General features: G+C 73.1%; 49 protein-coding genes (1 of these 49 cut by a window edge). 19 read left to right on the plus strand and 30 right to left on the minus strand.

Going from position 1 to position 56389, the window contains the following annotated elements; all coding sequences use genetic code 11:
• Positions 1-179: 179 nt before the first annotated feature.
• The 3 genes from ACIF8S_RS27525 to ACIF8S_RS27535 all read right to left on the minus strand — a co-directional run bounded on the left by ACIF8S_RS27525 (position 180) and on the right by ACIF8S_RS27535 (position 5940).
• On the minus strand, positions 180-878 hold the full coding sequence (locus tag ACIF8S_RS27525) for a response regulator (protein ID WP_400002535.1): 699 nt from the start codon (positions 876-878) through the stop codon (positions 180-182).
• Positions 879-1030: 152 nt separating this feature from the next.
• A complete protein-coding gene (locus tag ACIF8S_RS27530) occupies positions 1031-2035 on the minus strand; it encodes a helix-turn-helix domain-containing protein (RefSeq protein WP_400002537.1) in 1005 nt (334 codons plus the stop codon).
• A 134-nt stretch (positions 2036-2169) separates the two neighbouring features.
• Positions 2170-5940, minus strand: a complete 3771-nt coding sequence (locus ACIF8S_RS27535; RefSeq protein WP_400002538.1) for a S8 family serine peptidase — start codon at positions 5938-5940, stop codon at positions 2170-2172.
• Between the two features lie 487 nt (positions 5941-6427).
• On the opposite strand from ACIF8S_RS27535, the gene ACIF8S_RS27540 reads away from it, so the two are divergent.
• From ACIF8S_RS27540 to ACIF8S_RS27570, 7 genes are all read left to right on the plus strand, one after another.
• Positions 6428-7639, plus strand: coding sequence for an ATP-binding protein (locus ACIF8S_RS27540; RefSeq protein WP_400002540.1), 1212 nt, complete (start codon positions 6428-6430; stop codon positions 7637-7639).
• Positions 7636-8034 (plus strand): roadblock/LC7 domain-containing protein, encoded by a 399-nt coding sequence (locus tag ACIF8S_RS27545; protein WP_024887559.1) that lies wholly within the window; start codon positions 7636-7638, stop codon positions 8032-8034. Before ACIF8S_RS27540 ends, ACIF8S_RS27545 begins: the two co-directional genes overlap by 4 nt.
• A complete protein-coding gene (locus tag ACIF8S_RS27550; RefSeq protein ID WP_349796568.1) occupies positions 8034-8408 on the plus strand; it encodes a DUF742 domain-containing protein in 375 nt (124 codons plus the stop codon). Before ACIF8S_RS27545 ends, ACIF8S_RS27550 begins: the two co-directional genes overlap by 1 nt.
• Positions 8383-8985, plus strand: coding sequence for a GTP-binding protein (locus ACIF8S_RS27555; protein ID WP_400002542.1), 603 nt, complete (start codon positions 8383-8385; stop codon positions 8983-8985). The genes ACIF8S_RS27550 and ACIF8S_RS27555 overlap by 26 nt, the downstream gene beginning before the upstream one ends.
• Positions 8986-9044: 59 nt before the next feature.
• Positions 9045-10391 (plus strand): cytochrome P450, encoded by a 1347-nt coding sequence (locus ACIF8S_RS27560; protein WP_400002543.1) that lies wholly within the window; start codon positions 9045-9047, stop codon positions 10389-10391.
• A gap of 103 nt (positions 10392-10494) precedes the next feature.
• Positions 10495-11760, plus strand: a complete 1266-nt coding sequence (locus ACIF8S_RS27565) for a cytochrome P450 (protein ID WP_400002544.1) — start codon at positions 10495-10497, stop codon at positions 11758-11760.
• Positions 11757-12539, plus strand: a complete 783-nt coding sequence (locus ACIF8S_RS27570; protein WP_400002546.1) for an enoyl-CoA hydratase/isomerase family protein — start codon at positions 11757-11759, stop codon at positions 12537-12539. Before ACIF8S_RS27565 ends, ACIF8S_RS27570 begins: the two co-directional genes overlap by 4 nt.
• Positions 12540-12639: 100 nt before the next feature.
• Here ACIF8S_RS27570 and ACIF8S_RS27575 read toward each other — a convergent pair whose 3' ends face one another.
• Positions 12640-13332 (minus strand): SDR family oxidoreductase, encoded by a 693-nt coding sequence (locus ACIF8S_RS27575; protein ID WP_400002548.1) that lies wholly within the window; start codon positions 13330-13332, stop codon positions 12640-12642.
• A gap of 113 nt (positions 13333-13445) precedes the next feature.
• Between ACIF8S_RS27575 and ACIF8S_RS27580 the strand changes: the two genes are divergently transcribed.
• A complete protein-coding gene (locus ACIF8S_RS27580) occupies positions 13446-14030 on the plus strand; it encodes a CGNR zinc finger domain-containing protein (protein WP_400002550.1) in 585 nt (194 codons plus the stop codon).
• Positions 14031-14191: 161 nt separating this feature from the next.
• Entirely contained in the window at positions 14192-15169 is a 978-nt protein-coding gene (locus ACIF8S_RS27585) for a pentapeptide repeat-containing protein (protein WP_400002552.1), read from the plus strand.
• Here ACIF8S_RS27585 and ACIF8S_RS27590 read toward each other — a convergent pair.
• Together ACIF8S_RS27590 and ACIF8S_RS27595 are read right to left on the minus strand one after the other, a co-directional pair.
• The gene (locus ACIF8S_RS27590; RefSeq protein ID WP_349796582.1) at positions 15143-15556 is read right to left on the minus strand and encodes an SRPBCC family protein; all 414 of its coding nucleotides are present in this window, start codon (positions 15554-15556) and stop codon (positions 15143-15145) included. The two genes, ACIF8S_RS27585 and ACIF8S_RS27590, sit on opposite strands and share 27 nt — an antisense overlap.
• A gap of 73 nt (positions 15557-15629) precedes the next feature.
• Positions 15630-15824 (minus strand): DUF2795 domain-containing protein, encoded by a 195-nt coding sequence (locus ACIF8S_RS27595; RefSeq protein ID WP_024887569.1) that lies wholly within the window; start codon positions 15822-15824, stop codon positions 15630-15632.
• A 312-nt stretch (positions 15825-16136) separates the two neighbouring features.
• Here ACIF8S_RS27595 and ACIF8S_RS27600 point away from each other — a divergent pair, with 312 nt between their 5' ends.
• Complete coding sequence (locus tag ACIF8S_RS27600) at positions 16137-17615, plus strand: glutamate-cysteine ligase family protein (protein ID WP_400002554.1); 1479 nt, start codon at positions 16137-16139, stop codon at positions 17613-17615.
• Between the two features lie 21 nt (positions 17616-17636).
• Here the strand turns inward: ACIF8S_RS27600 and ACIF8S_RS27605 are convergent, their stop codons facing one another.
• On the minus strand, positions 17637-18359 hold the full coding sequence (locus ACIF8S_RS27605; RefSeq protein ID WP_400002730.1) for an FAD binding domain-containing protein: 723 nt from the start codon (positions 18357-18359) through the stop codon (positions 17637-17639).
• Between the two features lie 281 nt (positions 18360-18640).
• Here ACIF8S_RS27605 and ACIF8S_RS27610 point away from each other — a divergent pair, with 281 nt between their 5' ends.
• On the plus strand, positions 18641-19378 hold the full coding sequence (locus ACIF8S_RS27610) for a D-Ala-D-Ala carboxypeptidase family metallohydrolase (RefSeq protein WP_400002556.1): 738 nt from the start codon (positions 18641-18643) through the stop codon (positions 19376-19378).
• Between the two features lie 87 nt (positions 19379-19465).
• Here the strand turns inward: ACIF8S_RS27610 and ACIF8S_RS27615 are convergent, their stop codons facing one another.
• Positions 19466-20716 carry a lectin gene (locus tag ACIF8S_RS27615; protein WP_400002558.1) on the minus strand — a complete coding sequence of 417 codons (1251 nt, stop codon included), beginning with the start codon at positions 20714-20716 and terminating at the stop codon, positions 19466-19468.
• A gap of 194 nt (positions 20717-20910) precedes the next feature.
• On the minus strand, positions 20911-21267 hold the full coding sequence (locus ACIF8S_RS27620) for a hypothetical protein (RefSeq protein ID WP_349796592.1): 357 nt from the start codon (positions 21265-21267) through the stop codon (positions 20911-20913).
• Positions 21268-21479: 212 nt separating this feature from the next.
• Here ACIF8S_RS27620 and ACIF8S_RS27625 point away from each other — a divergent pair, with 212 nt between their 5' ends.
• Positions 21480-21902 (plus strand): DUF350 domain-containing protein, encoded by a 423-nt coding sequence (locus ACIF8S_RS27625; protein ID WP_024887576.1) that lies wholly within the window; start codon positions 21480-21482, stop codon positions 21900-21902.
• Positions 21903-22014: 112 nt separating this feature from the next.
• Here ACIF8S_RS27625 and ACIF8S_RS27630 read toward each other — a convergent pair whose 3' ends face one another.
• The 7 genes from ACIF8S_RS27630 to ACIF8S_RS27660 all read right to left on the minus strand — a co-directional run bounded on the left by ACIF8S_RS27630 (position 22015) and on the right by ACIF8S_RS27660 (position 28831).
• The gene (locus ACIF8S_RS27630; protein WP_400002559.1) at positions 22015-22446 is read right to left on the minus strand and encodes a hypothetical protein; all 432 of its coding nucleotides are present in this window, start codon (positions 22444-22446) and stop codon (positions 22015-22017) included.
• A gap of 150 nt (positions 22447-22596) precedes the next feature.
• A complete protein-coding gene (locus ACIF8S_RS27635) occupies positions 22597-22941 on the minus strand; it encodes a DUF3140 domain-containing protein (protein ID WP_400002561.1) in 345 nt (114 codons plus the stop codon).
• Positions 22938-23171 (minus strand): DUF2945 domain-containing protein, encoded by a 234-nt coding sequence (locus ACIF8S_RS27640; RefSeq protein WP_400002563.1) that lies wholly within the window; start codon positions 23169-23171, stop codon positions 22938-22940. Before ACIF8S_RS27640 ends, ACIF8S_RS27635 begins: the two co-directional genes overlap by 4 nt.
• Before the next feature lie 162 nt (positions 23172-23333).
• The gene (gene katG / locus ACIF8S_RS27645) at positions 23334-25565 is read right to left on the minus strand and encodes a catalase/peroxidase HPI (RefSeq protein WP_400002565.1); all 2232 of its coding nucleotides are present in this window, start codon (positions 25563-25565) and stop codon (positions 23334-23336) included.
• A 34-nt stretch (positions 25566-25599) separates the two neighbouring features.
• Entirely contained in the window at positions 25600-26037 is a 438-nt protein-coding gene (locus ACIF8S_RS27650; RefSeq protein ID WP_400002567.1) for a Fur family transcriptional regulator, read from the minus strand.
• Positions 26038-26188: 151 nt separating this feature from the next.
• Positions 26189-27070 carry a YegS/Rv2252/BmrU family lipid kinase gene (locus ACIF8S_RS27655; RefSeq protein WP_400002569.1) on the minus strand — a complete coding sequence of 294 codons (882 nt, stop codon included), beginning with the start codon at positions 27068-27070 and terminating at the stop codon, positions 26189-26191.
• A 165-nt stretch (positions 27071-27235) separates the two neighbouring features.
• Positions 27236-28831, minus strand: coding sequence for an FAD-binding oxidoreductase (locus ACIF8S_RS27660; RefSeq protein WP_400002571.1), 1596 nt, complete (start codon positions 28829-28831; stop codon positions 27236-27238).
• 73 nt (positions 28832-28904) lie between these two features.
• On the opposite strand from ACIF8S_RS27660, the gene ACIF8S_RS27665 reads away from it, so the two are divergent.
• Both ACIF8S_RS27665 and ACIF8S_RS27670 read left to right on the plus strand, forming a co-directional pair.
• On the plus strand, positions 28905-29513 hold the full coding sequence (locus ACIF8S_RS27665) for a TetR/AcrR family transcriptional regulator (RefSeq protein ID WP_400002572.1): 609 nt from the start codon (positions 28905-28907) through the stop codon (positions 29511-29513).
• On the plus strand, positions 29510-31078 hold the full coding sequence (locus ACIF8S_RS27670) for a glycerol-3-phosphate dehydrogenase/oxidase (protein ID WP_400002574.1): 1569 nt from the start codon (positions 29510-29512) through the stop codon (positions 31076-31078). The genes ACIF8S_RS27665 and ACIF8S_RS27670 overlap by 4 nt, the downstream gene beginning before the upstream one ends.
• Positions 31079-31084: 6 nt before the next feature.
• On the opposite strand, the gene ACIF8S_RS27675 is transcribed toward ACIF8S_RS27670, so the two are convergent.
• The 3 genes from ACIF8S_RS27675 to ACIF8S_RS27685 all read right to left on the minus strand — a co-directional run bounded on the left by ACIF8S_RS27675 (position 31085) and on the right by ACIF8S_RS27685 (position 36500).
• The gene (locus tag ACIF8S_RS27675) at positions 31085-33133 is read right to left on the minus strand and encodes a discoidin domain-containing protein (protein WP_400002576.1); all 2049 of its coding nucleotides are present in this window, start codon (positions 33131-33133) and stop codon (positions 31085-31087) included.
• Between the two features lie 200 nt (positions 33134-33333).
• Positions 33334-36003 carry a glycoside hydrolase family 97 catalytic domain-containing protein gene (locus tag ACIF8S_RS27680; protein ID WP_400002578.1) on the minus strand — a complete coding sequence of 890 codons (2670 nt, stop codon included), beginning with the start codon at positions 36001-36003 and terminating at the stop codon, positions 33334-33336.
• Between the two features lie 146 nt (positions 36004-36149).
• Positions 36150-36500 (minus strand): hypothetical protein, encoded by a 351-nt coding sequence (locus tag ACIF8S_RS27685; protein WP_024887588.1) that lies wholly within the window; start codon positions 36498-36500, stop codon positions 36150-36152.
• A gap of 134 nt (positions 36501-36634) precedes the next feature.
• On the opposite strand from ACIF8S_RS27685, the gene ACIF8S_RS27690 reads away from it, so the two are divergent.
• The 3 genes from ACIF8S_RS27690 to ACIF8S_RS27700 all read left to right on the plus strand — a co-directional run bounded on the left by ACIF8S_RS27690 (position 36635) and on the right by ACIF8S_RS27700 (position 40138).
• The gene (locus ACIF8S_RS27690; RefSeq protein ID WP_400002580.1) at positions 36635-37465 is read left to right on the plus strand and encodes a PP2C family protein-serine/threonine phosphatase; all 831 of its coding nucleotides are present in this window, start codon (positions 36635-36637) and stop codon (positions 37463-37465) included.
• A 61-nt stretch (positions 37466-37526) separates the two neighbouring features.
• Positions 37527-38528, plus strand: a complete 1002-nt coding sequence (locus ACIF8S_RS27695; RefSeq protein ID WP_400002582.1) for an MASE1 domain-containing protein — start codon at positions 37527-37529, stop codon at positions 38526-38528.
• Between the two features lie 146 nt (positions 38529-38674).
• On the plus strand, positions 38675-40138 hold the full coding sequence (locus ACIF8S_RS27700) for a hypothetical protein (RefSeq protein ID WP_400002584.1): 1464 nt from the start codon (positions 38675-38677) through the stop codon (positions 40136-40138).
• A gap of 17 nt (positions 40139-40155) precedes the next feature.
• On the opposite strand, the gene ACIF8S_RS27705 is transcribed toward ACIF8S_RS27700, so the two are convergent.
• Positions 40156-41031: a hypothetical protein gene (locus ACIF8S_RS27705; RefSeq protein WP_400002586.1), complete on the minus strand. Its 876-nt coding sequence runs from the start codon at positions 41029-41031 to the stop codon at positions 40156-40158.
• Between the two features lie 196 nt (positions 41032-41227).
• Positions 41228-44611, minus strand: coding sequence for a CARDB domain-containing protein (locus ACIF8S_RS27710; protein WP_400002588.1), 3384 nt, complete (start codon positions 44609-44611; stop codon positions 41228-41230).
• 317 nt (positions 44612-44928) lie between these two features.
• Between ACIF8S_RS27710 and ACIF8S_RS27715 the strand changes: the two genes are divergently transcribed.
• Positions 44929-45825, plus strand: coding sequence for a hypothetical protein (locus tag ACIF8S_RS27715; protein WP_400002589.1), 897 nt, complete (start codon positions 44929-44931; stop codon positions 45823-45825).
• A 16-nt stretch (positions 45826-45841) separates the two neighbouring features.
• Here the strand turns inward: ACIF8S_RS27715 and ACIF8S_RS27720 are convergent, their stop codons facing one another.
• From ACIF8S_RS27720 to ACIF8S_RS27760, 9 genes are all read right to left on the minus strand, one after another.
• The gene (locus ACIF8S_RS27720; protein ID WP_400002591.1) at positions 45842-47740 is read right to left on the minus strand and encodes a DUF2264 domain-containing protein; all 1899 of its coding nucleotides are present in this window, start codon (positions 47738-47740) and stop codon (positions 45842-45844) included.
• On the minus strand, positions 47737-48759 hold the full coding sequence (locus ACIF8S_RS27725) for a hydroxyacid dehydrogenase (RefSeq protein ID WP_400002593.1): 1023 nt from the start codon (positions 48757-48759) through the stop codon (positions 47737-47739). Before ACIF8S_RS27725 ends, ACIF8S_RS27720 begins: the two co-directional genes overlap by 4 nt.
• A 28-nt stretch (positions 48760-48787) precedes the next feature.
• A complete protein-coding gene (locus tag ACIF8S_RS27730) occupies positions 48788-49651 on the minus strand; it encodes a carbohydrate ABC transporter permease (protein ID WP_400002595.1) in 864 nt (287 codons plus the stop codon).
• On the minus strand, positions 49648-50622 hold the full coding sequence (locus ACIF8S_RS27735) for a carbohydrate ABC transporter permease (protein WP_400002597.1): 975 nt from the start codon (positions 50620-50622) through the stop codon (positions 49648-49650). Before ACIF8S_RS27735 ends, ACIF8S_RS27730 begins: the two co-directional genes overlap by 4 nt.
• A 27-nt stretch (positions 50623-50649) precedes the next feature.
• Positions 50650-51993 carry an ABC transporter substrate-binding protein gene (locus tag ACIF8S_RS27740; protein ID WP_400002599.1) on the minus strand — a complete coding sequence of 448 codons (1344 nt, stop codon included), beginning with the start codon at positions 51991-51993 and terminating at the stop codon, positions 50650-50652.
• 140 nt (positions 51994-52133) lie between these two features.
• A complete protein-coding gene (locus ACIF8S_RS27745) occupies positions 52134-53219 on the minus strand; it encodes a substrate-binding domain-containing protein (RefSeq protein WP_400002600.1) in 1086 nt (361 codons plus the stop codon).
• A 91-nt stretch (positions 53220-53310) separates the two neighbouring features.
• Positions 53311-53709 carry a hypothetical protein gene (locus ACIF8S_RS27750; RefSeq protein WP_400002602.1) on the minus strand — a complete coding sequence of 133 codons (399 nt, stop codon included), beginning with the start codon at positions 53707-53709 and terminating at the stop codon, positions 53311-53313.
• A gap of 69 nt (positions 53710-53778) precedes the next feature.
• Positions 53779-54783, minus strand: coding sequence for an alpha/beta fold hydrolase (locus ACIF8S_RS27755; protein WP_400002604.1), 1005 nt, complete (start codon positions 54781-54783; stop codon positions 53779-53781).
• A gap of 380 nt (positions 54784-55163) precedes the next feature.
• Positions 55164-56150 (minus strand): LuxR C-terminal-related transcriptional regulator, encoded by a 987-nt coding sequence (locus tag ACIF8S_RS27760; protein ID WP_400002605.1) that lies wholly within the window; start codon positions 56148-56150, stop codon positions 55164-55166.
• A gap of 214 nt (positions 56151-56364) precedes the next feature.
• Here ACIF8S_RS27760 and ACIF8S_RS27765 point away from each other — a divergent pair, with 214 nt between their 5' ends.
• On the plus strand, positions 56365-56389 hold the 5' portion of the coding sequence (locus ACIF8S_RS27765) for a S8 family peptidase (protein WP_400002607.1). 2951 nt of this gene lie beyond the right edge of the window; 25 of the gene's 2976 nt are visible here — the first part of the coding sequence; the start codon lies at positions 56365-56367; its stop codon lies beyond the right edge, outside the window.

The following is a 56389-nucleotide window of genomic DNA, read 5'->3' on the forward strand; positions in this document are numbered from 1 at the left end:
CGGGCGGGCCGCCGCGCCCGCCGCCGGGTCCCCCGCGCACACCCCCCCCCGGGCCCCCCGCGACGCACCGCCGGCCGGGCCCGCCGGGGGCCCCGGCCGGACATTTGTCCGGCCGGGGCCCACGGCGTCAGATGGCCGTTCTCGCGCCGGGCGGTCAGTGGCCGTTGCCGCGCCGGCGGTCAGTGGCCGTTGCCGTGGCGCAGGCGGTCGCGGGCCTCGGTGGCGATCACGGCGGCCTGGATGCGCCGCTCGACCCCGAGCTTGGCCAGCAGCCGGGAGATGTGGTTCTTCACGGTCTTCTCCGCGAGGTAGAGGCGCCGGCCGATCTGCCGGTTGGTCAGCCCCTCGCCGATCAGCGCGAGGATCTCCCGCTCCCGGTCGGTGAGCCCCGGCAGGGCGTCCGGCTCCTCCGGCTCCTGCCGCGGACCGCCGCGCAGCCGGGCCATGAGCTTGGTGGTGGCGCTCGGGTCGAGCAGCGACTGGCCGCGCGCGACCGTGCGGACCGCCTCCACGAGGTCGGATCCGCGGATCTGCTTCAGGACGTAGCCGGAGGCGCCGGCCATGATCGAGTCCAGCAGGGCCTCCTCGTCGTCGAAGGAGGTGAGCATCAGACAGGCCAGGTCGGGCATCCGGGAGCGCAGTTCGCGGCACACGGTGACGCCGTCCCCGTCGGGCAGCCGGACGTCGAGGACGGCGACCCGCGGGCGCAGGGCGGGTACGCGGACCAGGGCCTGTTCTACGGTGGCGGCCTCGCCGACCACCGTGATGTCGGGTTCGTCGTTCAGCAGGTCGTGCACCCCGCGCCGGACCACCTCGTGGTCGTCCAGGAGGAAGACCCTGATCGGGTCGTCGGGGCCGGGCCGCTCGCCGTCCGCCATCAAGTGCTCCTTGCTCCGCGCGTGGCGTGTTCCCTCAGGATCCTCGCCGGTCCCGGGCCGGACGGCCAGGGCCGTTCGGCCCTGATCCGCCGCTTCCGTGCCCGTCTCCACCCGCTCGGAGGCATCACCGCCGCCGCCGGCCTCGCTCCGCGTCAGAGCCAGCCGCGCCGGGCCGCCTGCCAGGCGAGCTGCATCCGGGTGGTGGCCCCGGCCAGTTCCATCATGCGCTGGATGCGGCGCTGCACGGTACGCCGGCTGAGCCCCATCTGGGTGGCGACGGCCTTGTCCGCCACCCCGGCGACCAGCAGCGCCAGCAGCCGCCGGTCGGTGGCGCCGAGCGGGTCGGGACCGTCTGCGGCGTCGGTGCCCGCGACGGCGCCGGTGTCGTCGACGACCAGAGGGACGGCGTCCTCCCAGTAGCGTTCGAAGAGGGCGATCAGGGCGGCGAGCAGATTGCTGTCCCGGACCAGCGCGGACGTGGGTTCCTCGGGGCTGCCGTAGGGGCCGCCCGGGACCAGCGGGCAGATCGCGATGGCGCGGTCCGCCACGGCCAGCCGCAGCGGCAGATGGGGCACCGCACGGGCCAGTTCACCTGCCCGGACACCCTCGACAACGTTATCCACGGCGCCCTCGTCGTCGAAGAACGCCTTCTCGTACAGCACGCGGTAGCGCACGCCCCGGCCCAGTGCCTCGTACTCGGAGCGGTTGCTGCCCGACGGCATGGCCACGTACTGGGCCTTGCAGAACCACAGCATCTCGTCGCGGGCGCCGTCCTGGATCTGCCGCAGGTGCTGGCGCAGCGCCTCGGCGCCGGTGATGACCTCGATGAGCTGGCCGTGGTCCTGGCGGCGCATGGTCTCGCGGTAGGACTCCAGCAGACCGGTCGCCTCGGCCCGCGCGACGTCGAGCGCGTCGGCCCGGCGCTTGAGGCGGGGCAGCAGGGCCACGTCGGGAGGGGTGGCGCGGTAGCGCCGGGGCAGTCCGTCGCTCTGACTGGCCATGTTCTTGGCGGCCAGCGCGTCCAGCACGTGCCGGGTGTGGGCGGGGTCGAGGCCGGACCGGTCGGCGACCTCCTGGGCGGTGGCCGCGCCCATCGTCACCAGCAGGCGGTAGACGGTCTCTTCCGGTCCGGTGACCCCGGCGGCCTCCAGCGTCACGGCGCCCTCCCCGCACGGCGGTATTCAATCGCTTGAACCGTTGAATACCGTACAACATAGAGGTGTGCGGCGGAGGAACGGACCATGACGTCCGCTCCCCCGCCGCACCTGGGACCTCTTACTACTCCCGTGGGTCAGCCGCGCTGCCCGTACGCGCGGGTCACGGTCTGCCGGACCGAGGCACCGGCCGCGTCCCTCGCGGTGACGCGCAGCGTCACGAACGCGTCGCCCCGGACGCCGGCCGGCCGGGTGACGGTGGCCGCGAAGGTGCCGTCCTTCCTGGCCCGCACCGGCACCTCGGTGAAGCGCCGGCCGTCGTCGTAGGAGACCTCGACCGTCGTGCGCACCCCGCGCGGAGCGGCGAGACCGTCCTGGTGGCGGACCGTCAGCAGCAGGGTGTGGGACCTGCCGCGCCCGACGGTGTTGCGCTCGTCGACCGGGACATCGTAGTCGACCTGGAGCAGCGGCAGTGAGGCCGCGGCGGAGGTCGAGCCCGACCGGAACGTCCAGGTGGTGTCGGTCGCGGTGCCGTACGCCCACTCCGCGGAGTCACGGGTGGTGCGCAGGCGCAGCCGGTACTCGGCGTCGCCGGCGGGCACCTCGACGTCCTGCCAGGCGTCCGCGAGGTCGGCCAGCTTCCTGCCGTCGCGGGTCAGCTCGGCCGAGGCGGTCTCCGGCGCGGGCGCCCGGACGCCGATGCCCGTGCCGCCGCCGGGGGTCAGCCGGGACCAGTGGCCGGAGGCGGAGTCGGTGAACTCGGGGACACGCAGCCGCATCACGTTCCCCTCGCGGACGGTGGCCGGGACGCCCGCGCGCGGGACGGAGGGCCGCACCACGGCCCCCTGCCACCGCTCGCGCACCTGCTCACCGGCGCGGAAGGTGCGGGGCGTGTCCCTGAGTCCGGCGTCCAGCGGCGAGTCGACGTCACCGACCGTCCGGTGGTGCACCACGTGCTCCCACTCGGTGGTGCCGGAGCTGACGTACTCGGTGCGGGTGAACGCGGTCGGCACGTGACGGGTGTACTGCAGCCAGGTGAACTCCTGGTACGGCCGGCGGGCGAACCGCTGCTCGGCGGCCCACTCCACCCCGCCGTTGTCCGGGTACTCGGAGCGCACCACGGCGCTGTTGCGCTCCGACACCGTGTGCACCACGCGCTCGGGGATGCGTCCCTCGCTGATCTGCATGACGTCGTACAGGTAAGGGCTGCGGGCGGTGCCGCCGAAGGCGACGGTGGTGGTGCGCCGCTCGACGCGCTTCAGCAGGTCGGCGCCGGCGTCGGAGCCGATGCGGACGACGGGGACCTTCCAGCGCTCCCCGTGCGGTGTCCAGCGCGTCCAGCCGGTGGCGGCGAAGTTCACGACCAGCACGGCGCGGACGCCGGCCGCGGCGGCCCGCTGTGCCAGCTGCGGACCGGCCTCTCCCCGTTCGTCGGTGACGACGGCGAGCCGGCCGCGGGCCTTGCGGAAGTCGGGTGACTCCACGGTGCCCGCGTCCACCGCCCGGAGCCGCTCGCCCCGCTGGTCGAACAGGGGCGACTCGGGCATGTAGTAGGCGTCGAGACCGGCGCCGCCGACGACGCCGGCTTCGAGCAGCGGGGCGACGAGCTGCCAGCGGGAGGCGAACTCGAAAGTGCCGTCGGTGACTTCGGGGGTGGGGCTGACGTAGAGCGCGGTGGCGATGTCGAAGTACATCGTGCCGTCGATCCAGGCGTGCCCGTCGATCTCACGGTACGTCTGGTAGCTGAGGACGCCGCGCTGTTCGGCGGGCTTGGGGGTGCGGATCTCGACCTTGACCGTTTTGCGCGGGTCGACCACGACGGTGGTGTCCTTGGTGACCTTGATGTCCGGCAGGACGACCTGCCGCAGGACCTCCTCGCCGTCCACCTGCTCGATGCTGCCGGAGGTCAGCTGGTAGGTGCCCTCCTCGACCTCGGCGACGGCGTTGTCCCGGTCGGTGTAGCCGACGAAGCCCTCGGCGCCCCAGATCATCGGCAGGGCGTCGACGCGGTTGCCGTCGTTGTCGTACGAGACGACCTTGAGCCGGTGCACGGGGCCGCGCACGACGAGGCTGAGCGTGGTGTGCACGGTGACCGAGCCGTCGGCGGCGGTGGCCGTGAGGTGGCCGTAGTAGTCGCCCTTGGCGGCACGGGCCGGGTCCACGGTGAGCGGTACCTCGGCGGTGCCGCCGGCCGGGACGGTGACGGTACGGGAGCCGGGGGTCAGTACGCCGTCGGCGATCTCCCGTCCGCCGCTGGTGGCGAGGGCGGCGCGCAGGTCGAGGGTGACGTCCGTGCCGGAGACGTTGGTGTAGCGCACGGTGTGCGTGCGGGTGCCGGTGTCCTCGGTGCCGTACGTGCCGAGGGCCAGGGTGGCGGTGGCGACGACCGGTGTGCGGGCCGCCGCTGCGACGTCGATGCGGCCGCCGCCCTGTTCGGTGACCAGCTGCCCTTCGATCGTGCGGGCGGTGCTGGTGAGCGCGTCCTTGATGCGGCTCGCGGGCCAGTCGGGGTGCTGCTGGGCGAGGAGCGCGGCGGCGCCCGCGACATGCGGGGCCGCCATCGAGGTGCCGGAGGCGGCCACGTAGGAGGCGTCGACGACCTGGCCCATGGTGGTGCCGGCCGCGCGTGCGGCCACGATGCCGACGCCGGGCGCGGTGACGTCGGGCTTGACCGCGTCGTCACCGATGCGGGGGCCGCGGCTGGAGAAGTCCGCGAGGGAGTCGTCCCGGTCCACCGCGCCGACCGTGAGGGCGGCGTCCGCGGCGGCGGGGGATCCGATCGTCCCCCGGCCCGGGCCGGCGTTGCCCGCGGCGACGACGAACAGCGCGTCGGAGGCGGCGGAGAGTTCGTTCAGGGTCTGGCTCATCGGGTCGGTGCCGTCGCTCGGCGCGTCCGAGCCGAGGGACATGTTGACCACGTCGGCGCCCCGGGCGACGGCCCACTCCATGCCGTCGATGACCTGGGACTCGGTGCCGAAGCCGTCGTCGCCGAGGACCTTGCCGATCAGCAGGTCGGCGCCGGGCGCCACGCCCTTGCGGGTGCCTCCGGAGGCGGCGCCGGAACCGCCGACGATGGAGGCGACGTGGGTGCCGTGCCCGAAGGCGTCGCCGGTGCCGGAGCTGCCGGAGAAGTCCTGGGCCTCGCTGACGCGTCCGGTCAGGTCGGGGTGGGTGGCGTCGACGCCGGTGTCCAGGACGGCGACCTTGACGTCCTCGCCGCGGTGACCGGACTTCCACACCTCGGGGGCGCCGATCTGCGCGGTGCTGCGGTCCAGGGCGGCGCGCACCCGGCCGTCCAGCCAGACGCGGGGCACGGCGGCGGCGCGGGAGAAGCCGTCGCCCGCGGGGGCGAGGCGCTTCCAGAACGCGCCGAGGTCCTCGGCCGGGACCCGTACGGCGTCGGCGTCGATGGTCTCCAGGCGGCGGACCGGTGTCCCCTCGGCGGCCAGGCCCGTGAGGCGCCGCAGCGAGGAGTCCGGCACGCCCGCGCCGTCCCCGACGATCAGCGGCAGGGTGTCGGTGTGCGCCTCGTCGTAGCGCTGGGCGATCAGCGCGGTGACGTCGAACAGACCGCGGTCCAGGCGCCCGGCCGTGACGAGTCCGGCCGCGTCGGACGGCAGGACGGTGAGGTGTCCGTCCTCCTCGATCGTGCGGAAGAGGATGTGCCGTCGCCCCTCCCCCGGCACCACCGAGGCGGTGTGCCGCCCGTTCACGTCCGTGCGGACGGTGACCCGGTCACCGGTGATCAGGCGCACGGTGGCGCCGGTGTCCGCCGCCGTGGCGGCCGTTCCCCGGGTGGCGGCCGTCCGGTCGGTGGCGGCCGGGCCGCCCCGCGGGTCGGCCGCGACCGGTGTCACGGCGCCGGCGGACAGGGTCAGCCCCGCCGCGACGGCCGCCGCGATACGCATCCGTCTCTTCACTCCTGTGCCCTCCGTCGTACGCGGCGTGTCCTACGCCGCGTTCTCCTGCTGTTCACGCGGCCCGCGGTGCCGTCGGTGCTGCACAGAGTCCGCCGCGGACGCGGGCCGTGTCACCGTTTTGCCGTGGCACAGGTGGGACATGGCGCAAGGGCGACACGCCGGCCGGGGAACTCGTGGGCGCGGTCGGGAGGTTCGGTCACGGTGCGACGCAAGGCCCCTGTGTGAACTTCTCGTAAGGGTTGTCAAGTAGCACCGGGACCAGGCGTGTTGCCACGCCGACCCTGATACGATCATCGGACTTTCAGCAGGCTGGCGACGCGTCATGAACGCGTACGGGGGACAGTCTCTAAGGCCCCATCGCTGAGGAGTTGAGGCTTGTCCCGCCGTGGGTCCGCGCCGCTCGACGGCCCGGACCGGATTCCCGTGTGTGCGGACCTCTCATGCTGCCGACGCGATGCGACTTGAAGAGAGTCTCATGACGTCATTGATCGAGGATCCACTGCTGTGGATCCTGCTGGTGGTGCTCGCCGCTGCGGTCCTCGCAGTGCTGCGGGCCCGGAGGACCAATCTGGCTCTCCGAAGAACGAGGAAGGACCTGGAATCGGGTCTGGGCCAGGCCCAGGGCCGGATCGAGCAACTGCAGACCCACATCACCGCGCTGGACACACATCACCGGGGTGAGCTCGCCGAGGTGCGGGCGGACGCCGAGTCGTCCACCAAGGCGGTGCTCAAGTCGGCCATGGGCACCCTGCAGTCGCTGGCCGAGGAACAGCAACTGCTCCTCGACGGACTGCTGAAGAAGTACGGCAACGACAGCGAGGTGCTGGCCGACCTGATGTCCGTCGACCACACCGGCAGCCAGTTCAGCCGCCGGGCCAAGGGCATCTCGGTACTGTGCGGCGGCTGGCTGGGCCGGCGCGACGGCGCGGCGACCGTCTACGACGTGGCCCGCAGCGCCCAGGGCCGCATCAAGGACTTCAACCGGGTGAGCATCCACGCCCAGGTGAGCGTCGCCGTGGCCGGCAAGGCGGTCGAGCCGGTGGCCGTGGTGCTGGCCGAACTGCTGGACAACGCCACGACCTACAGCGCCCCGGGCACCCCGGTGGAGGTCAACATCCAGGCCGTGCCGACGGGTGTGTGCTTCATCGTCGACGACGCCGGTCTGGGCATGGACCAGGAGACCAAGGACCGGGCGGCGACGCTGCTGTCCGCCGACGGCCCGGTCGACATCACCGGACTCGGCGACCCGCCCCGGTTCGGTTTCGCGGTGTGCGGCATGCTCGCCAACCGCTACGGCTTCGCCGTCTCCGTCGGCTCGGTGTCCCCGTACGGCGGTGTGCGTGCGGTGATCCGGGTGCCGGACGAGCTGCTGTCGGCCGATGTCGTCGCGCCGGCCGAGCCGGAGCAGGAGCCTGCCGAGCCGGAGCAGGAGAGCACCCCCCAGCGCCTGACGCCGGTCCCCGTGGGCCCGTCGCGCGTGGTGGGCACGACGTCCGGGGGGCTGCCCAAGCGGCGCCGCCGTCAGGGCCCCATCGCGGTGGTGCCGGCCCCGCCGGAAGCCACCGACCTCGACGAGGAGACCACCGAGTCGTCCGGCGAGGTGACCGCGTCGCGCCTCGGGGCGTTCGCACGCGGCACCCAGCTCGGACGGACCACGAACACCACGGAAGGACCTGACCACCAGTGAACACCGACCTGTCGTGGGTGCTGAACGACGTCCTCGAGGTGCGCGGCGCCCGGCACGCGATCCTCGTCTCGGGTGACGGCCTGCTGCTCCAGCGTTCGGACGACATCTCACGCGACGACGCCGAGACCAACGCCGCCGCGATGAGCTCGATGCAGTCCCTCAGCCGTGCGGTCGCGGGCTTCGTCGGTGCGGGGCACGGCATCTGGAAGCAGACGCTGCTGGAGTACGACGGCGGCTGGATCTTCCTCATCGCGGCCGGGCAGGGCTCCTACCTGGCGGTCTCGGCGGCGGTGGACGTCGACATGGAGGCCATGTCGTTCCGTATGCAGAAGACGGTGACGGCGCTGAACAAGGCGATGAGCATCGCGCCTCGCTCCGACAACGGTGTCGGCTGATGACGGCACCCGGCGAGGAATCACCCGTCACCAGTGACTTCGTCCGCTCCTACGTCATCACCGGCGGCCGGAGCCTGCCTTCCTCGGACGAACTGGCGCTGCACACGCTGGTCACGCTGGCCCCCGGGCGGACGATGCCGCTCGGTGCCGGCCCCGAGGTGAGGGCGATCTGGGAGCTGTGCTCGGGTGGCTACCTGTCGGTCGCCGAGGTGGCCGGCCACCTCGGCCTGCCGGTCGGGGTGGCCCGGCTGCTGCTCACGGATTTAGCGGAACAGGGGCACCTGCTCCGGCGGGCCGAGCCGCCCCGGGCCCAGAACGTTGACAGAGCGACCCTCGAGAAGGTTCTGAATGGACTCCAATCCCTCATCGGCTGAGACGGCCCAGAAGTCCATCTACGTCTCCAGCGCGGTGACCAACGCCGCAAAGATCCTCGTCGTCGGGCACTTCGCCGTGGGCAAGACGACCTTCATCGGCTCGCTGTCGGAGATCACTCCGCTGCGCACCGAGGAGAAGATGACCCAGGCGTCCGTCCACGTCGACGACCTCAGGGGGGTCACCGACAAGACCACCACCACGGTCGCCCTGGACTTCGGCCGTCTCACCCTCAGCGACGACCTGGTGCTGTACCTCTTCGGCACGCCGGGCCAGCAGCGCTTCATGCAGCTGTGGGAGGACATGGCGCGCGGGGCGCTGGGGGCGCTGTTGCTGGTCGACCCGGCCCGGCTGGAGGAGACCTTCCCGGTCATCGACCTGGTCGAGGGGTACGGCCTGGAGTACGCCATCGCCGTCAACTGCTTCGACCCCGCCACCACGTACGCGGAGGCGGAGGTGCGTGAGGCGCTGGACCTGCTGCCGGACACACCGGTCGTCTACTGCGACGCGCGTGACCAGCGGTCGTCCGCCCAGGCGCTGATCTCCCTGGTCCGGCACCTGCTCGACCGCGCGGCCTGACCTCCTCGCGTCCGCCCGGGCCGGGGGCACCGGTCCCTCGGATCACTAAGGAAGACTTCATGGAACCTCACTCCACGTCCGCGTCGGGTGCCGGCAGATGCCCCATGCACGACACGGCCTTCGCCACGGACCCGCACCGGGTGTACGACGGGCTGCGCGAGCACGCCCCGGCAGGTCCGGTCGAGCTCGCCCCCGGTGTGGACGCCACCCTGGTGGTCGGGCACGAGATGGCGCTGCGGGTGCTGCAGAACACGGAGCTGTTCGCCCGTGACGCCCGCCGCTGGAAGGCCCTGAACGAGGGCCGTGTGCCCCTGGACAGCCCGGTGCTGCCCATGATGGCGTACCGGCCGAGCTGTCTGTTCACCGACGGCGCCGTGCATCTGCGGCTGCGCAAGGCCGTGGTGGACAGTCTGGCCCGGCTCAACACCACGCGCATCCGGCGTGACGTCGAGCCGATCGCCGACTATCTGATCGACCGGTTCAGCGAGCTGGGCCGGGCCGACCTGATAGGCGACTACGCCAAGCTGCTGCCGCTGCTGCTGTTCAACAAGCTGTTCGGCTGCCCCGCGGACATCGGGGACACCGTCACCTCCGCAGTGTCGGCGATCTTCGACGGCAAGGACGCGCTGCGGGCGAACGAGGAACTCACCGCGTCGCTCATGCAGTTGATCGCGTTGAAGCGCCGGCAGCCGGGGGACGACGTCACCTCGTGGCTGATCCAGCACCCCGCCGGGCTGACCGACGAGGAACTCAAGGACCAGCTGGTGCTGTTGATGGGGGCGGGCATCGAGCCGGAGCGCAGCCTCATCAGCAGCTCGCTGATGCTGCTGCTGGCCGGGGCGGGCGGCCGGCAGAGCGGCATGCTGATCGAGGAGGCGGTGGACCACGTGCTGTGGAACCAGACGCCGATCGCCAACTACGCCACCCACTATCCGGTGCGGGACGTCGACCTGGGCGGTCATGTGGCCGAGGCCGACACCCCGGTCGTCATCTCCTTCGCCGGCGCCAACGCCGATCCCGCGCTGGCGGAGGCCCGCCGCGCGCACAGCAAGGGCGCCCACCTGGCGTGGGGTGCGGGGCCGCACGCCTGTCCGGCGAAGGACCCGGCGCAGGTCATCGCGACCACCGCGGTGGAACGGCTGCTCAACGCGCTGCCCGACCTCGCCCTGGCGGTGGCTGAGAAGGAACTGGAGTGGCGGCCCGGGCCGTTCCACCGGGCCCTGGTGTCGCTTCCGGTGACCTTCAGCCCCACCCCGGCGACCCGTACGGCCGCCGCGCTGCGCGAGCGGGCCGGCGACGCCCCGGGTGCGCGGCCCGGGCCGGCGACGCCGTCCGAGCCGTCCCGGCAGGCCCCCACGCGCAGGAAGGGGTTCTGGAGCAGCTTCCTGGACGTCTTCCGCGTCTGACAGTGGGGCATGTGACAGGTGCAACACTCAACGACACATGACCCACGCAGGTGGAGGGGTAGGTTCCGGCGGTAACGGTAGCGTCCAGCCAAAGGAGCACCACGTGACCGCCGTTGGCGACATAAGCGGGACCATCAGTGACCGCCGAGCCGTCATTTCCCTTCTCCGTCACCTCCGTTCGCCGGAGGGGCAGGCCGACCCCCTGCCCGTCTGGGAAGGTCTGCGCTCTCTGGGGGACGTGGTACGCGCCCCCTGGGGCGCCTACTTCGTCACCTCGTTCGAGGCATGCAGCCAGGTCCTGCGCGGCAGGAACTGGCTGGTGCCCGACTTCGCCTGGCAGGAGCGCCAGCCCGACCCGCGCCGCTGGCAGGAGCTCGCCACCCAGGAGCTGACCGGCACCCTCTCCCGCATCAACGCCCCGTCCCACACCTGTCAGCGCCGGGCGCTGGGCAACCCCTTCGACCGCACCACCCTGGAGGGCATGCGTCCGACGATCGCCCGGCTCGTCTCCGGCCTGCTGGACGACCTGGAGCGGCGCCTGCGGGAGGACGGGGAGGCCGACTTCGTCCGGACGGTCGCCGAACTCCTCCCGGTCCGCACGGTCGGTGAGTGGCTGGGCATCCCCGAGGAGCACCACGCGTACGTCCTGGACTTCGCCCACCGGCAGGCGTACGCGCAGGAACTGTTCCCCACCAAGGAGCAGTTGGCGCTCGCGGGCCAGGCCACGATGGAGATGAGGGCCTTCTTCGGGGAGCTGATCCGCGACCGGCGGGCGCACCCTGGCAACGATGTCCTCACCGGCTGGATCCACCACTGGGACGCGCAGTTCCCGGACGACCCGGAGGCGGCGGCGCGGGTCATCTACCACCTGACCATGTTCATCACCATCGCCTCGCTGGAGACCAGCGCGGTGCTGCTGACCAACGCGGTGCGGTACGCCACCCAGGAGCCCGCCCGCGCGGAGTGGCTCCGGGCACATCCGGAGCACCTCGACGACCTGATCGAGGAGACGCTGCGCTACGACCCGCCGGTGTGGCTCAACTCCCATGTGGCCGCCGACGACACGATCCTCGCGGGCACCCCGCTCGCCAAGGACACCACCGTGCACATCCTGTACGGCGCGGCGGCCCACGACCCCCGGCGCAACCCGGACCCGCACGTCTTCGACATCCTGCGCGACGGCGGCCACATCACCTTCGGCAGCGGCCCGCACTACTGCCTCGGCGCCCCCCTCGCCCGGTTCGAGGCACGCGAGGCGGTCGCCCAGATACTGGAACGTTTCCCCACGCTGCGGCCGGCCGGGCCGCCCGCCTACGACAACTCCCGCCTCGTCTTCCGCCGCATCACGTCCCTGAAGGTGACCGTATGACCGCCCAGCCCCTGACCGAACTCCCCGCCGACCGGGTGCTCAAGACCGTGCGCACCTACAGACAAGGGCCGATCCTCACCGTCGAGTTGAACGTCCCCGAGGAGGGGAACGCGGTCGGCGACGCCATGCTGGACGACCTCCTGACCGTCCTCGGCGACCAGGATCCCGAGGTGCGGGTCCTGGTGCTGGCGGCGGCCGGGGAGGAGTTCTGCCTCGGCGGCGACCGGCGGGAGTTCCCCCGGCACCTGGACGAGGACCCCACCGGCGGCGGCATACGCGTCTCCGGCGCGAAGGCGCTGCGGGTGTGCGAGGCCCTGACCACCCACCCCGCCGTCACCGTCGCCCGGGTCCAGGGCCGGGCGGTCGGCGCGGGCGTGGGGCTCGTGCTCGCCTGTGATCTGCGGGTGGGCGTGGACACCGCCACCTTCCGACTGCCCGAGCTCGCGCTGGGGGTGCCGCCCGCGTGGGGCGGGCTGCTCCCCCGGCTGATCAGCGAGGTGGGCGTGGCCCGGGTGCGGGAGCTGATCCTCACCGCCCGGGTCTTCGACGCCCAGGAGGCCCTCGCGCTGTCCGTCCTGCACAAGGTGGTGCCGGCGCAGGAGCTCGACGCCGCCGTCATGGCGTGGGCCAGGCCCGTCGTACGGCGGCCGGCGTCGGCTGTACGGGTCACCAAGGCGATGCTCAACTCCCTCGCCGCGCCGACCCGGCTGGCCGACGTCTCGCTGTTCGACCCCGAACTGCTGTCGGCGGTCCTCACCCAGCAGCGCGCCGCCCGCTGACCCGGGAGCCGCCACCGCGCCACGCACAGGGACGGCGCCGCCCACCGGGTCCGGTGGGCGGCGCCGTCCCGCGCTTCGCGGGTGGGACCCGGCGGACGGGTCAGGCCACCGCGAGTCCCTCGACCGGGCCCGACAGCGCGGCCTTGAAGTGGCGGGTCACCTCGTCGGCGAGCACCTCGCTCTCGCCCTTCAGCAGCGCCTGGACCACCTGCTCCGCCACGTCACGTGGGTCGTTCTTCGGCACGTCGAGCGCCCGCACCATGTCGGTGTCGGTGTAGCCCAGGTGGACGCCGACGACCTGGGTGCCCTGTGCGGCCAGCTCCGAGCGCAGCGAGTTGGTGAGCGACCACAGCGCGGCCTTGCTGACGCCGTACGCCCCGGTGCCCGCCGCCCACGACAGCACGGAGTGCACGTTGACCAGGGCTCCCCCGCCCTTGCGGGCGAGCACCGGGGCGAGGGCCTGCGCGATGCGCAGCGGGCCCAGGACGTTGATGTCGAAGAGGTGCGCCACCTGGTCGGTGTCGTTGCCCAGCAGACCGCCCGGGATCGTGGCGCCCGCGTTGTTCACCACGATGTCGACGTCCGGGACCTGCTCCACCAGCCGGGCCACGGACGCCTCGTCGGTGACCTCCAGCGCCAGCGGCACCAGCCGGGGGTCCGTCTCCGGCACGGGCCGGCGTGCCGTGACGTACACCGTGGCCGCGCCGGCCTCCAGCAGCGCGGCCGCGAAGGCCTTGCCCAGCCCTCGCTGGCCACCGGTGACCAGTACACGGGCTCCCTTGATCTCGGTCATGACGGATCCACACTCCTCGCGTGTCTGCACTACGTGAGAGACATAGTCAAAAGCGGTTTGCTTGTGTCATGAGAGTGAGCCCCGAACGCGACAGAGTCAAGTACGATTGACCTATGTCTTGGACGTCGACCGAGCGCTACCGGATCAGCCCCGCCCCGGGCGGCCTGGCGCTGGTGCAGGAGCTCCTCAACACCCTGGCGATCCCGCCGTACGGCGACGACGTGCTCGCCGACGACGCCACCGGCGGCCGGTGGCTGTCCGACACCGCCGCCGCCTGGGCGAAGGCGCAGGGGTGGCCCGGCCCCTCCGGAGCGCCGGGGGCGGACGACCTGCGGCGGGTGCGGGAGCTGCGGGGCCGCCTGACCGGCCTGGTCACCGGTGAGGCGGAGCCGGTCCCGGCCCCCACCGACGTCTCCCTGCGGCCCGGCCTCGACGAGGAGGGCCGGGTCGCCCTGGTACCCGTCGGCGGCCCCGGTGCGTGGCTGGAGGCCGCGGTCTGGGCCCAGGTGCTGCTCGCGCAGGCGGAGGGCACCTGGCAGCGGCTCAAGCTGTGCCGCAAACCCTCCTGCCGGTCCGCGTTCTACGACCGCTCGCGCAACAACAGCGGGGTCTGGCACGACGTGCGCCGCTGCGGGAACGCCGCGAACCTGCGCGCGTCACGCGCCCGCCGCAAGCAGCGGGCGACCGAGACCGGCTGACGGGCAAAACCCGACCGACGGCGCGCCACGCGCGGCCCTGACCTCAGGAGGCCTGCGACGCACCCGGCAGCCGGGGGCCCGACCTCGCCGTCTGCGAGAATGGGGGGCGTTCTCTGGGCGCCCCGGCGCGGGGTGCCCGTCGTCGTTCAGGAGCGTTCACGGTGTCGCCACAGCACGGAGCCCGCTCGTCCGCGCACGGCGGCGGACGGCCCCGTCGGCGCACGCACCGCGTCCCCGGACCGGGCCGGCCCCCCACGGCCGCCGCACCCGAACGCGAACCGGAGACCGGTCCGGAACCGGGTCCCGTCGCCGCGGACCGTGAGGCGCTGCGCGCCGACTGCTCCGCCTGCTTCGGCCTGTGCTGCGTGGCCCTGCCGTTCGCCCGCTCCTCCGACTTCGCCGAGGACAAGCCCGCCGGACGGCCCTGCGGTCATCTGCGGTCCGACTTCGGCTGCGGCATCCACGCCCGCCTGCGCGACGAGGGCTATCCGGGCTGCACCGTCTTCGACTGCTTCGGCGCCGGGCAGAAGGTCTCCCAGGTCACCTTCGGCGGCACCGACTGGCGGCGGGAACCCGGCTCGGCATCCGCGATGTTCGCGGTGTTCCCCGTCATGCGGCAACTGCACGAACTGCTCGCGTACACCGCCGAGGCCCTGGCGCTCCCGGCGGCCCGCCCCGTTCACGCCGAGCTGCGCCGGGCACTGGAACGGATCGACGAGCTGACCCGGGGCACGGCCGAGTCGGTGGTCGCGCTCGACGTGAACGCGCTGCGTGGTGAGGTCAATCCCCTGCTGCTGCGGGCCAGTGAGCTGACCCGGGCCCGGGTGCCGGGCCGCAGGCGTGAGCACCGCGGCGCCGACCTGACGGGCGCGCGGCTGTCCGGCGCCGGCCTGCGCGGAGCGAGTCTGCGGGGCGCGCTGCTGATCGGCGCCGACCTGTCGGGCGCGGACCTGCGCGACGCCGACCTGATCGGTGCCGACCTGCGCGGCGCGGACCTGGCAGGCGCCGACCTCACGGGCGCCCTGTTCCTCACCCAGGCGCAGGTGAACGCGGCGCGGGGCGACACCGCGACGACGCTGCCGCCGTCGCTGTCCCGCCCCGCGCACTGGAAGTCAGCCGGCGGCGTTGTCGACGCGTAGCCGGACCTGGCGCTCCAGCCGCCGCAGGCTGGAGTCGAGGGCGTCGGTCACCTGCCGTTCGCCCGGGTCGTGGCCGTCCTCGAAGAAGGAGAGGTGGACGGTCACCTCGCTGGCCCCGCTGTCGATGCCGGCGACCTGGAGCCAGCCCGCGTAGCCGCCCTGCTCCCGCGTCCCCCATTCGATCCGCATCTGGTCCCGCTCGGAGCGCAGCAGCGCCGAGGTGTCCTCGTCGGTGCGGTCCTCGTGCACGGTCACGGCGGGCAGCCGCTCGGCGCGCACATGCAGCTCCTCGGGCAGCCAGTCACCCATCTGGCCGATGTTGGCCGCCTGGTCGAAGACCTGCTCCGGCGCGGCCGGCATGGTGTGCGAGCGCTCGTACTCGGTCATCGGTGCACCGTCCTCGGTCGGTCGTGAGCGGTCGGGACCGGCCCGCGGCGGCGGGCGGCCCCGGCACGCGTGGTCACTCGTTGCCGAAGACGGCCTTCTGCACCTCGTTGGGGCCGTCGAACTGCTTGGTCCCGGTCTGCGACAGCTTCTTGACGAGGTTGTCGTCGGCGCCGTTGCTCTTCGCCACCGAGACGAGGTCGTCCTTGGCGGCGGGGTAGTCGGCGCCCTTCAGTGCCTTCTGCAGGTCGATCGGGCTGAGGTCGGCCATGGCAGCCTCCCTTGACGAAGCGGCGCGGCGGATCCGCGCGAGGACCTGGCGGGTACCCCCCGCTCCGCGAGCCGATTCAACCGTCCTCGCAGGTCCGGCCGAGTGCGCGGCGCGTCGTGCGGGTGCTCGGCAGACCGGCGGCACCGTGGAGGTGCGCGGCGTGGCCGAGCGGGGCGGCACCGTGCTGCTGGACAGCCGGGGGCGCTTCCTGGCCGAAGTACCCGGGCGGCGAGACTCGCGTGGTCGCGGGCGCGCACCGGTGCGACGCTGGGGTGGTCAGGTTCCGAGGACGAGCATCCTGGAGGGAGACCGATGGGACGGGACGTCCCGGCGCTCACCTTCACCCGCGAGGACCGCCGCCGCTACCGGATCAAGATGCAGCAGTGCCTCGACGCGCTGGCGCAGATGCTGCGCGAGTCGCGTTTCGAGGCCGAGCGGCCCCAGGTGGGGCTGGAGATCGAGCTGAACCTGGTCGACGACCGCGCCGAGCCCGCCATGCGCAACACCGACGCGCTGGAGGCCATCGCGGACCCTGCCTGGGACACGGAGCTGGGACGGTTCAACCTCGAGATCAACATCGCGCCCCGCAGGCTCACCGAGGGCGGTCCCGACGCCTGGGAGGCCGAGATCCGCTCCGCCCTGAACCACGCGGAGCAGCGCGCCCGGTCGATCGGCACCCACCTGATCATGACGGGCATCCTCCCCACGCTGCGCCACGAGGACGTCGGCGAGGGGGCGCTGTCGGAGAACCCGCGCTACCGGCTGCTGAACGACCAGATCTTCGCGGCACGCGGGGAGGACCTGCACATCGAGGTGACCGGCATCGACCGGCTGCGCACCTACGCGGACACGATCACACCGGAGGCCGCCTGCACCAGCACGCAGTTCCACCTCCAGGTCGACCCGGACCAGTTCGCCGACTACTGGAACGCGGCGCAGGCGATCGCCGGGGTGCAGGTGGCGCTCGCGGCGAACTCGCCCTTCCTGTTCGGCAAGGAGCTGTGGCACGAGACCCGCATCCCGCTGTTCGAGCAGGCCACGGACACCCGCCCCGAGGAGATCAAGGTGCAGGGGGTGCGGCCCCGGGTGTGGTTCGGTGAGCGGTGGATCACCAGCGTGTTCGACCTCTTCGAGGAGAACCTGCGTTACTTCCCGGCCCTGCTCCCCCTGTGCGACGACCAGGACCCGGCGGAGACGCTGATGCGCGGCGACATCCCCGACCTCGGCGAGCTGACGCTGCACAACGGCACCATCTACCGCTGGAACCGCCCGGTGTACGCCGTCTCCCGCGACAAGCCGCACGTGCGCGTCGAGAACCGGGTGCTGCCCGCCGGCCCCACCGTCGCCGACACGCTCGCCAACGGCGCCTTCTACTACGGCCTCACCCGGGGCCTGGTGCAGGAGGAGCGGCCGGTGTGGTCGCGGATGTCCTTCTCCGCCGCGGAGGACAACCTGCGGTCGGCGGCGCGGTACGGCATCGACGCACGGCTGTACTGGCCCGGGATGGGCGAGGTCCCGGCGGCCGAGCTGGTGCTGCGGCGTCTGCTGCCGCTGGCGCACCGGGGTCTGGAGCTGTCCGGCATGGACGACGCGTGGCGGGAGCCGCTGCTCGGCATCATCGAGCAGCGCTGTGTGACGGGGCGCAACGGCGCGGTGTGGCAGAAGGAGATGTTCCACCACATCGACGCGACCACGCACTGCGGGCGGCACGAGGCCCTGCGCCGTATGACGCAGCAGTACATCGACTACATGCATCTCAACGCCCCGGTCCACACCTGGCCCGTGGAGTGACCGGTGGGTGTGGCGGTCCCGTCAGCCGGCGGCGGGGCGCTCCAGGACGCCCGTCACCTCCCGGCGCACCGCCTCCCGGGCCGCCGGGGGAAGGCCGCCGAGGGCCGTCCCGTCCAGGGCGTCCAGCGTCCGAGCGGGGTCCGTCCCGGCGGGCACGCTCCCGCTGACGACCTCGTCGCCGTCCCGCACGGCCACGAACAGCCGCCGCTCCGCGGCCTGTTCGGCGTGCACGGCCGTGGCGACGACGAGCGGCGGCGGTCCGCCCACGTCGCCGGGCGCCTTGTAATAGGCACTGGTCAGCGGCCGGCGCCAGCGGATGTCCAGCATCAGGGGGCGCTTCGCGACGACCTCGGCGAGGTCGGCCTCGTAGGTGCCGTCGCGGTCCAGCACGGTCGCGCGGGCGTCCAGGACGAGCGCCGGGGGCAGCAGACAGCGCAGTGTGCTGCCCACGATGTTGCCGCCGACGGTGGCCGTCCGGCGCACCGCCCCGGTGCCTATGGAGGCGGCGGCCCGGCGCAGCGTCTCCGGCACCCGGTCGTCCACCTGATGCAGCAGCACGGCCGCGCCGAGGGCCTCACCGTCCACCACGTTGGCCTCGGGCAGCCGGCGCAGGGACAGCGCCTGCTCGGGGAAGCCGTCGCGCTGCCATTGGGCCCATACGAGGGTGGCTCCGCCGACGGGCACCGCCCCCTCGGACAGACACCGCCGGGCTTCGGACAGGGACGTGGGCAGACGTAACAGCACGGCGATCGACCTGCTTTCCTCGGGCAAGGGCGCGACAGGAGAGGGGGTACAAGGCACTTGTCACGTGGCAGTCGGCACTTCACGGGAACGGCACTTCGCGGATATGCGGGACCGGCACCGCATTCTCCGCAGCGGACCGGGGGCGCGTACAGGGCTCACGCGTCGGCGGTGTGCTCCGGTGCGGGTGACCTTGCGCCCGGCCGGGTGTTTGCCCCATGGTTGACGCGCGTCACACGGCTCGTGGCCCATCCCCGATCTCTCGTACCGGAAGCGGAGACCGCATGTTCACACGCGCGCTGAGACTCGTGCTCTCTGTTGTCATGCTCATGGCTGGCTTGGCGGCGGGTTCCCTGGCCACCGCCGGGACCGCGCACGCCGACGGCTGCTACACCTGGAACCGCACCCTGTCCCAGGGCGCCTCGGGCGCCGACGTCACCCAACTGCAGATCCGGCTGAGCGGCTATCCCGGCTACGGCGCCGTGCTGGCCGTCGACGGCGAGTTCGGGCCCGCGACCACCGCCGCGCTCAAGCGCTTCCAGTCCGCCTACGGCCTGACCTCCGACGGCGTGGCCGGCCCCAACACCTTCAGCAAGCTGTACGCCCTCCAGGACGACGACTGCACCCCGGTGCACTTCGACTACGCGGAGCTGAACCGCTGCAACTCGACCTGGTCGGGCGGCGCGGTCGGCGCGGCGACCGCCAAGGCGAACGCCCTGCGCACCATGTGGAAGCTGGAGGCGCTGCGGCACGCGCTCGGCGACCAGCCGATCCGGGTCACCAGCGGCTTCCGCTCCCAGTCCTGCAACAGCGCGGTGGGCGGCGCGAGCAACAGCCGCCACATGTACGGCGACGCCGCCGACCTCGGCGCGGGTCCGCACTCCCTGTGCACCCTGGCCAAGCAGGCCCGCAACCACGGCTTCAACGGCATCCTCGGCCCCGGCTACCCGGGCCACGACGACCACACGCACGTCGACCACCGCGGCAGCCGCTACTGGTCGGCCCCGACCTGCGGCATCTGAGGTCCGCGCGCACCTCCGGGAAGCGCCGAGGGGGTCCCGACGCCGGCCGTCGGGACCCCCTCCCGTCCTCGCCGGAGCCCTACGCGGTCAGCCCACGGTCCACTTCTGGTTGGCGGTGCCGGCGCAGGTCCAGATCTGCAGCCGGGTGCCGTTGGCGGAGTTGCCGCCGGTCACGTCCAGGCACTTGTCGGCCTGCGGGTTGACGATGTCACGGGCTCCGGTGACCACCCACCGCTGGGCCGCGGTGCCGTTGCAGTCCCACAGCTGGACGGGTGTGCCGTCGGCCGTGCCGCCCGAGGCCACGTCCAGGCACTTGCCGAGGGCGCGGATCGTCCCGTCGGAAGCGACCGTCCAGCGCTGCGCGGAGGTGCCGTTGCAGTCGTAGAGCTGGATGGGGGTGCCGTTGGCGGTGGCGGCCCCGGCGACGTCCACGCACTTGCCGGCGAGGCCCCGGATCGCGCCGCCGATCGACGTGTCGCTCGTCGTCACCGTGACATGGTCGACGACCAGTTGCTGCGGGAAGACGGTGGAGCCGTCGGGGTCGCCGGGCCAGTAGCCGCCGACCGCCAGGTTGAGGATCAGGAAGTACGGCCTGTTGAACACCCACTGCCGGCCGCCGAGGTCGGCGGGCGTGCGGGTCTGGTAGACGTTGCCGTCCACGGACCAGGTGATGCGGTCCGGTGCCCAGTCGACGGCGAAGGTGTGGAAGTCGTCCGCGAAGGCGCGCCCGCCGGGCAGCGTGTACCCGGCGCCGATGCCGCCGGACCCGGAGTAGCCGGGTCCGTGGAGGGTGCCGTGCACCGTGGACGGCTCGAAGCCGACGTTCTCCATGATGTCGATCTCGCCCGAGTCGGGCCAGTTGACCGGGGTGCCGAGCATCCAGAACGCGGGCCACATGCCCTGCCCGCGCGGGACCTTCATGCGTGCCTCGACGTGCCCGTACTGCGCGGTGAACTTGCCGGAGGTGTTGAGCCGGGCCGAGGTGTACTGACAGGTGCCGTACCAGCACTGGTAGTTGGCCGGGTTTTCTTTGCGGGCGGTGATGACCAGGTGGCCCTGGCCGTCCAGCGCCGCGTTCTTGTTGCCGGACGTGTAGAACTGCCGTTCGTGGTTGTTGACGTTGTCGCCCGTCTCGATCTGCCACTTCGAGGAGTCGACCGCGGCGCCGGCGGGCCCGTCGAAGGTGTCGGAGAAGGCGACGGCCGCCGCGGAGACGTCGGCCGCGGCGACCGTCCGGGCCGGTTCCGCCTGCGCGGCCGTACCGGCGACGCCCGAGGTGAGGAGGGCGGCGGACAGAGCGGCGACCAGCCATCTGCGGCGCGTGCGCGGAGAGGACATGGCTCTCCCTTCCGTACGGCGGCCCGTGGGGACGGGTGCGCCGGACGTGGTGGTGGGGGGTGAAGGTCCAACCACTTGATTCAAGATGTGAGATAAGCGGCCGTCAACCCCTTGGTACGGACCAGGAATTCACATCGTGGGCGTGGTGATCCGCGCGGGGTGGGAGTGAGCCGTGGGGCGGGCGGGGGGAGCGGTCAGGCCGTGGTGCCCCACGAGGTGCGGTCGGCGCAGGCGGGGTCGTGCTCGGTGGCGCACGACGTCCACCAGCGCTCGCAGCACGCCATCTCCACCTCGGCCCGGGCGAGGGCCGCGGCGGCGGCGTCGCGCCAGGCGGCCCGGCGGCCCTCGCGCTCGCGCAGCACGGCGACGGCCCGGCGCTCGTCGGCGATGACGGTCTCCCGCACCACACCGAGGACGGGGGCGAGGGAGGCGGCGGCCATGGCCACGGTGGTCCAGGCGGGCACGGTCCCCCAGGTACGCACGGTGCAGAAGGCGAGCCAGAGAGCGACGGCGACGTACATCACGGTGAGAACCCGACTGCCCCTGGTCATGGCGACGCTCCTTCACGGCCTGTCCGATGGACATCTGATGCCCCGTAAGTGGCCGCGCATGACACCGGGGCCGGGAACGGAGCCCACACGTCCCGGCATTCCGTCGACGGACGACGGGCGGGCCGTCCGACGGGACGGTCGGGTGCGCTAGATTTTGCACGCCCTTGACCGCGATCATTCACGATCTCTCACGCTACGGAGCCGGCACACCCATGAGCGACATCGTCAACGGACTCGGCCGGGCCACCGCCTACGGCGCACTCGGCCTGGTCCTGCTGGTCCTCGGCATCTTCCTGGTCGACGTACTGCTGCCCGGCAAGCTCGGCCGGCAGATCTGGCAGGAGCGCAACCGCAACGCCGCCGTGGTGCTGAGCTCCTCACTGCTCGGCATCGGCATGATCGTGTTCACCTCGATCTGGACCACCTACGACGACTTCGGCAAGGGCCTGGTGTCGACGGCGGTGTTCGGCGTGCTGGGGCTGTTGATGATGGCGGTGGCCTTCTTCGTGGTGGACCTGATCACCCCGGGGCGGCTGGGCGCCACGCTGGTGGAGGTCGAGCCCCACCCGGCGGTCTGGGTGACCGCGTCCTGCAACATCGCGGTCTCCGCCGTCATCTCGGCGTCCATAGCCTGAGGGGACGTCAAGAGCCTGACGGGGACGTCGAAGTCCTGACGGCACGTCAACGACGCGCGGCGGCCGAGCCTTGCGGCGCCGCCGCGCACCCCGGTCCGGCCGGGCGGGCCCGTCAGGCCACGCGGCGGCGATCGGGCATCCGGCGCCGCTCCGGCGCCGCGGCACGGGCGGGCGCCTGCGGGACGCGGGTGGCGGCACGGACCCGGTACGTCGTGCGGTTGGGGTCCACGACCGGCTCACCGAGCGTGATGCGGCCGGCGGCCTGCAGTTCGTCGCACTCGGCGGTGGGCAGCGCGGCGTAGCAGCCACCCATGCCGGTGGCCGGGTCGATCGGGCGCCAATAGCTGTACCTGCGGCGGCCGTTGGCGAAGACCGTGACGTACGTCGGGGTGCGCGGGTCGGCGATGACGCGCAGCACGTCGGCCGTCGTGCCCGACGACGAGGGAACGCCGGCCGCGGCCGGGGTGGCGGCCGCCCGGGCGCGCCGTCGGCGGACGGTCGGCAGGTCGACGAGGGCGTTCGAGCGGTCGACGGTGGCAAGCATCAACAGGACCTTTCCGGAGCCGGACACGAGACCGTCTACCCAGCACCGCGCCGGAGTTGATCTCCTTTTCTGATCATTGTGCAGCCTCACACCGACAACGTGCGAAGCTTTTCGGTCGTTCCCCGTCGTTTTGTCGACATGCCGATGCGATCAGGTGTCGACAAGCGGGTCGTGGCCCCAGTTCATCAGCGAATATCGCCAACGCGTGTCGGTGACGTCACCGGACGGCCGCTGCGCGAGATGGCGGTGGATGTAGCCGACGACCTTGCGCATGTGGGCGTAGTCGTCCTCGGAGAGGTCGTCCCGCTTGGCGCGCAGGATCTCCACGATGCGCCGCCCCGAGGCGTGCCCGGTCGACTCACCGCCGTCCTTGTGCTGGCCGGCGGCGCGCGAGTCGTCCGTCCCCAGCCACTTCTCCAGGTCGGCCGGCTTCATGTTGACCAGCTCCCGGAACTCTTTCCAGGTCTCCTCGTCGTCCGCTGCCACGGCGCTCACTTCTTCTTCTTGAGCGCGGACGGCTTGTGCACGGCGGACTTCCCTGACTTGTCGCTGCGCACCTCGTACTGCGGCTCCTCCTCGGAGGCCGCGACGGTGCGTCCCGCCGCCTCGGTCCGCTCGGTGATCTTCTTCTCGACCTCGCCCGTCGCCTCGCTGCCGTGGCTGCTCCAGGCGACGTGGTCGCCCTCGTGCAGGTCCTTCCCGGACTTCTTGCCGTCCTTCGCCATGCCCCGCGCCTCCTCCGTGTCGACCGTGGGCCGCTTCCCACCCTGGTGGCAGCCGCGCCCGCGCGCATCTCGGGACGGGAACAGCCGTCCGGGCCGGCCCCACGGGGGGACCGGCCCGGACGGTGGACCGGCGCGCCGGACGGACCGGACGGGCCGTACGGGTCAGACGAGGTCGAACCGGTCGAGGTTCATGACCTTGTCCCACGCCGTGACGAAGTCCCGGACGAACTTCGCCCTGGCGTCGTCGCTCGCGTAGACCTCGGCGATTGCGCGCAGCTCGGAGTTCGAGCCGAACACCAGGTCGGCCCGGGAGCCGGTCCACTTCACCTCGCCCGTGGCGGCGTCGCTGCCCTCGAAGGCGGACTGGTCCTCGGACGTCGACTTCCAGGCCGTGCCCATGTCGAGCAGGTTGACGAAGAAGTCGTTGGTGAGGACGCCCGGTGTCGCGGTGAGCACGCCCTGGGCGGACTGCTGGTGGGTGGCGCCGAGGGCCCGCAGGCCGCCGACGAGCACCGTCATCTCGGGGGCGCTCAGGCCGAGCAGGTTGGCCCTGTCGAGCAGCAGGTACTCGGCCGGCAGCCGGTTGCCCTTGCCCTGGTAGTTGCGGAAGCCGTCGGCGGTCGGCTCGAGCGCGGCGAACGACTCGACGTCCGTCTGCTCCTGGGTCGCGTCCACGCGGCCCGGCGTGAAGGGCACCTCGACCTCGTGGCCCGCGTCCTTGGCGGCCTTCTCCACGGCGGCGACACCGCCGAGCACGACCAGGTCGGCGAAGGAGACCTGCTTGCCGCCGGTCTGCTCGGCGTTGAAGGCCTCCTGGACGCCCTCCAGGGTGCGGATCACACCGGCGAGGCGGTCGGGGTCGTTGGCCTCCCAGCCGCGCTGCGGCTCCAGGCGGATGCGGCCGCCGTTGGCGCCGCCGCGCTTGTCGCTGCCGCGGAAGGAGGAGGCCGACGCCCACGCCGCCGACACCAGGTCGGACACCGGCAGGCCGGAGGCGAGGACGCGCTCCTTGAGGACGGCGACGTCGGCGGCGTCGATCAGCTCGTACGTCCGCTCCGGCAGCGGGTCCTGCCACAGCAGCGTCTCCTCCGGGACCTCGGGGCCGAGGTAGAGGGACTTCGGGCCCATGTCACGGTGGGTGAGCTTGTACCAGGCGCGGGCGAAGGCGTCCGCGAACTGGTCCGGGTTCTCCAGGAAGCGCCGCGAGATCTCGCCGTAGACGGGGTCGAAGCGCAGCGACAGGTCCGTCGTCAGCATCGTCGGCTGGTGCTTCTTCGACGGGTCGTGGGCGTCCGGGACGGTGCCGGCGCCGCCGTTGTCCTTCGGCCGCCACTGATTGGCGCCGGCCGGGCTCTTGAAGAGCTCCCACTCGTAGCCGAAGAGGATCTCGAAGAAGCTGTTGTCCCACTGGGTCGGCGTGGGGGTCCAGGTCACCTCGAGACCGCTGGTGATGGTGTCGCCGCCCTTGCCGGTGCCGAAGGTGTTCCTCCAGCCGAGGCCCTGCTCCTCGAACGAGGCGGCCTCGGGGTCGTCGCCGACGTGGTCGGCGGGGCCGGCGCCGTGGGTCTTGCCGAAGGTGTGGCCGCCGGCGATCAGGGCGACGGTCTCCTCGTCGTTCATCGCCATCCGGCGGAACGTCTCACGGATGTCGCGGGCCGCGGCGATCGGGTCCGGGTTGCCGTTGGGCCCCTCGGGGTTGACGTAGATGAGGCCCATCTGGACGGCGCCGAGCGGGTTCTCCAGCTCGCGGTCGCCGGTGTAGCGCTCGTCGCCCAGCCAGGTGGTCTCGGGGCCCCAGTAGACGTCCTCCTCCGGCTCCCAGACGTCCTCGCGGCCGCCGGCGAAGCCGAAGGTCTCGAAGCCCATCGTCTCCAGGGCGACGTTGCCCGCGAGGATCATCAGGTCGGCCCAGGACAGGCTCTGGCCGTACTTCTTCTTCACCGGCCACAGCAGGCGGCGCGCCTTGTCCAGGTTGGCGTTGTCCGGCCAGCTGTTGAGCGGGGCGAAGCGCTGCTGGCCGGCGCCGGCGCCGCCGCGGCCGTCGCTGATGCGGTAGGTGCCGGCGCTGTGCCAGGCCATGCGGACGACGAGCGGGCCGTAGTGGCCGAAGTCGGCGGGCCACCAGTCCTGCGAGGTGGTGAGGACCTCGGCGATGTCCCGCTTCACCGCCGGCAGGTCCAGGGACTGGAACGCCGCCGCGTAGTCGAAGTCCTCACCGAGCGGGTTCGCCACCGCCGGGTTCTTCGCGAGGATCTTCAGGTTGAGGCGGTCCGGCCACCACTGACGGTTGCCGCCGCCCTGGGTGGGGTGCGGGGCGCGACCGTGCGCGACCGGGCAGCCACCGGTCCCCTCCGTCTTGGGTTCGGTGACGATCGCGTCATGGTTCTCGGTCATGGGAGTCCTTCCGGGCGAAAAAGGTTCGCGCAGTTCAGGCACTGCGGGAGGTGGAACATCCGGGGCACAGGCCCCAGTAGACGACTTCGGCCTCGTCGATCGCGAAGCCGTGGCCGTCGGACGCGGTCAGGCAGGGTGCCTCGCCGACCGCACAGTCGACATCGGCCACGGCGCCGCAGGTACGGCACACCAGGTGGTGGTGGTTGTCCCCGACGCGTCCCTCGTAGAGGGCGGCGCCGCCCGCCGGTGCGATGCGCCGCACCAGACCCGCGGCGCTCAGCGCGTTCAGCCCCTCGTACACCGCCTGCAGGGACACATGCCCTATGCGCCGGCGCACCTCGGTGGCGACGGTCTCGACGCCGAGGTGACCGCCCTGGCGGACGGTGTCGAGGAGCGCCACGCGGGCTGCCGTGACGCGGAGCCCCGCACCGCGCAACTCCTCGGCGGCGGTCGACGGCCGGGATGCGGTCATGCGCCGAACCTACCGCCGGAGACGCGAACAATTCCAGAGAACGAACGGATCCATTCTTGGGGCGTGTCCGGTAACGGGCGGTGGCTCCCGGGTTGCGCACCGGTCACCGCCGACGGTGCCTCCCACCTGCCCGAAGACGTCCCGGCGCGGGTCAGTGAAGGACGTTCAGCGCGCCCGGCAGGACCGTCGCCGTGACCGGGAGGACGGCGTCGACCTCTCCGTCCGTGCCGTAGGGGACGGCCCGGTCCGCCTCGATGCGGATCTCCCGGCCGCGCAGGACGCGCACCTGGGGCCGGTGGACGTGGGCTCCGGTCCGCAGCTCGTGCATCAGGGTGAAGAACAGCCACCGGGGAGCCTCCCGGATCATGACGACGTCGAGCAGGCCGTCGTCCACCCGGGCGTCCGGGGCGATGAGGCGGCCGGATCCGTAGGTGCCGGAGTTCGCGGCGACCACCGTGTAGCCGGTGTGCGCGTGCTCCTCTCCGTCGACGGTGACCCGGTAGCGGGCGGGGCGCCAGGTGGTGACGGCCCGCAGGCCGCCCGCGTAGTAGGACGCCGAACCCCGCAGCAGCCGGGAGCGGTTGGCGTGGCGGTTGGCGAGGGCGTCGACCCCGGCGTAGACGCTGCCGAGCACGACGGTGCGGTCGTGCACGGCCGAGCGGACCTCGACGGTGTCGACCGGGCGGGGCTCGGCGTGCAGCAGGACGTGGGCCAGCGCCTCGGGGTCCCCGGGGAGGCCCAGCGCCCGGGCGAAGTCGTTGCCCCGGCCCGCGGGCACCAGGCCGAGGGTCGCCCCGGTACCGCTGAGGGCGCCGCCGACGCCGCCCGCCATGCCGTCCCCGCCGACGGCCAGCACGACGCGCCCCTCCCGCCCTGCGGCGAGGGCGAGTTCGCGGGCGTGGGCCAGGCTGCGGCTGTACTCGGTCACCAGCTCCGCGCCCGCCTCGCGCAGGTGCCGGGCGACGGCGAGCAGCGCGGCCGTGGAGCCGGCCGCGCCCGCGGTGGGGTTGACGACGGCGGTGAACTGGCGCATCGGGGTGCCTCCGGGGCGGCCGACGGAACGGGGACGTGCAGGGGACGTACGGGGACGTGGAGGACACGTCCGCCGGACGTACGGGACGTACGGGACGTACGGGACGTACGGGGGCCTGAGCGGGGCGCGGTGACCGGCACGGCGGCCCGGGAGGGGCCGTGCCGGTCAGTCGGCGGGCAGCAGGACGCCGGGGTTGAGCACGCCCGCCGGGTCCAGCCGCCGCTTCACGGCGCGCAACGCGTCGACGCCCAGTGGGCCGGCCTCGCGGAGGTACCAGTCGCGATGGTCGGTGCCGACGCCGTGGTGGTGGCTGATGGTGCCGCCGGCGGCGAGGATCGCCTCGTTCGCCGCGTGCTTGGCACGGGTCCAGTGCGCCACGGGGTCCTCGCCCTGTGCGGACACCACGGTGAAGTACAGCGAGGCCCCGTTCTCGTAGACGTGGGAGATGTGGCACATGACCAGCGGCGCGGTGCCGCCCTCGGTGAGGGTGACGGTGAGCGCGTCGCGCACGGCGGCGTACAGCCCGGGGAGCCGGGACCAGAAGGCCGCGGTCTCCAGCGTCTCCGCGAAGGCTCCGGCGTCGAGCAGCGCGTCCCGCAGGTACGGCGCCGCGTAGCGGCCGTGGGCCCAGCGCCTGCCGGGCTCCTCGCCGAGGGGCGTGCCGCCGCTCTCCCGCAGGACGGCGGCGGCCCGCTCGCGCCGGTGGGCGGTGTCCTCCTCGGTGCCCTCGTAGCCGGCGACGGCGGTGCAGCCGGTGGCCAGCGGGTCGCCGGAGCCGATCGCCTCGGGGTTGGCGAGGCCGACGAGGGTCTCGGTCTCGTCGGAGAGGCGCAGCACGGTGGGCCGGGGTCCGTCCTGGGCGAGCCGGCGCAGGGCGGCGGCGCCCGCGTCGAAGGTGGGGAAGCTCCAGCCCTCGTAGAAGCGGGTCCGCGGCACGGGGCGGACGCGTACGGTCACGGAGGTGATGACACCGAAGGCGCCCTCGGAGCCGAGGACGAGCTGGCGCAGGTCGGGTCCGGCGGCGGAGCGGGGGGCGCGGCCGGTGTCGAGGGTGCCTTCGGGCGTGGCCAGGGTGAGGGACAGCACCATCTCGTCGAAGCGGCCGTAGCCGGCGGAGGCCTGGCCGCTGGAGCGGGTGGCGGCGAAGCCGCCGACGGTGGCCCACTCGTAGGACTGCGGGAAGTGGCCGAGGGTGAAGCCGTGTTCGGCGAGCAGTGCCTCCGCCTCGGGGCCCTTCAGGCCGGGCTGCAGGGTGGCGGTGCGGGAGACCGGGTCGAGGTCGAGCAGCCGGTTCATGCGGCGCAGATCGAGGGCGACGAAGGTGTCGTGCGCCTGCGGGGCGAGGCCGCCGACGACGGAGGTGCCGCCGCCGAACGGGACGGCTGCAAGGCCGTGTTCGGCGCACAGGCGGAGCACGGCCAGCACCTCCTCGTGCGTGGCGGGCAGCAGGACGGCGGCGGGGAGGGCGGCGGCGAGGTCGCCGCCGCGGATGCGCAGCAGGTCGGGGGTGGACTTGCCGCGGGTGTGCCGGACGCGGGTCCCGGCGTCGGTGCGGACATGGGCCTCGTCGCCCAGCGCGGCGGCCAGTGCGCGGTGCGCGGCGGGCGTGAGGGGGCTCGCGGGGACGGTCAGGTCGTCGAGGGCGACGGGTGCGGCCTCGTGCGGCTTGACGCCCAGCAGATCGCGCAGCAGTCCGATCACCGAGCCGGGCAGCGGGGCCGCCTGCGCCGGGTCGCCCCAGCCGCTCCACAGCATGTCCATGACTGTCGTCCTCACCGGTCGGGAAGTGCGGTGCCGTCGACCGACGGCCTCACGTGGCGTTACACTGTGACACATGACGCCTATTCGTCACAACGGCTCGGCAGGTTCGGACAACGACGCGGTGCTGGACGCGGTGCGCGACTGCGTACTGGCCGTCGGGGTCCGCCGCACCACGCTCACCGACGTGGCCCGCCGCGCCGGTGTCTCCCGCATGACGCTCTACCGGCGCTGGCCCGACGTGCGCTCCCTGGTCGGCGACCTGATGACCCGGGAGTGGATCGCCGTGGCCACCGGGGCCATGCCCGGGCGCAGACCGGACGTGTCCGCGCGGGAGCTGCTCACCCAGGGACTCGTGGACGCGGTACGGGACTTCGTGGCCCACCCGCTGTTCCAAAAGATCCTCGACGTCGACCCCGAACTGCTCCTCCCCTACGTGCTGGACCGCCGCGGGGCGAGCCAGGAGGCGCTGCTGGAGCTGCTGGCCGGAGTGCTGCGCGAGGGGCACGCCGACGGCTCGGTGCGCACCGCGCACGTCGAACGCCAGGCCCGTGCGGTGCTGTTGGTCGTGCAGTCCTTCACCCTGTCCCTGCGGACCATGACCGACGAGGACGACCCCGAACTCTCGGCCGAGGCGTTCCTCGCCGAGCTGCGCTCCGTCCTGGAGAGGACCCTCACGCCATGACCCCCCTCAGCGGTTCGTCCCTGTCCGCCGCCCGCCGCGCCCGTGAACTGACCGACACCGTGGGCGGTGCGCCGGTCGACGTGCTGGTCGTCGGGCTCGGCGTCACGGGCGCGGGCGCCGCCCTTGACGCCGCGGCGCGCGGCCTGCGGGTGGTCGCGGTCGACGCCCACGACCTGGCCTTCGGCACCTCCCGCTTCAGCAGCAAGCTGGTCCACGGCGGACTGCGCTACCTGGCCTCCGGCCGGCTCGACGTGGCCCACGAGAGCGCGGTGGAGCGCGGGGTGCTGATGGAGCGCACCGCGCCCCACCTGGTGCACCCCCAGCCGTTCGTGCTGCCCCTTACCCCGCTGGTCTCGCGCGGCCAGGCGGCCCTGGCGCGGGCCGGGTTCCACGCCGGTGACACGCTGCGCCTGGCCGCCCGCACGGCCCGGGCCACCCTGCCCGCGCCGCGCCGCCTCAGCGCGGTGGAGACCCGGCACCTCGCGCCCGCCCTGCGGCGGGACGGCCTGCGCGGCGGCCTGTTGTCGTGGGACGGGCGGCTCACCGACGACGCCCGGCTGGTGACCGCCCTGGCCCGCACGGCCGCCGCGCGCGGCGCCCGCGTCCTCACCCGGGTCCGGGCACTGGAGCTGACCTCGACGGGGGCCAGGGTCCGGGACGAACTGACCGGTGAGGAGGGCGAGATCCGCGCCCGGGCGGTGATCAACGCCGCCGGGGTCTGGGCGGGCGGCCTCGTCGACGGCGTACGGATCCGGCCCTCCCGCGGCACCCATCTGGTCCTGCGGCCCGACAGCCTGGGCGCCCTCACCGCCGGCCTGCACATCCCGATCCCCGGGGAGACCAACCGCTTCGTGCTCGTCCTCCCCCAGGACGACGGCCGGGTCTACGTGGGGCTCACCGACGAGCCCGTGACCGGTGACATCCCCGACGTCGCCGAGGCCCCGGAGACCGACATCGGGTTCCTCCTCGACGTCCTGTGCTCCGTGCTGCACGTCCCGGTCCACCGTGCCGACGTGGTGGGCGCCTTCGCCGGACTGCGTCCCCTGCTGGACACCGCCGGGGACCGCCCGGGCGCCGGGGCGCGGACGGCGGACCTCTCCCGCCGGCACGCGGTGCTCACCTCCTCGGAGGGCGTCGTCACCGTCGTGGGCGGCAAGCTCACGACCTACCGTCGGATGGCCGAGGACGCCGTCGACGCGGCCGTCCGCCTCCGCGGGCTGGACGCGGGCCCCTCCCCCACGGCGTCCCTGCCCCTGGTGGGCGCCGCCGCACCGCACGCCCTGGCCGCCCTGCCCACGCCCCGCCGGCTCGTCCGCCTCTACGGCGCCGAGGCACCGGCCGTGCGGGCGCTCGCCGCGCGCGACCCCCGGCTGGCCGAGCCGGTGCTGCCCGGACATCCGGTCACCGGCGCGGAACTCCTGTGGGCCGTACGGCACGAGGGAGCCCTCGACGAGGCGGACGTCCTGGACCGTCGCACCCGCATCGGCCTCGTCCCCGCCGACCGGGCCGCCGCACGGGACGCGGTGCGCGCGCTGCTCGACGAGGCGGCGGCGCGGCAGGGGTGACGCCGGTCAGCGCGCGTGGACGGTGACCTCGTACAGCGAGTAGCCCCACCGCGTCCCGCGTTCGGTGCCGACGACGCGGACATGGCGGGCGTCGACGGGCGTGAACACGGCCGTGTCCAGCCCTCCGTCGCCCGCGGTCGTGGACCAGGTGGTGCGCCAGTTCGTGCCGTCGGACGACACCTCGACCCGGTACGCGGCCGCGTAGGCGCGTTCCCAGTCCAGGGTGACGCGGCCGATCCGCCGCTCGGCGCCGAGGTCGAGGCGGAGCCACTGGTCGTCGCTCCGGTCGGCGGCCCAGCGGGTGCCCCGGTCGCCGTCCACGGCCCGTGCGGGCTCATAGCTGGTGAACGGGTTCCACTCGGCGGAGGACGCCGTGGCGCCGGCGCCCCGGGCCAGGTTCTCCGGCGGGCGGTGCCGTTCGGTGGCGCCCCAGGTGCCGAGGTAGGACTCGGCACCCCGGAAGAGGTCGTCGACCACGTCCTGACCGCCGACGCGCCGGATGTCCTCGATCCAGTCGGGGACGAGCCCGTAGTGCGCGGCCCCGTCGGTGTTGAGGTCCCAGGTGCGCTGCCCGGTGGTCTGCCGGTCGAGCACGGAGCCGCCGTCGGCGCTGCGGAAGGGGTAGGTGACCTTGTCCGGGACGTCCGCGCCGCGCGGGGCGGGCCAGCCGCCGACACCGTTCATGTCCGTGCCGTAGCCGTAGCCGACGCCGTACGTGTCCCGCAGGTGTTCGGTGTGCGCGGCCTCGGCGACGAACTGCTCGGAGCCGTTCATGTACTGCGCGGTGAACCCGCCCAGCCGGTAGACCCGTTCGGTCCAGTCGAGGTCCATCCAGCTGTGCGAGGAAAGGACACCGGGGTACGCCTCGGCCTCGAAGAGGTCCAGCACCCGGCCGGCGGCCTTGACGCTCATGTGGTCGATCTCGAGCATCATGCCCCGCTGCATCATGCCCCGCACGGCGTACTCGCCGAGCTCGGTCAGCCCCCGCACGTTGCACCGCGCGCCGGCGTCGTACGAGGGCACCTCGACGCCCGCCGGGAGGCGCTGCTCGGCGCCGGGGGCGGGGGCGAGGCCGACGGGGTTGTCGTGCTGCGGGCCCGTGCACGGTTCGGTGCGCCAGAAGGTGCCGGTCGACAGGAACTGCCCGACGTTGACGGCGGTGCCGAGGGCGCCGGAGTCGAAACGGACGCCGCAGAGCGCGTTGTCGAACTTGTGGCACAGGAACATGCTGCGCACGCCGAGCGCGTACAGCTCGTCCAGTCCGGCGTCGATGTCGGCCCTGTCGCACCGTGCGACGTCCAGGACCTGCTTGCAGCCGAAGGGTTCGGACGTCTCGACGCCGAGGACCACGGCGAGCTTGCCCTGCTCGATCACCTCGCGGGCCTGCGCGCTGTCGGTGACGATGCGGAACCAGCCCTTGCCCGGTCCGCCGTACAGGCCGTCGACGTAGTCCTGCATGCGATAGGTGAGGTGGGCCTGGAGCCGGATGGAGGTCATCTCGTCGCAGCCGCGGTCCTTGAAGAAGTAGACGGAGCAGATCACGCCGTTGGTGACGAGGTCGTTCACCAGCACGCGCTGGCCGCCGCGCCAGGCGCGCTCGATCCAGGCGTAGTAGTTCTGCTGGTGGGTCAGCGAGTCGTGCGCGGGCCAGTCGGCGAAGGTGGGCCAGCCGTCCGGGTCGTGCCGGCCGTCGCCGCCGCCCGTGATGAAGTCGAAGACGGCGAGGGAGCCGTCGGGGTAGTGCTCGGGGCAGTCCTTCAGGGCGTCGGCGATGCCCTTCTCGGAGAACGCCTTGCCGCAGATGAGCCGGCCGCCGAAGGCCTCGTTGGACATGATGTGGTTGTGCGCGTCGACGAAACCGCGCACCCGTCCGGCGGAGTCGGTGCCTCTGAACGGCTCGCCGGTGACGCCGATTTCCGAGTCCGGCGCGGGCCGGGCGACCGGGTCCCACCAGGCGCCGTCGGCGGCGGTGCCGGCCGTGGCGGTGAGGGCGGCCAGGACGAGGAGGAGCAGCGTCACGACCTCGAGGCGTCGTCCTGCACGAGAGGTGGTCACCGGCGGGTCCCTCCGTCGACGGAGTTGTCATGACCTGTGCAATCCCCCCTGGCGAGAATCGCTACCGACACGTAGGCCGTCAAGTACCCGCGCACCCCTGATCCGCGCGGAACACCGGCCTGCAGTGCGCCGGTTCACGAGCGGGGCGGGGCACACGGACCGTCCGTCCATGGACCCCGCCCCTTCGCACCGGCCTCCCGCTACGGGCTGAGCCGTGCGTCCGCCCAGTCCGCGTGGTCGGAGTCGACGCCGTCCCCGCCGTCCAGGACGCGCAGGGTCAGCCGCCGTACGCCGGTGACGTCCACGTCGACGTGGCGGGCCGGGTCCGCGCCGCCGAGCACCTCGGTGGCCAGCAGGGTCGTGCCGTCGCCGACCACCACGAAGGAGACGGTGCCCTTGCCGCCGACCTCGTCGTCGACGCCCACGTCGGCCGTGAACCGCCGGTATCCGCCGTCCAGTCCGACCGTCACCTCCCCGGCCGCGTGCATCCCGATCCCCTTGTCGTACAGCGTGTCCGCGAGCCGCAGCGGTCCCCCGTCACCCGGGTCACGCTCACCGTTGGACATGTCCCGCTCGACCGGCCCCCAGCCGTTGCGCTCGGCGGCGAACGGCAGGTCGCTCACGTAGACGGCCCCCGGCTCCGGCACGAACACCCGGACCGGGCGCTCCACCCGCAGCACACCGGAGCCGGGCCGGCCCGGGGCGCGGTACTCCGCGCGCACGGCGAGGTCGTACCCGCCGGGGCGTACGTCCCGCGGCACCCGCACGGTCCAGTCGGCCGACAGCCCCTCCTCCGTGGCCAGTTCGGCGGCCGTGGGGTCGGCGCCGTCGACGGTCCAGTCCTCGGGGGCGCGCAGTGACAGCCGCACGTCCGTGGCCGGACCGGTCTCCTCCACCGTGAACCGTCCGGTGACGCCGGCGGTCCCGCCCGGGTCCGCCTCGGTGCGGGCCGGACCCGCGGTGAGCGCCGTCATCGGCAGCCGGGTCACCGCACGGTCGCAGGTGTCGCGGCCGGGAACGTACCGGCAGACCTGCCCGGCGAAGCCGCCGTGTTCGGCCCTGGGCACCTCCAGGGTGTCCCGGCGGGTGACGACGTGCCGTTCGCGCAGCAGTCCGCCGTCCTCGCCGTCCCGGACGACCTCCGCCAGCCAGCGTCCGCCGCCGAGGAAGTCCAGCGGCACCCGGTCCGTGCCGGCCGCTCCGGCGTGGACGGCGCCCAGGAACCAGCGGTCGCCGTGGCGCCGGGCGAACGTCGCGCTCTCGCCGGGCCGGCCCGACAGCAGCCGTGTCTCGTCCCAGACCGTCGGCACCTGTTCCAGGAAGCGAATGAGCTCGGGGCGGTCGCGGTAGGCGGTGACCGATCCGGCGTAGTTCTGGAAGCCGGACTCGTAGACCACCGACAGGGCCAGTTCGGCGGCGTCGGAGACGGTGCGGGTGCCGAACTGGAACCCCATGGGTGTGTAGTCCATCGAGCCGACCGCGTTCCGGGTGTACGGCAGCGCCGTCAGGCCGGTGGCCGGGACGGTCCCCTGCTCGGCGCCGTACACCGCCTCCAGGGTCATCACATGCGGCCAGGTCCGCTGGACGCCCTTGGGCAGCGTCGCGCCGTGGAAGTTGACGAGCAGCCGGTGCCGTGCGGTGTCCCGCAGGATGTCGTCGTACCAGCGGAAGCGCTCCTGGGAGTCGGAGTCCATGAAGTCGATCTTCAGTCCGGCCGCGCCCCACTTCTTCACCCGGGGCAGGAACTCCGCGCGCTCGGCCGCCGTGTCCAGGTCGCCGTAGTGCACCCACAGCAGTACCCGGACGCCCCGCTCGCGCGCGTAGGCGATGAGTTCGGGCATCCAGTCGGTAGTCTTCCAGCCGTCGTCCACCAGGGTGTACGGCCAGCCGCGGGCCGCGCTGAGGTCGACGAAGCGCTGCTGGGCGGCGAGGCTGCGCTGGGCGGCGCCGAAGCCGTCCAGCCAGGACCAGGCGACCGCGCCCGGCCGGATCCAGGAGGTGTCCGCGATGCGCGAGGGCGGGGCGAGGTCGTCGACCAGGGTGGACTCGGTGACGGTGGCGAGGTCGCCGACGACGGCCGTGCGCCAGGGGGTGGCCAGCGGTCCTTCGGAGGTCACGGCGGGGTCGGCGAGCTCCACCTCGTACGTGCCGTCGCCCCGCGTGTGGGCCAGGCGGCTCGCGTCGTACCGCCCGTCGACGTCCGACTCGGTGAGCAGGGCGTAGGTGTCCCCGACCCGGAACAGCGCCGGGTAGGCGTAGGTGCCGGAGTCCGCGTCCGCCGCCGTGGCCGGGGCGTAGAGGCGCTCGTAGTTGGGCGAGTACGGCGTGAGCCAGGCCTGCGCCGAGCCGGGCAGCCGGAACGCCGACGCCTCCCGTTCGACGGTGACCGTGCCCCTGCCGGGCAGGACGTAGCGGTAGGCGACGCCGTCGTCGGCGACCCGGACCACCAGCTCCAGGAGGGCGCCGCCGTGTCCGGCGAAGGTGAACCGGGTCTCCGTCATGCGCGCGGTGCGGCGCAGCTGTTTGCCGGTGGTCATGGAGTACCGCTCGGTCACCTGGCGGGTGTGCCGGGAGACCGGCCTGAGGCCGGAGGTGAGGTCGGCGGCGGAGGTGACGATGCCGAGCGGGGACGGTTCGAGCACCGTGGTGGCGCCCTTGCGGGCGGTCAGGGTGAGGGTGCCGTCCGCGGGGTCGAGGCGGACGACGGCCGTGACGGCGTCCCGGGACCCGCCGGGCTCCTGCACGGTCCAGCCGCCACCCGGTCCGGCGGCGTGGGCCGGCGCTGTGAGGGCGGTCAGGGCGAGCGCCGCGGCCAGGAGCAGCGTGAGGAGAGCGGGGAGGAGCGTCCGGCGCGGGCCGCCTGGCGACATGCGCGACGATATGGGCACGGGGGCCTCCGTCCAAGAGGTGACATCGTTGTCGTTCTTGGTTCCGGGTCATCCCTTCCCGCTCACCGGCTCCCCAACCACCGTGCGTCACAGGCAGGTTGGTGCCCCTCACGGCGGCGACGGGCGGCTCAGGACTCCCCGCCGCCCTCGTAGTGCAGCGAGATGGAGCGCAGGACGTCCGCGGAGGAGACGTCGGTGCGGCCCTCGTCGTGGACCTCGGCGAGCTGGACGAAGGCGAAGGTGAGCGCGGAGGTGATCTGCACGATGGCGGGTCCGAGCTTCGCGGTGACGATCTCCGCCACCTCACGCGCACTCGCGTCGGACGGGAGCTGGATCCGCGGAAGCATCTCCTCGAGCAGGCCGGCGACGGCACTGCCGGCGGTCACGTCGGCGGTCGGGTCGGCCCGCAGCCGGCGCCGCATCTCCAGGGCCTCGGTGAGAATGCCGACGCCCCGCTGCATGATCTCGCGCTGCTCCATGCCGCCAGCCTTGACACGGACTGGCCCGGCCAAACGCGTTCTGCCTATCATCCTGGTGAATGCACCTTTCCTGCGGTTTGTCCCTCCCGGGGGCGGACCCCGAGTGGGAGAGTCCTCGCCCGAGTGAGTGATCCATGTCCCGCACCGGCTCCAAGGACGACGGTGACGAGCTGCTGACCAGGCTCAGCACGCTGACGGCCCAGGCACGGGCGCAGGCGGAGGTGCAGCGCTCCCGGGTCGAGCTGGCTGTCGCGCTGCAGCGCGGGATGCTGCCGAGGGGGCTGCCCACCGCCGACGGGGTGCGCCTCGCGGTGCGGTACGTGCCCGCCAACCAGGGGCTCAACGTGGGCGGCGACTGGTACGACGCCTTCACCGTGCCCGACGGGCGGATCGGCCTGTCCATCGGGGACGTCCAGGGGCACAACATCGAGGCGGCGGCCTTCATGGGGCAGATCCGGGTCGGACTGCGGGCGCTCGCCTCCGTCGACAGTGATCCGGGCGAACTGCTCACCCGGACCAACGAGCTGCTGCTGACCCTGAGCCCGGACCTCTTCGCCACCTGCACCTTCCTGCGGCTCGACCCGCGGACGCGGCTGCTGGAGAGCGCCCGCGCCGGTCATCTGCCCTGTGTGTGGGCCACCGCGGACGGGCGCTCCGGCGTCACCGAGGACGAGGGCGGTCCGCCGCTGGGCGTCCAGTCCGGGGCGGTCTTCCCGGTGACCCGGCACCGGCTCGACTCCGGCGGGGTGTTCGTGATGGTCACCGACGGGGTCGTGGAGGGCCCGTCGATGCACCTCGACGAGGGGATGGACCAGGTCGCGCGGCTCGCGGGCGTCGCGGCGGTCGCCCGCATGGACGCCGACGCGCTGGCCGCCGCGGTCATCAAGGGGGCGGAGGAGGTGGGGCACGACGACGACGCGGCGGTCCTGGTGATCGGGCACGACCGGCTGGACGGTCAGCCATAGGGCCGACAGTCCCGTGCCTCCCGCCTCGCCGCCGTGGCCGCCGCGGTGTCTGATGGCAGGTGTGGTGGCTCGCCAGGATCTCCGTACACCGGCCGTCCTCGTGCTCGTGCTCGAGACGTCGGCCGTCGCCGCCGTCTACTACGCCGGGGCACGGCTGGGGCTGCTGTACGACCTGACCATGGACGGCTCGGTGGTGTCCCCCATCTGGCCGCCGACCGGGATCGCCGTCGCCTCGCTCCTGCTCCTCGGACCGCGCTGCTGGCCGGGAATCACCCTGGGCGCCCTGCTGGTACTCGTCCACCTCACCGGCACGCTGCAGTGGTCGTCGCTGGGGGTGCTGTTCGGCAACACCGCGGCACCGGTGTGCGCCTACCTGCTGCTGCGCAGGATGGGGTTCCGTACCGACCTCGGCCGATTACGGGACTGCGTCGGCCTGGTGTTCCTCGGCGCCTTCACCGCCATGCTGGTCAGCTCGTCCATCGGCACCGCGCTGCTCGTCGGCACGGGCGACCTGCCGCCGGGGCACTTCTGGTCGGTGTGGCTGGCCTGGTGGGTGGGCGACGCGATGGGGGTGCTGCTCATCGCGCCCGTGCTGCTGCTCCTGCCCCGGGTGCGCTCCCCGGCCCACTGGTCCCGCTGGAAGGAGGCTCTGGGCCTGGTGGTGATCGCGGCCGCCCTGGTGCCCTTCGCCACGCACAGCCCGGCCAGTCTGCTGTTCTCCGTCTACCCGCTGCTGATCTGGGCGGCGTTGCGCTTCGAGCTGCCCGGCAGCATCCTGTGCGCGCTGTTCGCCTCCGTGCTGGCCACCCACGCGGCAACCGAACGGGCGGGCCCCTTCGAGCACCTGTCGAACGTGCAGGTGATGATCAATCTGCATGCCTTCAACGCGGCGGCGGCCCTGACCTCCCTGCTGCTGTCCGCGGTCATCACCGAGCAGCACAACACCCGGCGGTCGGTGGAGCGGGCCTGCCAGGAACTGGTGGAGGTGCTGGAGCACCTGACGGCGGGCGAGGCGCCCCCGCCGGGGCGGGCGGCGCGGGAGGAGGGACCCGGCGCGCGCTGAGCGACGGAGGTGAACCGGTCGCGTGTGCGGAGCCGTTACGGCCGAACAGTATGAACGCAACCGCCCCGTCCATGGTTTCCGGAGGCCGGCGTTCCTAGCATCGCGGCGCGTGCGCAGCAACGCGCCGCCGAACCAGGAGCCGCACCGTGAACAGATTCCGCCCCGCCCTCCGTCTTCCCCGGTCCCTCCGCCCGCCGCGCGCCCGCCGGCGGACCCTGGGCCTGTGCCTCGCCGGGCTGCTCGCCGGCACCCTCGCTCAGGCTCCCGCCGCTCAGGCCCGCAGCGCGCCGCCCGAGCCCGCCACCTGTCCCCCCGGCCTGGCGGGCGACGCCACGTGCTACACCGGCACGGTCGCGAACGGCGCCCACTACGCGATCGCGGTACCGGAACGGTGGAACGGGAGTCTCGTCGTCCACGCCCACGGCGGCCCGGACCTCGGGGACGCCTCGGACCCCGCCCGCAGCGTCGAGGACCTGGAGCGCTGGCAGGTCGTGGTGGACCAGGGGTACGCCTGGGCCGGGTCGTCGTACCGCAGGGGCGGGTACGGCACCCGGATGGCCGCCGCCGACACCGAGAGCGTGCGGCGGCTGTTCGTCGAGGAGTTCGGCCGGCCCCTGCGCACCTACGTCCACGGCCAGTCCTGGGGCGGCGACGTGGCCGCCAAGGTCGTCGAGACCTACGCGGGGCCGCACGGCCCGTACGACGGCGCGCTGCTCACCAACGGCGTGCTGGCCGGCGGTTCGCGCGGCTACGACTACCGGGTCGACCTGCGCGTGGTCTACCAGTACTACTGCGCCAACCTGCCGCGGCCTGAGGAGCCGCGGTACCCGCTGTGGCAGGGCCTGCGCCGCGACTCGACGCTGACCACGGCCGGGCTGCGCGCCCGCCTCCAGGAATGCACCGGGTACGCCTCCCCGCCCGCCGGGCGCACCGCTCTCCAGCAGCGCAACCTGGACGACATCCTGAACGTCACCGGCATCCCGGAGCGGACGCTGGAGTCGCACCTGCGCTTCTCGGTGTTCACCTTCCGGGACATCGTGCACGGGCGGCTGGGCGGCCGTAACCCGTTCTCCAACCGCGGTGTGCGCTACTCCGGTTCGCACGACGACAAGGCGCTCAACGCCGGCGTGGAGCGGTTCGCCGCCGATCCCGCGGCCGTACGCGACCTGAGTTACGACAGCGACCTCACCGGCCGGGTGGCGATCCCGGTGCTCACGCTGCACGCGAAGGACGACCCCACCGCGTTCGTCGAGCACGAGGCCGCCTACCGCGACACGCTGCACGGCGCCCACCGGGACCGGTACCTGGTGCAGACGTTCACCGACGAGCACGAGCACTCCGGGCTCAGCACCTCCGAGTACGCCGGCTCGCTCGCGGCGCTGGACCGCTGGGTGCGCACCGGGCAGCGGCCGACGCCCCGTTCGGTCGCCGCGTCCTGCGCCGCGTTCGACCGCGCGTACGCCACCGGGTGCTTCTACGACACCGGGTACCGGCCCGCGTCGTACGCCTCCCGGGTGCGGCCCCGTCCGGGCGGCGCCACCTGGCCGGCGATGACGGCCGCGCAGGAGAGGGCCTGGAGCCGGGTTCCCGGGGTCGGCATCGCCCCCTGATCAGCGGGCCCGTGCGGTCACTGGCGCAGGGACGCGGCGTCGCCCATGACGACCACCGGGTGCGCCTCGGGGTCGAGCGCGAGGAGCAGGTCCCGCATGTGCTCCTTCTTCAAGCTCACGCACCCCTGGGTGGGCCCGTCGTGGTCGACGTGCAGCCAGATGCCGCCACCCCGGTCGCCGCCCAGCGGACGGGTCAGGTCCAGCGGTGAGGTGCCGGGTTCGCGGTTGTAGTCGATGGCGACGACGTAGTCGAAGGACCCCTCCAACGGCTCACCCTCGAAACCGGTGCCGCTGACGGCGAAGCTCTCGGATCGGTCGTACGGCAGCCGGGTGCCGGGGTCGGGCAGCCGTCCGCCCGCGTCGGAGAGGGTGTACACCCCGATGGGTGAGCGCAGGTCGCCCGCCCAGTGGTCGTCGGTCCAGCCCCTGAGCGCGTTGCGGGCGGGCCACGCCGGGCCGGCCGTCCAGCCGGTCCCGGTGTGCCGGTACAGCACCGCCTCCGAGTGGTTGGCGTCACGGCCGCGTCCGGTGACCACCACCACCTGGCGGGCGTCGGCCGGGATCCAGGCGCGGGTCCGCGGTCCGAGTCCGGGGACGACGGCGGGTGCCTCGGTGGCCGGTCGGCCCTGTGCGGTGCCGTCGGCCCCGGGCGCGCCGTCCGCCGGGGCGGCCCGGGACGGCGCCTCGCGCGCGGTGCGTCCGGTGGAGGCGGCGTCGTCCCGCGCGCCGGTGCCGCCGCCCGCCCCGCATCCGGCGAGGGCGGTGAGGACGACGAGGACGACGGCCGGCCACCACGCCCGGGCGCGGACGGGGGCGGGGACGGCGGCCGGCCGCCGGGCGGCGCCGGACACGGCGCGGCGCGGGCGGTCCGGGCAGTCGATCGATGAAGCCATGCCCTCAGCGTGACTTCGTCTTCCCGTCAACGCCTCGGCTCCCCGCGCGCGTCCGGGCGAAGTCCCCCGTCTGCACCGCCCGGAACGGGTGCCGCCGGCACCGGTGGAGCTTCCGGCAAGGGGCCGTACGGGTGACGGGCCCGCACCCGGGCGTGGGGTGCGGGCCCGCCGGACGGAGCAATCGGTGTGTGAACGCCTACCGGTTGATCACGAAGGCCGAGCCGGGTTCGATCCGCACGTCACCTTCCGCCGAACCGGTGATGGTGACGTTCGACAGGGTGGCGCTGCCCCGGGCCCCGCTCATGGCGAGGATGCCGGAACCGTTGGCCGACTCGCTGATGGTGACGTCCGAGATCCGCACGTCCGGCATGACGCCACCGCCGGTCTTGAACTGGATCCCGTCGTAGGTCGAGTCGTGGATGTCGGTGTCCCGGATCACCACGCCGGGGATGTCGGGGCCCTGGGCGAACAGGGTGATCGCGCCGAACTCCTGGTCCTCGTTCCAGAAGGCGCCGCCGGTGCGGTACAGCCCGTTGCCGGCGATCAGGGTCTGCCCGGAGAACGGCGTCGGGTCGTGGTCGGTGGCCAGCATGATGCCGGGGTAGTTCATCGTGTCGTACACGAGGTTGTTCTCGATCGTGTTCCCGTGTCCGCCGTAGACGGCGATGCCGTTGGCGCGCCAGGGCAGTTGGACGGTGTTGTTGCGGAAGTGGTTGTCATGGCCGGTGTCGGTCGCCGGGTTCTTGACGTACTTGCTCGACCAGACGGCCAGCGCGTCGTCGCCGGTGTTGCGGAACGACGAGTTCTGCACCGTGGAGTCGTGACTGCCGTTGGTGAGGTTGATGCCGTCCGCGTAGGTGTCGCGGATCCGCATGCCGGTGAACTCCAGTCCGTCGGCGGGGTTCCACAGCTCGGGGATGTTGGAGTAGTCGCGGCCCACCCAGACGCCGACGTTGGCGTGCTCGATCCACACGTTGCTGATCTTCGTGTTCCTGCCGAAGCGTCCGTTGAGGCCGACGCCGCCCTCGGCTCCGCCGTCGCCGCCCCGGATGGTGCCCGAGCCGAAGATCGCGATGTCGGAGATCCTCGTGTTGTCGTCGATGTCGAAGCCGAAGTTGCCCTCGTGCGGGTGGTTGATGCCGCCCGCCTGGTGCGGGGGCGTCAGGGTGTACAGCTGGGAGTGCCACATGCCGGCGCCCCGGACGGTGACGTCACGGATGCCGACCTGGTTGAACTGCCCCCGGTCGAGGGGGTCGTCGGTGAGGATCTTCTGTTCCTGGCGCCACTGTCCGGCCGGGATCCACACGCAGTCGATCTCGCCCCGCTGGTCGGCGGTGACGGCGCGCTGGATGGCGGCGGTGTCGTCGATGCCGTCGTTGGGGACGGCGCCGTACTCGGTGATGGACACGCACCCGGCCGGTTTCCCGGCGGGCGGGGCCACCTGTTCCAGATCGATCAGGTCGACGACGTAGTAGGCGGCGCTGTCGTCGGCGTCGCGCTGGAGCCGGAACACGGTGCCCGCGGGGTAGGTGGCGTCGAGCAGCGCGTGGGACTCGTCGAAGAGGCGGCGCGCGTCGGCCTGCGGGGTGTTGGTGAGTCCCTCGGGGTCGTCGGTCCTGCCGTACAGCCAGCTGTGCTTGGAGCTGAGGCCGAGCTTGCGGACGAACGTCCCGTCGGCGTAGAGGCTGAGGGTGGCCTCGGTGCCGCCGCCGCCCGGGGCGTCGGGGATGGAGTTGCGCACGACGACCGAGTTGGTGGCTCCGGTGGAGGTGAACTCGACGTACTGGCCGGTGGCGTCGAGCCGGACGGACGCGCGGCCGGAGGACTCGGTGGCGAAGTTGGTGTGTCCGAAGGTGCGCTTGGCGTCGGCGGTCAGGAGGGTGCCCCGGTAGGTGCCGTCCTCCGCCTCGTACTCGGTGTACGGGACGGCGGCGCCGCGGCCGACGACGAGGGAGCGGCTGAGGACGTTGTTGGTCTCGTCGGTCTCGGTGACCGTGTTCGTGGCGTCCGCGGTGGCGGTGAGGACGGCGGGCCCCGCGGTGGCGGTCCAGGTGCCGCCGGTCGCCACCTCGGCGGTGGCGCCCGCGGCGATCGCCCCGGTGGTGCCGTCGAGGGTGCGGCCGGCCACGGTGAGGCGGGTGACCGAACCCGCCGGGGCCGGTGAGGTGCCCCGGTTGTGCACGGACACGGTGAAGGACACCGGCGCTCCGGCGGCCGGGGTGGCCGGGGTGGTCCGGATCGCGGTGACCTCCAGGTCGGGCCCGGGGCTCTGAGCGACGGTCAGCCGTTCTGAGGCGGTGCGGCTGTTGTTGGTCTCGTCCAGCTCAGGGACGGTGTCCGTGGGGTCGACCACGGCGGACACGGTGTAGCCGCCCCGGGCGCGGGTGCCCGCGTCGACCGACACGGTGGTGGAGTCCCCGGGGGCGAGCGCGCCGACGGGGGCGCTGCCCACGACGGTGCCTTCCAGGCTGACGTCCACGGTGGCGGCGGCGGTCGGGGCGGTACCGGCGTTGCGCACGGTCGCGCGGACGGTGACGGGGTCCGTCTCGGTGGGGGCGGCCGGCGTCCAGTCCAGGCCGATAACGATCAGGTCGGGGTTGGCCGCGGCGGTGCCCTGGACCTGCAGCTCGGCGACCTGGGCGCCGTATCCGGCGGAGTTGTGGGTGAACCTCAGCTGTACGTCGGCGTACCGGCCGCTCACCGGGATGGTGACGGCGTTGCCGTTGCCGGCCGGGTCGAAGGTGTAGTCGGCGCGGGCCTTGAGCGTGGTGAACGCGCTCGACGACCGGTCGCGGCCGAGGACTTCGATGCTCTGGGTGCGCCTCTCCCACACGGCGTCCGGGTTGAGCCGGACGACCACGCCGGTGAGGTCGGCCTCGGCGCCGAGCCGGACGGTGAGGGTGGCGGGGTGGCCGCCCGACTCCCAGTAGCTGCCGGTCTGCCCGTCGTTGGCGTTGGCTGCCACGAAGGAGTGAATCACGGAGGACGCCTCGATCGGTTTGCCCAGCGCCAGATTGGTCCCGTCGGCCGGTGGCTGACCGGGTCCGCTCCCCGCGTCCTCGCCGTACACCTCGACCTCGGAGAGCTGGGCGGCGTTCCATCCGGTGTTGGCGGTCACCCGCACCCTGAGGTGGCGTACGTCGCGCGCCGGGAAGGCGAGGGTGACGCTGTTGCCCTGTCCGGGGTCGAAGCGGTGGGCGGCGGAAGGCGACAGCGCGGTGAAGGAGCTGCCGTCGGTGCTGCCCTCCACGGCGAGGGTCTGGGTGCGGGCCTCCCAGGCGGCCGGCAGCTTCAGGACGACCTCGTCCACGCTCACCGTGGCACCGAGGTCGATGCGGACGGACTGCGGGAACGCCCCCGACGGGCCTTCCCAGTACGTGAGTTGACTGCCGTCGGTGACATGTGGGGCGGGGTACTCGGGGTGGGACCCGGTGGCCGTGGCGCTTCTGCCGAGCGCCAGATCGGGTCCGCGGACCGCCGTGGCGGCGGCGCCGGCCGTACCGGGTGAGAGGCCGGCGGCGATCAGTCCGGCCAGGAGCAGGCCGGTGATCGTGCGCAGGCCGCAACGCGTGCGTCTCATGAGGTCCTCGTTCCGCGACGGGTGCCGGGGCGCGCGGCCACCCGGGCAGCCCGAAGCTCCTGCCATGGATTGCCATCACGCGATTCGACTTTTGCAGATGCTCGTGCGTTTCTTGCGGCTCTCGCATTGAAGTTTCCGGCTCGGGCCCGGCTTGTCAATGGCATGAACACAGCATCCGCAGTGGATCACGGGGGCCTCGCCACCCGTTGGACGTCAACAGCGCACCGCACACGAGAAGAACGAAGGAGAAACGGTCAACCCCGCCCGGCCTTACCATGGCTGGCCACCGGCAGACCACCCGACGAAAGGACACCCACATGTCCGACCATTCGACCGTCGCCACCGATCTCACGTCGCAGTACGTCGCCCAGGTCACCAACGACCTGGAGCGCAACGTCAAGGAGCAGGAGCGGGTCGGTGCCGAGATCGCCGACCTCCAGCAGCAGTTGACCGTGCTCCAGCGGGACCACACCCTGCTGGTGAAGATGCGGCAGGCTCTGGAGGTCGCCACGGCCCCCGCCGCAGCCGCGGCCGCAGTCGAGGCCGCCGAGCCCGTCACGCCCGCGGAACCCGCCGCGTCCGCCACCGGGCCCGCCGCGACGACCGAGGCCGCGGAGGCGGCCGAGCCCGCGACGTCCGCCGAGGAACCGGCCGTGACCGGCGGCGCGACCGTGCCCGCTCCGCGCACCCGCAGCAGCGTCACGTCCGGCGCGGAGAAGCCGAAGCGGACGAGGAAGAAGGCCGCCGCGTCCGCCGGTGCGGCCACGTCCGCCCCGTCGGGGTCGGCGAAGTCGGCGAAGTCGGCGCGCAAGCCGTCCACCGCCAAGCCCGCGGGCAAGCCGTCGGCCACGAAGGCCGCCCGCACGGCGTCGGCGCCGGCGAAGGCGGCCAGGACGAGGTCCACCGCGGCCAGGCCCACCGCGGCCAAGCCCGCCGCGGCGCGTCCGGCCAAGGGCGACACGCCGAAGCTGGTCGACCTCGTCCGCCGGCACCTGGGCGAGCAGAACGAACCGCGCTCGGCGGCGGAGGTCGCCGCGGCGCTGGGCGAGGCGCATCCCGGACGCGGCATCAAGACCACGGTCGTGCGCAGCACCCTGGAAGGTCTGGTGGCCCGCAACCAGGCCCAGCGCACCAAGCAGGGTTCGTCGGTGTTCTACACCACGCCCGACGGCACCGGGCCGGCCCCGGAGCGGGCGGCGGACGCACGCGCCTGAGGCCGGCCGCTCGCGTTCAGGGACGCGTGTGCCGCACCTGGAGCGGCTCGAACGCGACACGGGTGCGGGAGGCGTCCCGCGCCCAGACGACCTCCACGGTCCCGTCCTGCACCAGCACGTCGGTCACCTCCCGCGACAGCCGCGGGGCGTCCGGGTCGGCGGTGAGGGCCGCCAGGCCGACGTGCACCGAGGTGCCCCCGCATCCGCCGGTGAGGCGGGGGACGCGCGCCCACGGGGTCCAGGCCGTGCCCTGCGGGGCGGGCAGCAGCTCCGGGGCCGGCTCGTCCCAGCCGTACAGGCCGTGCAGGGCGGACAGCGACGGCTCCTCCGCGCCGGTGGCCCAGCCGGTGAGGGTGACGCGCGATCCGGGCGGCGCCCCCACCACGCGGTGCACGCGCAGTTCCAGTTGGCCGTGCGCGACGGTGACGCTCTCGACCCGCAGGCCCGGCACCATCGGCGGTCCCTCGGCGAAGACGGGCCGGTGCCAGGAGGCGGCCCAGCCCCAGCCGTCGCCGTGCCCCGCACCCAAGGGGTGGACGCGCCGTCGCACACTGTGCCGTCCGCCCACCTCCACGGACAGGTGGTTGTCGGCGACGTTCCCGCGTGCGGTGGGTCCCGTGCGGGTGGAGTAGGCCTGGCGGCCGTAGTGCGGGTCGTCCCCGGCCGCGGACTCCCCCTCGTGCGGCCGCACATGGTCACTGCCGTGGTTGTGCAGCCGTACGATCCCGTCGGCGCGGGTGGTCTGGAGGAGCAGGCCGGGGCCGGGCAGGGACAGCACGCGGTCGGCCTCCTCCACCGGGGCGGGCTCCTCGGTGTCCGTCCACAAGGGGTGGCCGGCGGGGGCGAGCAGCGCGACGAACGCCTTCGACGCCCAGTACGGCGACGCGGGACCGGAGTACTCCTGGAGGCTCGCCTCGTGCGGGCCGTACCAGCCGAGGGACAGCAGTCCGTCGGCGGTGAGCGCGCCCCGGTCGAGAAAGTGGCGCAGGCTGCCGCTCGCGATGCGGCGGGAGGCGCCCGGGGTGAGCGGGGTGTGTCCCGTCACCGCTCCCAGCGACACGGCGGCGGAGGCGGCGAAGCGGTACGTCAGGGAGCGGCCGTAGTGCAGCGGGGCGCCGTCCGCTCCGAACATCAGGGAGAAGCCGTCCAGGTGGGCGCGCAGGCGTCCGCCATGGTGGACGAGGGCGTCGGTGTCGCCGGAGAGGTGGGCGTCGAGGACCGGGTACAGGTGCAGGGCCCAGCCGTTGTAGTGGTCGAAGGCGCGTCCGTCGCCGTCGGCGTACCAGCCGTCGCCCCGGTACCAGCTCTCCAGCAGCTCCAGCGCGCGTTGCCGGGCGGCGGCGGTCCCGGCGTCGCCCCGGCCGACGGACTCCAGGAACCCGGCGACGGTGTACGGGAACAGGTACCAGTTGTTGGGCGCGGGGGTGTGCCGCAGCGCGCCGCGCAGCCACTCCTCGGCACGGTCCCGCACGTCGGCGTCGAGCTTGTCCCACAGCCAGGGCACGGTGAGCCGCAGGCCGAGCGCGACGGACGCGGACTCGACCATGGGCTGGCCCTGGACGTCGAAGTCGAGGATGCGCGGCCAGGATTCGGTGTCGTCGCGGCCGGGGGCGCGGGTGCCGGCGGCGAGTCCGTCGGCGTACCGCTCCAGCAGGCGGTGGGGGTCGTCGCCCCCGGCGCCCGCGACGCGGAAGGCGGCGGCGAGGAACGTCCGGGCGTAACCCTCCAGACCGTCGGAGCGCACGCCCGACCGGGAAGGGCGGCCGGGCAGGTGCAGCAGGGCACTGCCGGGGGTGGCCCGGCGCCAGGCGGCCGTGAGCAGTCCGTCGGCCACCGCCTCCCAGTGGGCGCGGGTGTATCCGGTGCGGGGACTGAGGTCGTGGTCGTCGGCGGGCAGTTCGAACGGGATGCTCATGCCTGGAAGGCCAGCCTTTCGCGTCGTACGGGATGCAGGAAGCCTTCTCCGCGGGCCCAGCGCGCGATCTCGGAGACGGCCGTGTCGGCGAGCCGGCGCCACTCGTTGCCCTGCGAGCCGGCGAGGTGCGGGGTGAGCAGGACGTGCTCGCAGTCCCACAACGGGTGCCCGGGCGGCAGGACTTCCGGGTCGGTCACGTCGAGCACCGCCCGGACACGCCCGGCCACGGCGGCGTCGGTGAGGGCGTCCTGGTCGAGGACCGCGCCGCGTGCCGTGTTGATGAGTACGGCGTCGGCGCGCATGGAGTCGATGAGTTCACGGGAGACCAGTCCGCGCGTCTCGGGCAGCAGGGGGGTGTGCACGCTGACCGTGTCGCTGCGCCGGAACAGCTCCGCGAGGTCCACGCGCCGCACGCCGAGCCGCGCGGCCTCGGCGTCGTCGACGTAGGGGTCGTGGAGCAGCACCTCGACGTCGTGCGGGCGGAGCAGGTCGATCACCCGGCGGCCGATGAGGGACGCGGAGAGGATGCCGACGGTGCGGCGGTGGTTGCCGACGGTGCGAGGGGTACGCAGCCAGTCGGCGCGAGCGCGGGCGGCGCGGTAGTCGCGGGCGCTCTCCAGCGCCCGTTTGCCGGTGAGCAGGATCATCGCGAGGGTGTACTCGGCGACGGGAACGGCGTTGGCCGCGGCGGCGGACGCCACCTCGATGCCGCGTTCCCAGCAGGCGTCGGTGACATGGCCGCGGACGCTGCCGGCGGTGTGCACGACGGCCCGCAGCCGGGGCGACGCCCGCAGGACGCCGTCGTCCAGGGGCGGGCAGCCCCAGCCGGTGACGAGCAGGTCGACGTCGGCCAGCACCGCGCGGGCGGCGGGGGTGGTGAAGTCGTCCAGCACCGTCGGGGCGAGGTCGCACAGGGCGTCGAGGGCGGCGCGGGACTCGGGGTCGAGGACGGCGGAGGCGACGTCCGGGGCCATGGCGAGGGCGGCGCGGGGGCGGGGGCCGGGCTGGGGCTCGGTCATGTGGTGCGGCAACTCCTTGCGTACGGGGTCACTTCACGGCGCCGGCGGTCAGACCGCTGCGCCAGAAGCGCTGGAGCAGGGCGAAGGCGAGGATCAGCGGCACGACGGCGAGCAGCGATCCCATGATGACCACGGGGTAGTACTCCGGTGAGACCGACGCCGAGCTGTTCCACGCGTACAGTCCGAGGCTGACTGGGTACAGGTCCTGGTCGGAGAGCATCACCATGGGCAGGAAGAAGTTGTTCCAGATGGCGGTGAGCTGGAACAGGAACACGGTCACCAGACCGGGTCCGAGCATCCGCAGCGCGACCCGCGCGTACATGGTGAGTTCGCCCGCGCCGTCGATGCGGGCGGCCTCCAGCACCTCGTCGGGGACGTAGCCCTGGCTGAAGATGCGGCCGAGGTAGACGCCGAACGGGTTGAAGAGAACAGGGATGAACACCGCCCAGAAGGTGTTGACGAGTCCGGCCTCGGAGGCCATCAGGTACAGCGGCAGGGCGAGGACGGTCTGCGGCACCATGACGGCCGCGAGGACCAGCCCGAAGAGCTTCTCCTTGTGCCGGAAGCGGTACTTGTCGAAGGCGTAGCCGCAGGCGACGCTCACCAGGGCGCCGACGGCGGCGCCGAGCACCGCGTACAGCAGGCTGTTGACGTACCAGCGTCCGTACTGGCCGCCGTCCATGGCGAACAGGTTGGTGAGGTTCTGGCCGAAGGAGAAGTCGCCGAGCGACAGCAGGTCGCTGCCGAACAGGGCGTCCCGGCTCTTGGCGGCGGCGAGCACCAGCCACAGCACGGGCAGCAGGGTGTAGAGCACGGACAGGCCGACGACGGCGTTGACGGTGGCCCGGCCCAGCAGGCGGGGGCGCAGCAGGGTGGAGCCGGTGGCGCTCATCGGGCCTCCTCGGCGGTGGAGTTGCGGCTGGTGAGGCGGGTGACGCCGTAGGACAGGGCGATGGTGCACAGCAGCAGGACGACGGAGGCGGCAGCGGCGAGGCTGTAGTTGGTGCGGGTGAAGGCCGCGTCGTAGATGTACATGCTGGGCGAGAAACGGGAGTTGATCATCGGGGAGGACTGGCTGAGCAGCATCGGCTCGGTGAACAGCTGCAGCGCCCAGATCAGGGTGAACATGGCGACCATCACGATGGAGGCCCGCACCAGCGGGGTCTTCACCTGGAGCGCGGTGCGCACGGGTCCCGCGCCGTCGACGACGGCGGCCTCGATCACCTCACGGGGCACGGCCTGGAGGGCGGCGTAGAAGACCACCATGTTGTAGCCGAGGTTGCTCCACAGGGCGATGTTGACGATGGACGGCAGGACGGTGTGCACGCCGAGGAAGTCGATCGTGACGTCGGCGCGGGCGAACAGGTCGACGACCGGGCTGATGCCGGGGGTGTAGAGGTACAGCCAGATGAGGGCGGCGATGATGCCGGGCACCGCGTGCGGCAGGAACAGCCCGAGCTGGGCGAAGCCGCGCAGGCGTACGACGCCGGAGTCGAGCAGCAGGGCCAGCAGGAGCGCACCGACCACCATGAGCGGGATGTAGATCAGGCAGTACAGGGCGACCGTGCCGAGTCCGCCGAGGAAGGTCGGGTCGGTGAGGACGGCGGCGTAACTGCGCAGTCCGACGAAGACGGTGCGTTCGGGGCCGAAGCCGAGTCCGGGCTGGTCGTCGCTGTAGAAGCTGAGGTAGGCGGCGGTGCCGACGGGGATCAGGAAGACGGTGACCAGCAGCAGGAAGAAGGGTGCCATCAGCACGCCGGCGGCGCCCAGCCGGCGGCGCCGGGCGGTCCCGCGGGCGCGGGCGGAGGGGGCGGCGGCGCGCGGGACGGGGGCCCGCACGGTGTGCTCGGTCGTCGCGGTCATGGGGGTGTCACCTGCCTTTCGGGCGGCTCAGGTGCTGCGCTGGGTGGTCGACAGGCCGAGGGCCCTGAGGTCGGGCATGGTGCCGTCCTGGGCAGCGCGCACCGCGTCGGTCAGCGACCCGCGGCCCGCTCCGACCCGCGCGAACGAGTCCTGCATGACCCGGCCGGTGGCGGTCATCCGCGGGCCCCAGACCCAGCCGTCGCGGATCTTGTCCGCCTCCCTCTCGAAGAGGGTGTAGATGTCCTGGCCGCCGTAGTAGGAACGGTCGAAGGCGTCCCGGCCGACGGCGACCAGGGCGGAGGCCGCCGGGTACTGACTGCTGGTGCCGCTGGACAGGCGGGCGCGCAGGGCGTCGGGGTGGGAGACCTGCCAGGCGATGAACTCCATCGCGGCCTCGGGGTGCCTGCTGTCCTTGGTGACGGCGAAGGTGGAGCCGCCGTGGGTGCCGACGGCGGGACGGCCGGTGTCCCACTGGGGCAGCGGGGCGATGCGCCACTGCCCCTTCTGGCCGGGGCGGGCGTTCATCTGGGCGCCCGCGTCCCAGGCGCCGCTGAGCCGGGTGAGGACGAGTCCGCCGCCGATCTGGGCGTCGGACTGCCGGCTCTCGACGGCGTTGACGAAGACCTCGTCGCGGTCGATGAGGTCCTGCCAGTACGCGGCGACGCGCCGGGTCGGGGCGTCGGCGAGGGAGACGTTCCAGGCACCGTCGCGGGTGTCGAACCACTGGGCTCCCGCCTGCCAGGAGTAGGCGGCGAACTGGGTGGCGCCGTCGGTGGGGAAGAGCACGAGCCGCCGGCCCGGCGCCTTGCGGCGTACGACGCGGGCGAGGTCGGCGAACTCGTCCCAGGTACTAGGCACTTCGAGGCCGTAGCGGTCGAACAGGTCGGCCCGGTAGTGCATCACCATCGGCTCGACGTCGAGGGGGACGCTGAACACACGCTCCTGGAAGGTGGTCAGGCCGAACGCCTGCGGCAGCAGCCTCGCCCGCAGCCGGTCGTCGACCAGGTCGGTGATGTCGCGGGCGACGCCGTCGATGGCGAACCCCGGCACCTGCGGGTACTCGATGGTGGCGACGTCCGGGGCGTTGCCCGCGCGGGCGGCGTTGCTGAGCTTGGCGTAGCCGCCCTGCCCTCCGGAGGGGATCTGCTGGAAGTCGACCTGGATGCGGTCGTGGGTGCGGTTGAAGGCGTCGACCACTTCCTGGCTGCCGCGCAGGGCGGACCAGAAGGTGACGCGTACGGCTCTCTTGCTACCGGTGCTGCTGCCTGATGGGGCGTCGTCCGCGCCCCCGCTGCAGGCGCCGAGGGCTCCTGCAAACGGCGCGGCGGCCATCGCGGCGAGCACGGATCGACGGCGGTGTCGACCGGGCATGGCGCCTCCCGCGGCTCCTGGCGTGTCCGGGGACACGGCTGTTCGGGACACGGGAATCGTCGGGGCTCGACCGGTAAACGGTCAATAGATCGATCAGAAGAAGATGAAACGTTCAAACGCTCATTGGTCGGGGTGGGTGGTCAGAGGGCGCGCGTGGAGCCGCGCACGGACAGGGAGGGCAGCAGCTCCACCCTGCGCACCGGGGTCCGCGCGCCCGCCTCCGAGTCAAGCCGCTCGAGGAGGAGTTCGGCGGCGGCCCGCCCGACGTCCGCCTTGGGCGGGGCGACGGCCGTGAGCGGTGTGGTGCCCAGCCCTGCCACCACGTCGTCGTAGGCCACGACGGAGCAGTCCTCCGGCACCCGCACCCCGTGGTCCGCCAGCCGCTGCACCAGCATCAGCGCGTCGACGTCGCCGTGCAGCACGGCCGCCGTGGCGCCCGTACCGCGCAGCACCTCGTGCAGGCCGGCGGTCTCCTCCGCGGTGTACGGCCCCTCCTGGCCGGCCTCGGGAGCGCACAGCGTCCACGCCCACGCCTCGACGAGCGGGTGTGCCCCGGCGATCCGCGCGCACGCCGACCGCAGGGTGCGCGCGGTGGGGCTGTCGTCGCGGGTGGCGAACACGATCCGCCGGTGCCCGAGGCCCACCAGGTGCTCCACGGCCAGGTGGGCGCCGTAGGCGTGGTCGGAGCAGACCGCGTCCATGGCGTGCAGCGGGGTGCCGGGACCGGGGCGCCGTTCCATGAGCACCGCGGGCACCTCCAGCGCGGCGAGCCACGGGTGGTCGGCCTCCTCGTCGGCGAGGGTGCGCCAGCGCGGGGCGAGCAGCAGCCCGGCGGCCCCGTCCTCCAACGCCCGCTCGACGAGAGGCCGTTCGGCGCCGGAGACCTGGGGCGCGATGTGCAGGGCGATGCGCTTGCCGGACGCCTCCAGGACGGAACGGGCGCCGTGCAGGGACTCGTACAGGTAGGTGTGGCGCTCCGGCACGACGACGGCCACGGTGTCGCCGTCCGGCGGGCGCGGCGCGGGAACGTCCCGGGCGGCGAGGGTGGACCGCACGACACCGTGCCCGCGGCGCAGCCGCCCCTCCCGGGCCAGTTCCTCCACGTCCCGTCGCACGGTCACCACCGACACCTCGAGCTCGGCGGCGAGATCGGTCACCCGCGCCGACCCCCGGGACTCCACGGCAGCCAGGATCCGCTGCCTCCTGACCTCGACCGGCTCGCGCATGAGGTCCTCCCCCGCGACGGAATGTTCGTTTGAGCGATACGGGCATCATAACGATCGCTCCGACGGGCGTCCCGGCCCCGCGCGCAGGGGGTCAGGCGTCGCGGGTGCGGATCGTCATGCCCGGGCGGCGGCGGTGGACGGTGAGGTAGGTGAGGCCGTCGTCGCCCGCGGTCAGGGCGCGGGTCGAGCCGTGGGGGAGCCAGGTCAGGGTGCCGGCGGGCAGCGGGTGGTCGCCGTCCGGGGCGTTGAGGGTGCCGTGGCCGGACAGGACCAGGAGGAGGACGTCGAGGTCGGGTTCGCGGTGGGTGTCCACGCGGTGGCCGGACGGCAGGTGGACCACGTTGGCGTCGAGCTGGCGGCCGGACTCGGCGAGCCGCCACAGCGCGCCGGCCGCCGCGTCGTCGACGGCCGCGAGCGCGGCCGTGTCGCAGAGGATGCGGGGCAGGGGTGCTGCCTCGTCGTCCGGTGTTCCGGTGTGCTCCGACGTCATGGTCCGCCGCCGTCCGTCCCCGCGTCCCGGCCGCCGCCGGGTGTCACGCGCTCGCTGTCGTGCGGGAACCTAGCACGCCGCCGGGGGCAGGGCGGCGAGCCAGTCCGTCAGGAGGCGGTTGGTCTCCTCGGGCCGCTCCTGCTGCAGCCAGTGGCCGCAGCCGTCGAGGATGTGGGAGGACACCAGACCGGGCAGCGTGACGGGGAAGGCCGCGATGGCGTCGGCCATCCATGTGGTGGACGCGTCGAGTTCGCCGCCGATGAACAGGGACGGCTGGATGAGCGGAGCGCCGTCGTACTCCGCGAGGTCCTCCCAGTCCCGGTCCAGGTTGCGGTAGCGGGCCAGCGCCCCCCTCGCGCCGGTGCGCTCGAACTCCCCCGCGAACACGTCGAGATCGGTCTCGCCGAGCCAGTCGGGCAGCCGGTCCGCCGGGAAGCGTTCGCGGAGGGTCCCGCCCGGCCCCACGAAGTACGGCGGGGGCGCGTCGGGCCCCGGCATCGTGTCACCGGACAGGGCCGCGTAGAAGCCGGCGAGCCACCCGCGTACGTCGGGCTCGATCTCGGTCTCGGCGCGTCCCGGCTCCTGGAAGTACGAGACGTAGAACTCCTCGTCGCCGCCGACCGAGGCGAAGACCGTGCTGGGCCTCGGGCCGCCGCGCGGCGCGTACGGCACGCTGAGCATGGCCACCGCGCGGAAGATGTCGGGCCGGATCAGGGCGGCGTTCGCGGCGACGGCCGAGCCCCAGTCGTGGCCGACGACGACGGCGGTCCGCTCCCCCAGGGCGTCGACCACAGCGACGGCGTCCGCGACGAGTTCCCGCATACGGAACGCGTCCGTGGCTGCGGGCCGGGAGGAGCGGCCGTAGCCGCGCACGTCGACGGCGACCGCCCGGTAGCCGGCCGCCGCCAGCACGGGCAGCTGGTGACGCCAGGAGTACCAGCTCTCGGGGAAGCCGTGCAGGAGCAGCACCAGCGGTCCGCTGCCCTGTTCCACCAGGTGCGTCCGCCCCGCGGGCGAGGCGACCAGGCGGTGGACCGGGGTTGTCACGGGGCGGGAGGACGTGGGCTCGGGCACGGCTGCTCCAGGGTCGTTCTAGGTGCGCGGACTCCGGGCCGGTGCGGCCCCGAGGTCGTTCCCCGAGCATGGTCCGGTCGGCGGCGGGACGGCGAGCGATGTTGCCGGTTCCGCAAAACGGCCGCCGGCCGACCCCGGTCACGGCCGAGGTTCCGGGTCGGCCCTACGAAGCCGCGGGTCCCGCCCGACCCCGATGAACCCCCGGCCATGGACCCGGCTGCCTTGCCGTCCGTGGGCCCGCCACCGGCCCGTTCCGCCACCGGGCCGTGCTGACGAAGCGCGGTCCGGCGGCGGAGGCGGCCGGCGTGGTGCCGCCGAGGTTGAGAAAGGGACAGCCCGTGGACGACGCCTCGCGCCCGTGTGGACGCCTGCTCCCGCCGTCAGATCCAGCCGCGGGCGGCAGCCTCCACGCCGGCCTGGAAGCGTGTCGTCGCGTCGAGACGCGTCATCAGCGCGGCGATGCGGCGCGTCGCCGTCCGGGTGCTGAGCCCCAGCTGGCGGGCGATGGCCTGGTCCTTGAGCCCGGCGCGGAGCATCGTCAGCAAGGCGACCTCCTCGCTGGTGGGTTTGCTCCTGTCCGTGTCCGGGCCGGGTGTACCGATGGGCAACGCCTTGTCCCAGTACGTCTCGTAGAGTTCGATCAGGGCGTCCAGGAGTCCGGAGGGGTGTACGACGGCGAGGTTGTCGTAGGCGCCGCCGACCAAGGGGACGAGGGCCACGCGGCGGTCGATGATGTGCAGCTTGAAGGGCAGGCTGGGCAGCATCCGGGCCTGCTCGCCGAGTTCGACCATCTCCAGCACCGTCTCGAAGCGGCCCGGACGCCCCATGGACTCCGGGCAGTAGACCGAGCGGAGGTCCACGCCGCGGCGCGCCCAGGCGGCGGTCGACGCCTTCTCCGCCTCGTTGGTGTGCGGGAGACCGTCGGCGCGGTCGTGGTACGGCGGCCGGTCCAGGATCCACAGGTGCGTACTGACCGACTGGTTGAGCTCGTCGATCCGCTGCGCGACGACGTCGCGTCCCGACAGGACCTCCACCAGGCTGCCGGGATCGGTACGCAGCCGGCCCGCCCGGTACTCCTCCTCGAGGTCCTCGACGACCGTCCCCACCGCGGCGAACGCCGCCTCCGCCGCCAGCCGCCGCTGGTTGAGCAGGGCGGTCAGTGCGGTGCCCGGCCCGACGGGCCGGTGGCCTCCGCTGCCGTCAGGGCGCAACAGCCCCATACCGACGAGCCGGTTCACGGCCCGGCGGACACGGTCCGGGGACGCGCCGGCCGTCCTGGCGTACTCCTGCGGGCGGAGGTCCGCCCTGGTGAGGAACGCGCGGTAGACGCCCTCGTCGAACTCGCAGATGCCCAGTGGCTCCAACACGTGTGCGCTCCTCCGATGGCGTGATCCGCCAGATGTCCGAAGACGCCACAAGATTATCTGGACACCGGCCCTTCGGAAGCCGTTCACTTCTGAACCGTTGGATCCCCCGCAGCGCCCCGGACGTGGCCTCCACCCGCACCCCGTCACGCCCACGTGTCCCGTGCTGTCCGGCCTTTCCCCTTCTGGAGGACCGATCTTGGCCCCGAAGTCACGCGTGAGACCGGCCGCCCTCGTGGCGG

Origin of the sequence: Streptomyces sp. NPDC085937 (assembly GCF_044540535.1) — a bacterium.
Taxonomy (GTDB): Bacteria; Actinomycetota; Actinomycetes; order Streptomycetales; family Streptomycetaceae; genus Streptomyces.

What these genes read in the sequence shown, in the direction of transcription:
- ACIF8S_RS27525 (WP_400002535.1), bottom strand. Translation starts at nt 878, where the DNA reads ATGGCGGACGGCGAGCGGCCCGGCCCCGACGACCCGATCAGGGTCTTC.
- ACIF8S_RS27535 (WP_400002538.1), bottom strand. Translation starts at nt 5,940, where the DNA reads ATGCGTATCGCGGCGGCCGTCGCGGCGGGGCTGACCCTGTCCGCCGGC.
- ACIF8S_RS27540 (WP_400002540.1), top strand. Translation starts at nt 6,428, where the DNA reads ATGACGTCATTGATCGAGGATCCACTGCTGTGGATCCTGCTGGTGGTG.
- ACIF8S_RS27550 (WP_349796568.1), top strand. Translation starts at nt 8,034, where the DNA reads ATGACGGCACCCGGCGAGGAATCACCCGTCACCAGTGACTTCGTCCGC.
- ACIF8S_RS27555 (WP_400002542.1), top strand. Translation starts at nt 8,383, where the DNA reads ATGGACTCCAATCCCTCATCGGCTGAGACGGCCCAGAAGTCCATCTAC.
- ACIF8S_RS27560 (WP_400002543.1), top strand. Translation starts at nt 9,045, where the DNA reads ATGGAACCTCACTCCACGTCCGCGTCGGGTGCCGGCAGATGCCCCATG.
- ACIF8S_RS27570 (WP_400002546.1), top strand. Translation starts at nt 11,757, where the DNA reads ATGACCGCCCAGCCCCTGACCGAACTCCCCGCCGACCGGGTGCTCAAG.
- ACIF8S_RS27575 (WP_400002548.1), bottom strand. Translation starts at nt 13,332, where the DNA reads ATGACCGAGATCAAGGGAGCCCGTGTACTGGTCACCGGTGGCCAGCGA.
- ACIF8S_RS27580 (WP_400002550.1), top strand. Translation starts at nt 13,446, where the DNA reads ATGTCTTGGACGTCGACCGAGCGCTACCGGATCAGCCCCGCCCCGGGC.
- ACIF8S_RS27590 (WP_349796582.1), bottom strand. Translation starts at nt 15,556, where the DNA reads ATGACCGAGTACGAGCGCTCGCACACCATGCCGGCCGCGCCGGAGCAG.
- ACIF8S_RS27595 (WP_024887569.1), bottom strand. Translation starts at nt 15,824, where the DNA reads ATGGCCGACCTCAGCCCGATCGACCTGCAGAAGGCACTGAAGGGCGCC.
- ACIF8S_RS27600 (WP_400002554.1), top strand. Translation starts at nt 16,137, where the DNA reads ATGGGACGGGACGTCCCGGCGCTCACCTTCACCCGCGAGGACCGCCGC.
- ACIF8S_RS27610 (WP_400002556.1), top strand. Translation starts at nt 18,641, where the DNA reads ATGTTCACACGCGCGCTGAGACTCGTGCTCTCTGTTGTCATGCTCATG.
- ACIF8S_RS27615 (WP_400002558.1), bottom strand. Translation starts at nt 20,716, where the DNA reads ATGTCCTCTCCGCGCACGCGCCGCAGATGGCTGGTCGCCGCTCTGTCC.
- ACIF8S_RS27620 (WP_349796592.1), bottom strand. Translation starts at nt 21,267, where the DNA reads ATGACCAGGGGCAGTCGGGTTCTCACCGTGATGTACGTCGCCGTCGCT.
- ACIF8S_RS27625 (WP_024887576.1), top strand. Translation starts at nt 21,480, where the DNA reads ATGAGCGACATCGTCAACGGACTCGGCCGGGCCACCGCCTACGGCGCA.
- ACIF8S_RS27630 (WP_400002559.1), bottom strand. Translation starts at nt 22,446, where the DNA reads ATGCTTGCCACCGTCGACCGCTCGAACGCCCTCGTCGACCTGCCGACC.
- ACIF8S_RS27640 (WP_400002563.1), bottom strand. Translation starts at nt 23,171, where the DNA reads ATGGCGAAGGACGGCAAGAAGTCCGGGAAGGACCTGCACGAGGGCGAC.
- katG (WP_400002565.1), bottom strand. Translation starts at nt 25,565, where the DNA reads ATGACCGAGAACCATGACGCGATCGTCACCGAACCCAAGACGGAGGGG.
- ACIF8S_RS27650 (WP_400002567.1), bottom strand. Translation starts at nt 26,037, where the DNA reads ATGACCGCATCCCGGCCGTCGACCGCCGCCGAGGAGTTGCGCGGTGCG.
- ACIF8S_RS27655 (WP_400002569.1), bottom strand. Translation starts at nt 27,070, where the DNA reads ATGCGCCAGTTCACCGCCGTCGTCAACCCCACCGCGGGCGCGGCCGGC.
- ACIF8S_RS27660 (WP_400002571.1), bottom strand. Translation starts at nt 28,831, where the DNA reads ATGGACATGCTGTGGAGCGGCTGGGGCGACCCGGCGCAGGCGGCCCCG.
- ACIF8S_RS27665 (WP_400002572.1), top strand. Translation starts at nt 28,905, where the DNA reads ATGACGCCTATTCGTCACAACGGCTCGGCAGGTTCGGACAACGACGCG.
- ACIF8S_RS27670 (WP_400002574.1), top strand. Translation starts at nt 29,510, where the DNA reads ATGACCCCCCTCAGCGGTTCGTCCCTGTCCGCCGCCCGCCGCGCCCGT.
- ACIF8S_RS27680 (WP_400002578.1), bottom strand. Translation starts at nt 36,003, where the DNA reads ATGTCGCCAGGCGGCCCGCGCCGGACGCTCCTCCCCGCTCTCCTCACG.
- ACIF8S_RS27685 (WP_024887588.1), bottom strand. Translation starts at nt 36,500, where the DNA reads ATGGAGCAGCGCGAGATCATGCAGCGGGGCGTCGGCATTCTCACCGAG.
- ACIF8S_RS27690 (WP_400002580.1), top strand. Translation starts at nt 36,635, where the DNA reads ATGTCCCGCACCGGCTCCAAGGACGACGGTGACGAGCTGCTGACCAGG.
- ACIF8S_RS27705 (WP_400002586.1), bottom strand. Translation starts at nt 41,031, where the DNA reads ATGGCTTCATCGATCGACTGCCCGGACCGCCCGCGCCGCGCCGTGTCC.
- ACIF8S_RS27710 (WP_400002588.1), bottom strand. Translation starts at nt 44,611, where the DNA reads ATGAGACGCACGCGTTGCGGCCTGCGCACGATCACCGGCCTGCTCCTG.
- ACIF8S_RS27715 (WP_400002589.1), top strand. Translation starts at nt 44,929, where the DNA reads ATGTCCGACCATTCGACCGTCGCCACCGATCTCACGTCGCAGTACGTC.
- ACIF8S_RS27720 (WP_400002591.1), bottom strand. Translation starts at nt 47,740, where the DNA reads ATGAGCATCCCGTTCGAACTGCCCGCCGACGACCACGACCTCAGTCCC.
- ACIF8S_RS27725 (WP_400002593.1), bottom strand. Translation starts at nt 48,759, where the DNA reads ATGACCGAGCCCCAGCCCGGCCCCCGCCCCCGCGCCGCCCTCGCCATG.
- ACIF8S_RS27730 (WP_400002595.1), bottom strand. Translation starts at nt 49,651, where the DNA reads ATGAGCGCCACCGGCTCCACCCTGCTGCGCCCCCGCCTGCTGGGCCGG.
- ACIF8S_RS27735 (WP_400002597.1), bottom strand. Translation starts at nt 50,622, where the DNA reads ATGACCGCGACGACCGAGCACACCGTGCGGGCCCCCGTCCCGCGCGCC.
- ACIF8S_RS27740 (WP_400002599.1), bottom strand. Translation starts at nt 51,993, where the DNA reads ATGCCCGGTCGACACCGCCGTCGATCCGTGCTCGCCGCGATGGCCGCC.
- ACIF8S_RS27745 (WP_400002600.1), bottom strand. Translation starts at nt 53,219, where the DNA reads ATGCGCGAGCCGGTCGAGGTCAGGAGGCAGCGGATCCTGGCTGCCGTG.
- ACIF8S_RS27750 (WP_400002602.1), bottom strand. Translation starts at nt 53,709, where the DNA reads ATGACGTCGGAGCACACCGGAACACCGGACGACGAGGCAGCACCCCTG.